The sequence below is a fragment of the Phenylobacterium immobile (ATCC 35973) genome, assembly GCF_001375595.1.
GTDB classification, from domain to species: Bacteria; Pseudomonadota; Alphaproteobacteria; order Caulobacterales; family Caulobacteraceae; genus Phenylobacterium; species Phenylobacterium immobile.
In genome coordinates, this window is the sequence record NZ_CVJQ01000001.1 from 2190997 (window position 1) to 2246333 (window position 55337).

Consider the following 55337-nt stretch of genomic DNA (forward strand, 5'->3'; position numbering starts at 1 on the left):
CCATGGCGCGGCGACCTATCCGGCCAGCATGTTCGCCGACAGCGCCTCCGCCTTGGTCGACGCCGAACGCAAGGCCGACTTCGAGGAGGCCGGCGCGCATTTCGAGTCCAGCTACTTCCTGACCTTCCTCTATTTGCCGCCGGCCGAGGATGCCGCCCGCGCTGAGACCTGGCTCTACGAGGGCCGCGATCACGCCGGCGTCGATGCACACGAGATCCTGCGCGGCCTCGCCGACCGCACCGATCGCATCCTCCAGCTCATCGACGCCTTCATGCCGGAATGCGCCTGGCTCGATGACGGCGAGACGCTGACCTATCTGCATTCGACCGTCTCGACGAAGCGGCATCGCGTTCGCGTTCCCGAGACGCCGATGTATCTCGATGCGCTGCTGGCCGATCAGCCGCTCACCGGCGGGCTGGAGCCGCGCTTGGGCGATGCGCATGTCCGCATCCTCACCATTGTCGGCTTCCCGACCGCGACCACGCCCGGCATCCTCGACGAGCTGAACCGGCTGGCCTTTCCCTATCGCTGGTCCACGCGCGCCGTTCTGCTCGACAAGACCGACGCGACCAAGCTGCTGACCAAGATCAGGCGACAATGGTTCGCCAAGCGCAAGTCGATCGCCGCCATTCTGAAGGAAGTGATGACCAACGAGGCGTCGGCGCTGGTCGACACCGATGCTTCGAACAAGGCGGCCGATGCGGACATGGCGTTGCAGGAGCTGGGCGCGGACTATGCCGGCCAGGCCTATGTGACGGCGACGATCACTGTCTGGGATGATGACCCGCGCATCGCCGCCGAGAAGCTGCGGATGGTCGAGAAGGTGATCCAGGGCCGCGACTTCACCGCGATGCCCGAGACGATCAACGCGGTGGACGCCTGGCTCGGCTCGTTGCCCGGTCATGTCTACGCCAATGTCCGCCAGCCCCCGATCAACACATTGAATCTCGCCCACATGATCCCGCTGTCGGCGGTGTGGGCGGGACCGGAACGCGACGAGCATTTTGCAGCACCCCCACTGCTGTTCGGCAAGACCGAAGGCTCGACCCCGTTCCGGCTTTCCATCCATGTCGGCGATGTCGGCCATACGCTGATCGTCGGCCCGACCGGCGCCGGCAAGTCGGTGCTGCTGGCGCTCATGGCGCTGCAGTTCCGGCGCTATCCGCAATCCCAAGTCTTCGCCTTCGACTTCGGTGGCTCCATCCGCGCCGCCGCGCTCGCCATGCGCGGCGACTGGCACGATCTCGGCGGCGGCCTCACGGAGGGCTCAAAAGACAGCGTGTCGCTTCAGCCGCTCGCGCGCATCGACGATGTCGCCGAGCGCGCCTGGGCCTCCGATTGGCTGGTCGCGATCTTAGGACGCGAGAGCGTGCCGCTCACGCCCGAGGTTAAGGAGCACCTCTGGTCAGCGCTGTCATCGCTGGCGTCCGCGCCTATCAGCGAGCGGACGCTGACGGGTCTTTCCGTCCTGCTGCAGTCCAACGACCTGAAACAGGCGCTCCGACCCTATTGCGTCGGCGGTCCCTATGGCCGGTTGCTCGACGCCGAGGCCGAGCATCTGGGCGAAGCCAATGTTCAGGTCTTCGAGACCGAAGGGCTGATTGGCACTGGAGCCGCTGCCGCCGTGCTCGCCTATCTCTTCCACCGCATCGAGGACCGCTTGGACGGTCGCCCGACGCTACTGATCGTGGATGAAGGCTGGCTGGCGCTGGACGACGAGGGCTTCGCCGGTCAGCTCCGCGAGTGGCTGAAGACGCTGCGAAAGAAGAACGCCAGCGTCATCTTCGCCACGCAGTCGCTGTCGGACATCGATGGGTCGGCGATCGCGCCGGCCATCATCGAAAGTTGCCAGACCCGCATCCTGCTCCCGAACGAGCGGGCCATCGAGCCGCAGATCACGGCCATCTATCGCCGGTTCGGGCTCAACGATCGCCAGATCGAGATCCTCGCGCGGGCGATGCCCAAGCGCGACTATTACTGCCAGTCCCGGCGCGGCAACCGGCTGTTCGAGCTGGGCTTGTCGGACGTGGCGCTCGCGCTCTGCGCCGCCTCATCAAAGCAGCATCAGGCACTGATCGCCGAGGTCCACGCCCGCAGCGGCACTGACGGCTTCCTTGTCGAGTGGCTTGCCGAAAATCGGCTCGCTTGGGCCGCCGACCTCATCGCCGACCTCACCAACGTCATCCCCCAAACCGATCCGGAGGCACGCTCATGACCCGTACCGTTCGTTCCCGCTCGCGCGCGCTGCGCATGACCGCCGCGCTGCTGACGGTTTCCGTCGCCGCGATCCCGTTCATGGCCGCGCCCGCCCACGCGCAGTTTGGCGGGATCGTCTACGACCCCACCAACCACGCACAGAATCTCCTGACCGCCACGCGGGCGCTTCAGCAGATCAACAACCAGATCACGTCGCTTCAGAACGAGGCGACCGGTCTGATCAACCAGGCGCGTAACCTCACGAGCCTGCCATTCTCGTCGCTCCAGCATCTCCAGCAGTCCGTCCAGCGGACGCAACAGCTTTTGGGCGAAGCGCAGCGCATCGCCTACAATGTGCAGAACATCGACCAGGCGTTCCGCACCACCTACGGCAACGCGTCGATGTCCGCCTCGGACCAGCAGCTCGTGGCCGGCGCACGCGAGCGTTGGCAGAATACCGTCGGGGGCCTGCAGGACGCGATGCGCGTCCAGGCCGGCGTCGTCGGCAACATCGACACGAACCGGACCCAGATGTCGGCGCTGGTCGGCCAGAGCCAGGGCGCGACCGGCGCGCTGCAGGCGACACAGGCCGGCAACCAGCTTCTCGCCCTGCAAGCGCAGCAACTCGCGGACCTGACGGCTGTGGTCGCCGCAAACGGTCGCGCGCAGAGCTTGACCGAGGCCGAGCGCGCGGCCGCGGCCGAGCAAGGTCGCGAGCAGCGCCGTCGCTTCCTGACGCCGGGCAGCGGCTACCAGCCGGGCAACGCCCGCATGTTCCCTAACGGCAACTGAGGGCGCGGCCATGGACGGCAAGATGCTCGCCCGGCTCGGCGCCGTCGTGTTCGTCGCGGTCGCGATCACTGCGACCGCGATCGAGATGAGCCGGAAAGAGGAAGCGCCCGAGGCGTGGCCGTCCGGCCGCGCTGCCGTGACCGCGGCCGACCCATTGCGCGACGCGCTGATCCGCTGCCAGACGCTCGGCGAAGCCGGTCCCCGCGACCCCGCCTGCTTGCGGGCTTGGGCCGAAAACCGCAACCGCTTCCTCGCGCCCGGCGCGCGACCTGCCGAGCGACTGCCGGACATGCCGCCGGCGCCGCGAAACGACCCCACTCCCCAACCGGGCCGTACCGATCAGCCGGCCTTGGAGCCCGCCGCGCCGATCGCGCCGCCGCAGCTCGACGAGGCGAGATAACATCATGGGCGGCACCGGCGTCATCGACCATTTCCTCGAGGTCTTCACCCGCTACATCGACAGCGGCTTCGGGTTGCTCAGCGGCGAAGTCGCCTTCATCGCCACCACCCTGATCGTCATCGACGTGACGCTGGCCGCACTCTTCTGGAGCTGGGGCGCCGACGACGACATCATGGCCCGCCTGGTGAAGAAGACGCTGTTTGTGGGCGTCTTCGCCTACATCATCGGCAACTGGAACAACCTCGCCCGGATCATCTTCGAAAGCTTCGCCGGGCTCGGCCTGAAAGCCAGCGGGACGAGCTTCACCACGGCTGATCTCATGCGCCCCGGCAAGGTCGCGCAGACCGGTCTCGACGCCGGACGGCCGCTGCTCGACTCGATTTCCAGTCTGATGGGCTATTGGTCGTTCTTCGAGAACTTCATCCAGATCGCCTGCATGTTCCTGGCCTGGGCGCTGGTGCTGCTCGCCTTCTTCATCCTCGCCATCCAGCTCTTCGTCACGCTCATCGAGTTCAAGCTGACGACGCTCGCTGGCTTCGTGCTGATCCCGTTCGGCCTGTTCGGCAAATCGGCCTTCATGGCCGAACGCGTGCTCGGCAACGTTATCTCTTCCGGCATCAAGGTTCTCGTCCTCGCCGTCATCATCGGCATCGGCTCGACCCTCTTCTCCGAGTTCACGTCCGGCTTCGGCGGGGCAACCCCCACCATCGACGAAGCGATGGCGATAGCGCTCGCCGCGCTGTCGCTGCTCGGCCTCGGCATCTTCGGTCCCGGCATCGCCAGTGGTCTCGTCTCCGGCGGCCCGCAGCTCAGCGCCGGCGCTGCGGTCGGCACCGGCATGGCCGCAGGCGGCATGGTGGCGCTCGGCGCTGGCGCCGTCGGCGCCGCCGCATCGGGTGGTGCTGCGTTGGCCGGTGGCGCCGCCGCCGCCGCTCGTGGCGGCGCTGCAGTCGCTGGCGGCGCATCCACCGCCTACAGCCTTGGCGCAGCCGGTCAGTCCGGCGCGTCCGGTGTGGCGTCCGGGCTCGGCGGGGTTGCCCGCGCTGGCGGCAGTGCTGCCGTCTCCCCCCTTCGCCGCGCCGCATCGCGTGCCGCCGAAAGCATGCGCTCGAGCTTCAACGCCGGCGGCAAAGCCGCGTTCGAGGCGACGGGCGGCACGTCCACCGCAGGCTCGATCGGCGGTGACGCGGCCGGTGACGGCACCGCTGCCGCCGCTTCCGCGACCGCGGGCGCTCCCCCGGCCTGGGCCCAGCGGATGCGCCGCTCCCAGCACATGACCCATGCCGTCCAGGCCACGGCCCACGCCGTCCGTACCGGCGACGCCCATGGCGGCGGCTCTTCTGTCAATCTTTCCGAAGGCGATCGCTGATGTTCAAACGACCAATCACCCATTACGGCAAAGCTTCCGAGCCGGAGACGCCCTATCAGCGGGCCGCCCAGGTCTGGGATGAACGCATCGGCGCCTCGTGTGTTCAGGCCAAGAACTGGCGGCTCATGGCGTTCGGTTCGCTGATCCTGTCGGCCGGCTTCGCGACCGCGCTCGTCGTGCAGTCGGCCCGCGGGACGATCGTGCCGTGGGTGGTGCAGGTCGACCGGCTCGGTCAGGCGCAGGCGGTTGCGCCCGCAGAGGCCGACTACCGGCCGACCGATCCGCAAATCGCCTTCCACCTCGCGCGTTTCATCGAGCAGGTTCGCTCGATTCCGGCCGACGCGATCATCGTGCGCCAGAATTGGCTGCGCGCCTATGATTTCACGACCGATCGCGGCGCCATGGCCCTGAACGATTACGCTCGGTCCAACGACCCGTTTGCGAAGGTCGGCCGCCAGCAGATCGCCGTCGATGTCTCCAGCGTCATTCGCGCGTCCCCCGACAGCTTCCGCGTCGCCTGGGTCGAGCGCCGCTATGAGAACGGCCAGCTCGCCGAGACCACGCGCTGGACCGCGATCCTGACGATCGTGGTGCAGATCCCGCGCAACGCCGACCGGCTCAGGGCGAACCCGCTCGGCATCTATGTCAACGCCGTCAACTGGTCACGGGAGCTTGGGCAATGAAGCCGTATTTCCGTAAAGCCGGAAACCCGGCTTCACACATTTCAACGATCCCGGCTCTGCGACGAAGCGCATTGCCGCTCCTGATGCTGGCGACGTCCGCGGTCGCCGGCTGCGCCACCAGCACTCCGCCGCCGGAGATTTCGTACGATGCCGCTGCTCCGGCGGTACAGACTGTGCCCCCCCCGGGGCCAGTCACCGTGGTCGAAATCCCGCGGCCGCTCCCCCTGCCCGGGCAGATGCAGCGCGTCGAACCCTCTCGATCCACGCCGGAGCCGACCGACCCGACGGCGCGCGTCAGCCAGGCCAATGCTGCTGCGCGCATGGAGCCGGTGCGCGACGGCTTCATCAACTCGATGCAGGTCTATCCGTTCACCCAGGGCGCGCTCTACCAAGTCTACACCGCCGTCGGACAGATCACCGACATCGCGTTGCAGCCGGGCGAGCAACTCGTCGGCTCGGGTCCGGTCGCCGCCGGCGATACGGTGCGCTGGATCATTGGCGACACGCAGAGCGGCGCCGGGCCGACCCTGCAGGTCCACATCCTGGTCAAGCCGACCCGGCCAGACCTGATGACCAACCTCATCATCAACACCAACCTGCGCACCTACCATATGGAACTCCGCTCGACCGAGCGCACCTACATGGCCTCGGTCTCGTGGCAGTACCCGCAGGATCAGCTCATCGCGCTGCGCCGGCAGAACAGCCAAGCCGAGGTCGCACAGCCCGTCGCATCGGGCGTCGACCTCGCCAACGTTAACTTCCGTTACGCAATCGACGGGGACCGGGCGCCATGGCGGCCGCTGCGCGCCTTCGACGACGGCCACCAGGTCTTCATCGAATTTCCGCGCGGCATCGGCCAGGGCGAGCTGCCGCCACTGTTCGTCGTCGGCTCCGAGGGCAACGTCTCGGAGTTGGTGAACTACCGGGTACGCGGCCACTACATGATCGTCGATCGACTCTTTGCCGCCGCCGAGCTGCGCATGGGGCCCGGCGATCGCCAGAAGCGCGTCCGCATCGTGCGCACCGATGGGAGCCCGACGTCGTGAGCGAGACCGAGCCGAGGAAAGAGGAAGAACTGGACGAGGAGGCGCGGCCGCTGACCGGGGACCCCGTCGGTCCGGCGCCGATGCGGCTTCGCGCAGAGCCGCCGCGCGTCACCCGCCTGTCGCGAAAGGTGCTGGCAGGCCTTGGCCTGATGGCCAGCGTCGGGATCGGCGGCGCGCTTATCTACTCCCTTCAGACGCCCGACGGCGGTCGGCCAAACGAGGAGCTCTACTCGACCGAGAACCGCGCGACGGCGGACGGCATCGCCGGCCTGCCACGTGACTATTCCGGCGTGCCTCAGCTCGGACCTCCGCTGCCGGGTGATCTCGGTCGGCCGATGCTGACCGCACAGAACAGAGGCCAGCCTGTTCCCGCGCCCGGCGTGGCCGCTCCCGGCCCGGGTTCCAGCCCAGAAGAGCAGAGGCGCATTCAGGAGCTTGAAGCGGCGCGCACGGCGCGTTTGTTCGCCGCCACCGAAACAATGACAGCGTCCGCACTACCGTCCCAGGCGACGCCTGCCACGCAACCGGCACCCGATCTCGCCGGTCTTGGCTTGGCCTCCTCGCCGGCGACGCCCACGCCACAGGACCGGCAGAACGCGTTCCTCAATGCGGCCGCCGACCGACGCACCGCCGCTCCCGATCGCGTCGCCGCGCCGGCGTCGCTAAACATTTTGCAGGCCGGAGCCGTGATTTCCGCCGCACTGATCACGGGGATCCGTTCGGACCTTCCCGGTCAGATCACCGCCCAGGTTACCGAGAACATCTACGACAGCCCTACGGGCCGCATCCTGCTGGTGCCGCAAGGGACACGGGTCATCGGTGAGTACGATAGCAACGTTCAGTCGGGGCAAAGCCGCGTGCTCTTGGTCTGGCGCCGACTGATTTTCCCGAACGGCCGGTCGATCGTCCTCGACCGTCAACCGGGTGCTGACGCTGAAGGCTTCGCAGGCCTGCAGGACCGTGTCGATTATCACTGGTGGGACCTTGCCAAGGCAGCGGGGCTTTCAACGCTGCTCGGCGTCGGCGCGGAGCTTGCCGTCGATGATGACGATCGTTTGATTCAAGCGATCCGCAACGGCGGCCAGGATACGATCAATGATGCTGGGCAGCAGATGGTTCGGAGACAGCTCAACATTGCACCCACGCTGACCATCCGGCCGGGGTCCCCGGTGCACGTTCTCGTCACGCGCGACCTCCTGCTCGAGCCATATGGAGGGTGATCATGGCAAAGCTGAAGCTGTCCGGCATCCCGAACCAAAAGCCGGTCAAGGTCACCGTCGAACTACCCGCCGCCCTGCATAGGGAGTTGGTCGCCTATGCTGAAATTCTTGGACGAGAAGCGGGCCAGGCGATCGGTGATCCCTCCGTGCTGATCGCACCCATGGTTCAACGCTTCATAGAAACAGATCGGGGATTTGCGCGGGCACGCCGGGAGGAGCGAGGAGCGCCATCAGTGGCATAAGGATTCCAACGGCCGTTCGCCGTGCTGACGCGGCTGCGATTTTCACCGCGCGCGCGACGCTCATCAATCGCTTCAACGCCGGATTTGAGTTTCTCGCAGACCAGATGGCGCTCGACTCAAGTACGCCCGTTTCGCCGGCGACCCTGCAGGCGACTACGCCCTGCTGCTTGGTATCGACAAATGAAGTCTCGACCAGAGTGAGTCCGTATCCAATGGCGACGAGGTTCATGAGTGTCTCGCGCCCGACTTGCTGAATACGGACATCGGGCTGAAATCCGAACTCAGCCAATCGCCTAACCAGAAAATTGTGGATCTCTGCCCCGGGACCGCCAGCGCTGACGATGAAAGTCTCATGACGAACCTCGTCCCAAGTAATCTCATCTCTACCGGCCAACGGGTGCTCGGAAGGCATGGCTATGAACACGCTCTCCTTCCAGAGCATCTCAGCGAGGTAGCCAGGCGCAGCCTCAACGCCGGTGAGAAACAAGATGTCCAAGTGCCCTGTCGCCAAGCAGTGGAGGCACTCTTGGGGCGTCGCTTCGTGAATGACGACCTCGACATTCGGATGTTTGTCTCGAAACGCCGCTAGCATCTCGCGCAGATGGCCCGAATTCAGGGAGGCGAGGATCCCAACGTGAATCACCCCCCGTTCGCCCCGGTCCGCTGAAGCGGCTAGCTGCATGGCACGGTCCAGATAATTGACGCCCCGCGCAGCCTCCGACAGAAACCGGGCTCCAGCTCGGGTCAGCCGGATGCCGGCAGGCGTCCTGTCGAACACAGCGAATCCCAGGCGGCGCTCCAGCAACTGCACGCGCCTCGTAATCGATGACTGGGACGCACCCAGCACCTCTGCAGCCCTGCGAAAGCTTCCTTGCTCTGCGGCGACAATCAGATTTCGCAGGTACCTAAGGTCGAGTCCGAGATCGGGCATGATCCCCCTGGCATCGCATTGTCCCAAATGATCGGCGTTTCATCTACCTAGTCCTGGCATCGCGCCACGCCGAAGGGCACGTCGTTCGATCTGGGTTCTGGTCGGAGAGGCTAGCCGCATGAAATCTCAGTGCGTGACTGATTGGGGTAAGGTGCGGCGTAACCCTCCGACGCTGACCGCACCCCCGAGGTCCGGATCGTCAGCTGCCGCGAAAACGCGACCATCGGCGTTGGAGATAGTTGTCGACCGACCACGGCCCGGCACCCGCGATCGAGAGAGCCACAAGACCGGCGATATAGAGAAGATCGGTCTCGTAGCCCGGCTGTCCGAAATGCGCGCCACTGGCGTCGTAGGACATGAGCTTGATCGAGCTGAAGCCGTTCGGGAGGTGCACGGTGAAGATCGCGACGAGCAGTACCACGATCATGGGAACGGTTGCGAGTGGCACAAAGGCGCCGGCGATGATCATGAGGCCGCCGATGATCTCGACCGCGACGGTTCCCCAGCTCAGCAGTTCCGGGAACGGCATCCCGATGGAATGCAGGATGCCGGCGAAATTCTCAGGGCCCCGCGCGAGCTTGGCGTAGCCGTGGGCGAAGAAGCCATATCCAAGGATGAGGCGCAGCGGGAGCGCATACCAGCCTTGCGGCAACGGCAGCGGGGAGACCGCGTATTTCTGAAGCAATGACATTGGGGGTCCTAACTAACGCGTGGGCGCCCTTGTGATTACGTGGCAAGCTTGGCGGCGGTTACACCTCACGATCCAATCGACGCATCCGTCCTGCCGGCGCTATTCGCTCCTGCCCGGCGTCCCGGCGCCGTAAAGGCGCAGGAAGGCGTCCACGGCTGTGGCGGCCGCATCCTTGGGCGTGAACCACGGATCGGCGCCGAAGAGCAGCGGTTCGACCACGCCCGATTCAAGAAGCCCCTTCAGATGGGCCGCCAAGATCTGCGGGTCCGCCGGGCGCAATACTTCCCGACCCTGGAGCTCGACGAGATAGTCCCTGACCTGGCTCCAGGCGCTCCCGGGTCCGATCTTGAACAGCATCGCGCCAAGCTGTGAATTCCCTCCCTCGGCGATTGCGGCCCGCAGGATTGCGATGGCGTCGGATGACGTCAGCAGGGTCAGCTCGGCCTCCCCAAAGCGTCGCAGCACCGAGGCGACGTCCGGGTCCGAGGGGTCCAGCAGCCCGATCGCCTCCTGGCCCTGATCATCCAGCGCCGACACCATGGCCGCGGCGAAGAGCTCCTCTTTGGATTTGAAGTAGCTGTAGAGCGTGGCCTTGGACCCGCCGACCCGCGCGGCGATCGCGGCCATGCTGGCCCGCTGATAGCCCACCTCGCGAAAAACTTGGAGCGCGGCGCCCAGGATCGCCTGGCGTCGCCCGTCTGTCTTTACCCTCATGCCGGCTCCTTTCCTAAACCAGCCTGTACAGTTTTCCATTGCGAAGCAAGTCGGCCGCCATTATCAGACCGTACAGTCTACTTATAAGGGGGGTGGCCAATGAGACGTTCCGATCGGTCGGGCCGAGCGATCAGCTTCGGCGCCCTAGCCGGAGCCCTAGTGTTGAGCGGCTGCGCCATGCTTCCGGAAAGGGGAGATCTTCCATCGCTTGTCTCGCCAGACAGCCTGGCCAGCGCCAGCAGCCTCGCGGCGCCGCAAGCCGACTGGCCCTCCGATCGCTGGTGGGCCGACTACGGCGATCCGCAGTTGTCCGGCCTGATCGAGGAGGGCTTGGCCGGGGCCGCCGATCTGCGAATCGCCCAGGCACGGTTCCAGCGCGCCGAGGCGATGGTACGCCAGTCGCGGAGCCGGCTCCTGCCCGCCTTGAACGCCAGCGCCGAATCCGGCGCGACCAAGCAGAGCTATAACTTCCTTATCCCTGGCGACGTCCTGCCGCAGGACTGGCCCGACTACGGCCAGGCCGCGCTCCGTCTCGATTGGGAGCTGGATTTCTGGGGCAAGAATCGCTCGGCCCTGGCGGCCGCGAGATCGGACAGCGCGGCGGCGGGAGCCGAGGCCGCAGCGGCGCGTCTCGCCGTCTCCTCGGGCATCGCTCAGGCCTACGCCGACCTCGCCGCGCTTTACGCCGAACACGACGCCCTCAGCGACGCGGTCCGAATCCGGGGCAGGACGTTCGACCTCATGGTGCGGCGCAAAGCCCAGGGCCTTGAGAACGACGGCGCCGTGGAGCGCGCGCGTTCGGCGCTGGCCACGACCCAGGGCGACTTGGCCGGCCTGGATGAGATGCTGGCGCTGACGCGCAATCGCATCGCCGTCCTGCTGGGCGCCGGTCCGGATCGCGGCGCCGCCATCAGCCGTCCCGCGGCCCTGGTCGACATGGCGTTTGGCCTGCCGGCGAACCTGCCGGCCGACCTGATCGGCCGCCGGCCCGACATCATCGCCGCGCGGCTCCGCAGCGAGGCCGCGGCCAGCCGCATCACTCAAGCGCGCGCCGCCTACTATCCCAACATCAATCTCGCCGGACTGATCGGCCTTCAGGCCCTCGGCGTCGAGAATGTGTTCAAGTCGGGGTCCGAGTTCGGCACGGTCGGCCCTGCCATCACCCTGCCGATCTTCGACGGGGGACGACTGGACGGGGGCTATCGCGCGTCCGAAGCCGACTACCGCGCCGCGGTGGCGCAGTATGACGGCGCCTTGGCCCAGGCTCTGCGGGACGTGGCCGACGCGACGGCCAGCGATCGGGCGCTGGGGCGCAGGCTCGAGCACGGCCTGGAGGCCGAACGGGCCGCGACCGCCGCCTGGACCGTCGCCAACAACCGCTATCGCGGCGGCCTGGCCACCTATCTCGACGTGCTCGCCGCCGAAGACGCGCTCGTCTCCGCGCGCCGGGCCGTCGCCGTCCTGAAAACTCGTGCCTTCGCCCTGGATGTCGCGCTCGTCCGCGCGCTGGGCGGCGGCTTCCGCTCTGAGGGTTAAGCCATGACCAACTCCACCCCCGACATCGATCACCCCCACACCCCCGTCGCAGACGGCCCCGGGCTCGACGATCTGCGCGTCAAGCGCACCCGACAACGGCTGTTCGTCGGCCTGGCCGCCACGGTCGCGGTGCTCGGCGCGGGCTATTTCGCCTACGGCGCCGTGATCGCCTCGAACCATGTGGAGACCGATAACGCCTATGTGGGCGCGAACGTCGCCCAGGTGACGCCGCTGATCGGCGGGCCGGTTCGCGAGGTGCTCGTCGACGATACCGTGGCGGTCAAGCGTGGCGACGTCCTCGTCCGGCTGGACGATACGGACGCAACGCTCGCCCTGGCCCGGGCCGAGGCCGAGCTGGCGGCGACCGAACGCCGTGTCCGCGGCCTGATCGCCAACGACAGCGGTCTTGGCGCGCAGATCACCGCCCGGGGCGCCGACCAGGCGCGGGCCGCCGCGCAGTTCGCGGCCGCCCGCGGCGATCTGGACCGGGCGCGGGTGGATCTTCAACGACGCGAGGCGCTGGTCACGTCGGGCTCGGTTTCGGAGGAGGAACTCACCGCTGCACGAAATGCGCACAGCACCGCGCTTGCGAACTACCAGGCCGCCGACGCGGCGCGCGCCCAGGCGGCGGCGAACCGGACGTCGGCCATCGGCAGCCGCAATGCGAACCGGGCTCTGATCGAAACCAGGGCCGGAGCCGACAACCCCGAAGTCCTCGCCGCGCGGGCCGCGCGCGATCAGGCCCGGGTCGATCTCGAGCGCACAGTTCTGCGCGCGCCCGTCGACGGGATCGTCTCCCGACGTCAGGTCCAGGTCGGCCAGCGCGTGCAAGCCGGCGCCATGCTGATGATCATCGTGCCGATCCAGGCCGCCTATGTGGACGCCAACTTCAAGGAAGGGCAGCTCAAGAAGGTGAGGCCCGGACAACGGGTCACGCTCACCTCCGATCTCTACGGGGAGAGCGTCGAGTATCACGGTACGGTCGTCGGCTTCTCCGGCGGCACGGGCGCGGCCTTCGCCGTGGTGCCCGCCCAGAACGCCACCGGGAACTGGATCAAGGTCGTCCAACGCCTGCCGGTGAGAATCCGACTCGATCCGAGGCAGCTCGCCGAACATCCCTTGCGCGTGGGCCTGTCGATGACCGTCGACATCGACGTCTCCAACTGATCAGCCGGGAGCGTCCTTCCATGGCCGAAGCCATCGCCCAACACGAAGATGAAGCTCACCGGCCCCTGACCGGCATGAAGCTCGCGATCGCCGCGACCTTGCTCGGCCTGGGCAATTTCCTCGTCATCCTCGACACGACCATCGCCAATGTGTCGATCCCGAACATCGCCGGCGGCCTTGGGGTGTCGGTCTCGCAAGCGACTTGGGTCATCACCTCCTACGCCGTGGCCGAAGCGATCATGGTGCCGCTCACCGGGTGGCTGGCGCGGCGGTTTGGCGGGCAACGGGTGTTCATCACCAGCTTCCTCGCCTTCGGCGTTCTCTCGCTGCTTTGCGGCCTGTCGAGCACCCTGGGCATGCTCATCGCCTCCCGGGTCCTCCTCGGCCTCGCCGGCGGCACGCTCATTCCCCTGTCCCTGACCCTGCTGCTGCGCGTCTTCCCGCGCGAGAAGGCCACGGTGGCCACGATCATCTGGGCGATGACGACCACGATCGCCCCGATCGCCGGCCCGATCCTGGGCGGCCTCCTGTCCGACAACATCGGATGGGAATGGATCTTCTATATCAAGATCCCCTTTGCGATCGCCGGCGGGCTCGGGCTGCTCTACATCTTCCGCGGCCGGGTCGAGGCGGTCATCAAGGCCCGGATCGACATCGTCGGGCTCGGGCTGCTCGTCGTCTGGGTCGGGGCCCTGCAGATCATGCTCGACGAGGGCCGCAACCACGACTGGTTCGCGGCCGCGGAAATCCGGCTCCTGGCGGCCGTCGCCGCAGTCGGCTTCGTGGCCTTCCTCATCTGGGAGCTGACGGAGAAGCACCCCATCGTCAATCTGCGGGTCTTCCGCCATCGCGGGTTCGTGGCGGCCTCGATCACCTATTGCGTGGCCTTCGGCACCTTCTTCGCCACGGTCGTCATCATCCCGCTCTGGCTCCAGTCGAACATGGGCTACACGGCCACCTGGGCGGGCTACGCCACCGGGATCATGGGCGTGCTGGCCATCATCGCCTCGCCGATCATCGGCAAGGCGGTCGAGACGATCGACGCTCGGCTGATCGTGTCGATCGGCGTCCTAGGGCTGGGCCTAGTCTCGGTGTGGCGGATGGGCTTCACGCCCGACATGGCCTTCATCCAGATGGCGGGGCCCATGCTGCTCACCGGCGTCTTCCTGATGATGTTCATCATTCCGGTCACGGGCCTTTGCATGGCGAGCGTGGATCCGGACGAGCAGGAGGACTCCGCCGGCATTTCCAACTTCATGCGCGTGCTGGGCGGCGCGTTCGCCACCTCCCTGGTTCAAACCGGCTGGACGAACGCGGCCCGGCACAATCAGGCCGAGCTGACCGGGGCGATGACGCAGGGACAGGCCACGCTCGATGGCATGATGGCCAGCGGCGCCCCGCCGGAGGCGGCGAGGACCCTGCTGGCCGGCCTCCTCGAAGGGCAGAGCTATATGCTGGCGACGCTCAATGTGTTCGCTGCGATCGCCATCTGCTTTGCGTTCGCGGCGACGCTGATCTGGTTCGTTCCCAAACCCAAGGGACCGATCAACACCTCCGGCGGGCACTGACCCGCCGCTCCCCTGGGGCTATGCTCGCGAGGTCAGCTACCAGCGCAGGAGCCGCGGCCCCAGCAGCGCGCCCAGAGCCGCCGCCACGGCGATCCCCAGGGTGTACCAGGTGAGCACGAAGATGGCGGACACCTCGGGACAGTGCAGGCAATAGATGGTCGCGGCCCATGCGCCGGCGCTGAGGCCGGCGATCGCTCCGGCCGCCCGCAGGTGAGCGGGGGCGAGCTTGCGGAAGGACCAGAGCAAGCCGGCGAAGATCGGCGCGGCGAGCGTCAGCACGATCCAGGGACAGGAGGTCCAGCTGCGGCCAAGCCACATCGCCAGCCATTCCGACGACGGCGTGCGGGCGAGCTCGCCGACCCCGATCCCGACCAGGACCAGCACCGGCGCGGCGAGCAGCCAGAGCCCCTGCAAGGGCGCGGGCGCCGGCCGCGCCAGGCGGATGATCGCATAGCTTGCGCCCAGCGCGAGCGAGAGGGTGTAGGTCCACTTCATCCAGAAGGAGAAGCCGTGCATGGCCAGGCGCAGATCCGGACGGATTCCGAGCGTCACGGCGATCAGGAGCATCGCCACAAGCCCGCCGGCCGCCAAGCCGACTGCGATGCGTCTGGGGACCGCGTGACGCGGCACCCGAGACACGTTCTGGCTGAGCGAATCGATAAGCTGTTCGGTCTTCATCATCCTTGGCCTTTGATCCGGGCGGCGAGCGCCTTGAGGCCCCGATGCACCGAGATCTTCACATCCGACTCGCCAATGCCGGCACCGGAGGCGGCCTCGGCGATACTCTTGCCCTCGACATGGGTGTCGCGGATCGCGCGCGCCTGTTTGGGAGACAGGGTCGCGAGCAGGCGATCGACGTCCATACGCGCGCCGGCGGCGTCTTCGAAGCCCTCGGCCATCAGGATGGACTCGACGTCCTCGATCGCCACCGTCTGGCGATGACGCCGATAGTGGTCGATCGTCCGATACCGCGCGATCGCATAGAGCCAGGCGGTGAAGGGACGGCTGCGATCGAAGGTCTCTCGACGGGTGTGCACGGTGATGAGGGTGTCCTGTACGAGGTCTTCGACATCTTCGGCCCGCGCCAGACGCCGTCTATAGAAGGCGGTGAGGAGCGGCACGAGCGCGCGCAGCAGCAGGCCATGCGCGAGCGCATCGCCGTCAAGGCTGCCGATCATCAGCGCTTTGAGCTCGGCCTCGCTCGTCGCCATCCTCATTCCGGTCAGTCTTACGTCGCTTCCGCTCTATCCGTTACAGGGGTTGGGCTCGACTTCATATTCGGCTGCAGGGTTCGCGCGGCGACGTCCCACGCGGCCTCACAGGGCCGAGTGGTCGCGCGCTCCGTCTTCCATGGCGGCTTTGATCGGCCGCAGGGCTTCATCGACAGCCTGGGGGTCGGTCCGGTTTTGCTTCACCATCTCGAGCCGGGCCGGGCCGCCACGCACAACCTCCAGGCGGTCCTGGGTCATCGCCTCGACTATCTCCCGGGCCACATCCGACGGTGTTTCGCGACCGCCGTCCCGTCCCATTCCGGACGTCGCCATCATCGGCGTCTCGGTCGCCGTCGGATAGACCGTCAGGACACGGACCCCCTCCCCGTCCAGTTCCCGGCGAAGCGCCTCGCCGAAGTGAGCGATGCCGGCCTTGACCGCGGCATAGGGCGAATAGAACGCCATGCCGACAAGCGCGATGCCCGAGCTGACGTTCACCACCAGGCCGTCGCCGCTCTCCTTCAGCAGGGACAGCGCCGCCCGCGTGAGGAGGATCGGACCCGTCAGGTTCACCTCGACCATCTGGCGGATCTCGTCCTCCGTGATGGCTTCGAGCCGGCCAGCGCGCACGCCGCCGGCGTTGTTGACGAGAACGTCGAGCCCGCCGAGCGATTCCGCCGCCAATTCGAGCGTTCGGGCCCGGCCTTCGGACGTGGTCACGTCGGCTGACAGGCCGCGGATGGGGCCTTGGCCTTCCAGCTGCCGTAGGGCTTGATCGACGGCCCCCTGCCGGCGACCAGTGATGCCGACGATGGCTCCGGCGATGAGCAGTTCGCGGGCGATCTCGAGCCCGATGCCGCTCGATCCGCCGGTGACGAGGGCGCGCTTGCCGTTGAGATTCATTTCGTCGGCTCCTTTAGGGTGTTGCGGGCCCAAGGGCCCTAGATCGCGGTCGACCAGGTGACGACGCGCTCAGGCAGATGATCCAGCGCGAAGGCTTCGATCTTCCGATCGATCCCCGTGAGGATGAAGACGCCGATGATGAGCAGCAGGGCGCCCAGCACGGTCTTTCCGCGTCCGCCGGCTGTCATCATCCGGCCGCGCCACCGCGAGAGGGCGCCTCGCGCCGCGAAGGCGATCACGAGCAGGACCGTCGAGATGCCGAGGCCGAACGCGACCATGACCAGGGCCACCTCGCCCAGATCCTTGCCCTCGGCAGCGAGCGCGACCGCCGCGCCGAGGGTCGGTCCCACACAGGGCGCCCAGACGATGCCCAGCAGGGCCCCGACCGCCGCCTGGCCCCAAAGCCCGGCCCTGTCGTCAAGCGCCGCCTGATGGGAGCTGGCCCAGGCGGCGAGCGGGGTCGCGACGCGGGCCAGCAGGTCCTGAAGCCAGGGCACGAGCAGTACCACGCCCGCCAGGCAGAGGATGACCGCGCCGGCGGCGCGAACCACAAGCGTATCGATCCCCAGCGCCTGCCCGAAGGCGGCCACGACGAAGCCGGTGACGGTGAAGGCGACGACCAGGCCCGCCGCCAACGCCAGCGGCGCGAAGCGGTGCCGCTGGGCCGCCGAGGACAGGACGATCGGCACCAGCGGGAGGACGCAGGGCGAAAGGATGGTCAGCGCGCCCGCCACATAGGCGAGCGCGGGATTGAGCGCAGAAGCCATCCGCAGGTCAGCTGATCGCGCTGCGGATCACGGCGGAAACCTTGCCTTCGTCCGTCTCGTGCGCGATCCGGTCGGTCTCGCGCGCGCCGCGGAAAGCGATCAGGGTCGATTGCTGGGTCGCGCCGAACCTTTGCCACAGCGGCCGCTGGGTGTCGAAGTCGATGCGGAACACGACCATGTCGCGATAGGCGGGGGCGGCCGTAACGCTGGCGATCGTCCTGGCCTGGGCGCGGCAGACCGGGCACCACGGCGCATGGACCCAGACCAGGATCGGCTTGCCCGCTCTCTGGGCCGCGTCGAAGGCCGCCTGATTGTACGGCTGCACGGTCGGCGCGACCTGGGCGGCCGCAGGAGCGGCGGCGACGACCGCCGGAACGGCGGCGGCGAGAGCGGCGAAAACGGCGAACGAAGACGAGTGGCGCATAAGGCCTCCAAGGAGTTGTCGTCTCCCTCCTACGGATCGGCGCGGCCGCCGGTTACACCCGGCAAGGCGAAGACCCGAAAACAGGCCTGCACAAGACCCCGGCGTTAGCCGGTCATTCCAGACAGCTCTCGACGAGACGGTCGAAAGCCGGCCCGCCCCGCATCGGGTCGGCCACCGGCAGGCGCAGGCGCTGGCTGTCGAGAGCCATCAGCCGCGCCGCCTCGTCCGGCTTCAGCGCGTGAGTGTTGTAGGCGACGCCGCCGCAGCGGATCGCCGGGTTGGTGCGCCGGCCGAGCAGAACCGTCGCTTCGATGATGTCCTGGATGCTCGGCAGCTCATATCCCGGGACGCCGAGCACGTGGGTGCGACCGGGCTCGTGGCAGACCACGAAGACATCGGGCTGGCTGCCGTGGAGCAGGCTGAGCGACACCCCGCCATAGGCCGGATGCAGAATGGACCCCTGTCCTTCGATGACGTCCCAATGATCGGCCGCCGCATCGGGCGACAAAATCTCGGCGGCCCCCGCCGCGAAATCGGCGATGACGGCGTCCATCGGTATGCCGCCGCCCGCGATCATGATGCCCGTCTGTCCGGTCGCCCGGAACTCGGCCGCCACCCCCTTTTCGGCAAAGGCCCGGGCGAGCGCCAGCGCCGCGTACTTCTTCCCCAGGGCACAGTCGGTGCCGACGGTGAGCAGCCGCTTTCCCGTTCTCTTGCGCCCAGTGCCGGTCGGGATCGACGGCGGCGGGTTGCGCACATCGATGAGGCGCCGACCACACTCCGCGGCGGTCTCGGCCAGGCCCGGGATGTCGGTGAGCCGCTGATGCATGCCGCTGATGATGTCCAGGCCGGCGCGCAGCGCCTCGATCAGCGACGCCCGCCAGTTCGGCGGGATCACGCCGCCGCTGTTGGCGACGCCGATCACCATCGCCCGCGCGCCGAGCGCCACGGCCTCGGAGGGCGTCATCTGCGGCAGTCCGGTGGAGACGGCGGCGCCGTCCAGAACGAACTCGCCGACGCATTTGTCACCCGCCCAGTCGCGCAGGCCCAACGCGGTCTTTGCGTAGCCGCGCTCGGTCGTATCGCCCAGGAACAACAGATAGGGGTGCGGCAGCGTCAGATCAGCTGTTTGCGCGGACATGGTCGTTCATCTCCTCAAGGATCGTTTGCGTCCGACATCACCTAGGCCCGCGGTGCGCAGCCGCTTGGCGGGTCCTCTGGGGTTAGGCCGCCGCCAGACGGCGGACGGCGTCAGCCCGCATGGCCAGCACGAAACAGCCGGCGGAGAGCAGGGCCGCCGGGACAGCCACGACGACGATGGCGTGGCCCAGCATCGCCTCGCCGCCCAAGGCCTGGCTGACCAGGGCGATGGCGGCGGGTCCCGTCGCAGCAGCGAGGGCGGTCGTGAGCACATAGGTGGCGATCCCGCGCCCACGGATCTCGTTGGGCAGGTTGAGGGTGAGCGCGACAACGCCGATCGTGGGGACGAGGCCGGCGCAGACCAGATCGAAGGCCAGCAAGACGGCGTAGGTCGGGACATCGGCCTGACCAGCGCGCGCTGGCAGGTGCTGGGGGCCTTGGCGGAGCACGGCGCGCCGCGGACCGTGTCGCAGATCGCGCGGGCCATGGGCCTGACCCGCCAGTCGGTGCAGCGGGTCGCCGACGACCTGCGCGGCGCCGGCCTGATCGTCCTCCTGACCAACCCCGACCACGCGCGATCCAAACTCATGTCCATGACCCCCGCCGGGCAGGACGCCTATGCCGAGGCCCTGCGCAGGCAGGCCCCCTGGGTCGCGGGGCTGGCGGCCGGCCTATCCGCGCAGGACGTGGCCGCGGCGATCCGCGTCCTGTCGACCGTCGCCGGCCGGCTCGACGCCGATCCTTCAACCCTTCCGGAGCAATGACCATGACCGCGCTGATCCTGCTGCTGCCGATCGTCCTCAGCGCTGTCTTCGCGGGCGCCGCGCTGTACATCAATGTGGCCGAACAGCCGGCCCGACTGGGATTGGACGACCGAGCCCTCCTCCAGCAGTGGGTCCCGAGCTACAAGCGCGGCACGCTGACGCAGAGCAATCTGGCCCTGGCCTCGGGCGCGGCGGGCGCGCTGGCCTTCTGGCTTGACCCGAACGGGCTGTGGCTGGCGGGCGCCGTGCTGATCGTCGCCAACTGGCCCTTCACCTTCGCCGCCATCAGGCCGATCACCCGCCGGCTCGAGACCGCCTCCGCCGATCAGGCCGGGCGCGACACCCGCAGCGCCATCCGGCGGTGGGGCGTGCTCCACGCCATTCGCACCGGCCTGGGGTTCGCCAGCCTCGCCGCCTACGCCGTGGCGAGCGCCAGGACGTGGCCCTCCGGCCTCTGAACGTCAGGCCGCGACCAACCGGAAGTAGTCCGCCACGCCCCCGACGGTCTCCGAGACCTTGGCAGGGTCTCGTAAAAGTCGAAATGGCAGCCTTCGGACCAGTGCAGGGCTTTCGGAGCGCCGCGCCGGGCGCAGGTCCAGCGGGCCTTGGTCGCGCGAGCGCCTCTAACCTTGGACCGAGCAGGACTCGGCTGGTCCTTGCGGCGCCGGCGCAGCTGTCCAGTCGATCCGAGCTGGCCCTTGCGCGGGCCCGTCGCGCGCTAAGCTTCCGGCGTCAAAAAAGGCGTCGGCACTTTCCTCGCGGCTGGCGGCAAAGCTCGCATCCGAACGCGCGTCTGGGATTCATATGACCTCATTCAGTTCGGGGCAGCGCACGCTGGAGAACGCGTCCCGCCGGCCCTTGCGAAACGCCCGAGTTCCATCGCTTGTCTCGAAATTATAGCCGAAGGTCACTTCGTCTCCAGCGCGGGGAGGGCTGCCACCGGGTGAGCATCGACAGCAGCGGGCCGGTCGGCGGGCGTTGTCGCGAGTATACGCCAGACAATTTCGGCTGACCCCAGCATAGGCAAGGGTTGGCCAAATCGGGTCCGCCATTGTCTGTCTAGCTCGACTTCTTCGGGCGTCATTTGGGTGTTTGTCATGGCCCGGAGAAAGCCTTTTGCGAAGACTCGGTTCCGGCCGCGAATGGCTAACGCGGGGTCCCGCCCCATCGAGTAGCGGGATCCGGCGCGGGGCGGCGGTTCGGTTGTGATGCAGCGCAGTAAACTCCGCCTATGTGGCCTCTATGATATCCGTTCCCCCGACGCCTGCCGGAACCGCCTTTCGCGCCGGTGAATGGCGCAGCATGTATGTCCGTGCGGAAGCGTGAGGCTCCGGTCCCGGGGGCTTAAATATAGACCCGAAGCGATCCTCGACAGCCTACCGCGATGATCAACTCAAACGCGGCGACACGGCCTTGATCGTGCTGCCGGAGGAGGCGGTAGTGCCAGATAGCAAATTCCTTACACCTGACGAGGTGGCTGAACGCTACCGGGGCGGTGTTTCGGTTGGGACGCTTCGAAATTGGCGCGCGATGCGTCTCGGCCCGTCCTTCGTCAAAATTGGCAAGGCCGTGCTCTACCCCCTCCACGAGCTTGATGCGTGGGATGAAAAGAATAAGGTGCAGTGTCGTGCATCCAGGGGACTCGACGAGCACAGGGGTGATCAGGTGTGATGGTCACGTTCGGGCATGATCAACCGCTCCCAGTCTCCGGCACCAGTCCTCGTCCGATTTCAATTTATTGCATAACAATCAATGCCATAGAATACTGCAAGGCATGGTGCACAACCATCCCTCGGGCGATCCCTCGCCGTCCAACGCCGACATCGACATGACCCGCCAGGTCGCCAGCGCCTGCGAGGTCCTGCGGATCGCCGTCCACGACCACCTGATCGTCGGACGCCACGGAGTCGCCAGCTTCAAGGCCTTGGGATTGCTCTAAGGTTGCAATTTGGACGGGGGCCTTGCTCCGCCCGGCGCAAACGCCCAGACATATCGGCAAAGCGACAATGCTGGGGAGATCTTCGCTGGTGGCTGATCGAGAGCCAAGCGCGACTTCGGGAGAGCCGACCTTGGCGGACGCCGGTGAGGCACGGCGCTTCGCCAGCTACCTTGGAGAGAGCCTGGACGGCTTTCGCGAGGGCTTTTTCAGCCTCGACAAGAATTGGCGGTTCATAGCCTGCAACAAGGTTTGCGAGCAGCACATGGGCTTCAGCGCCGAAGCGGTGCTGGGGAGAGATTTCTGGACGGTGTTTCCGCGCATCGCTGACCTGCCGCTCGGCGACCTGATGCGTGAAGTGATGTCGTCGCGACGCCCAGCGCTACGGGAGGCCTATTCGGCGCTTTATCCCGAGATATTGCTGGCGCTGCGCTGCAATCTCCTCGGCGAAGGGATCGCCGTCGCCTTTCGCGACATCACCCGGACGCGCAAGGCTGAGAACCGCCTCCGCGAGAGCGAGGCGCGTTTCCGCGCCACCGCCGACTCGGCGCCTGCGGCGATCTGGATCACTGACGTGCCGGGCGACATCGAGTTCGTGAATCAGGCCTTCTTCGAATACGCTGGCCGCCCGCGCGAGGGCCTGCTGGGCAAGGCCTGGCTCACCCTGCTGCACCCCGACGATGCGCCGACGGTCCTGGCGCGGCGCGAAGCCGCGCGGGTCAACAACGACGCCTACGAATTCGAGGCGCGCTTCCGCTTCGGCACAGGCGAATGGCGCTGGATGCGGGCCTCGGCCAAGCCGCGCATCGACCCCGACGGAGTCTTTCAAGGCTACGTCGGGCTAGCCATTGATGTGACCGAGACACGCGCCGCCGAGAATCGCCAGCAGCTCCTGATCAATGAGCTGAACCATCGGGTGAAGAACACGCTCGCCACGATCCAGTCGATCGCACGCCAAACCTTCCGCGACGCTGTGGTCAGCCGCGAGGCGCGCAACCTTTTCACGGACCGTCTGATGGCCCTGTCGGCGGCCCACAACGTCCTGACGCGCGAGAACTGGGACGCGCCGGAACTGACCGGAGTGGCCACAGAGGCCGTTCAGGCCTACGACGACCCGCGTGCGCCGCGGATCCGGCTCAACGGCCCGCCGGTGCGTATACGCCCCAATGCGGCCTTGGCCATTTCTCTCGCGCTGCATGAGCTGGCGACCAACGCGACCAAGTACGGCGCCCTTCGCGCCAAGGATGGCTACGTCGACCTGGAGTGGACGCTCTCCGGCGACGGCGCCCAGGTCGAGGTGCGTTGGTGCGAGGTCGGCGGCCCGCCCGTCGCAGCGCCCCCGTCCCATGGATTCGGATCGAGGTTGCTGGGCTCCGGTCTCGCCGGCGAACTCGGCCAGCCGGCCATCATGGACTGGCGCGCCGATGGCCTCGTTTGCCGAATCGTCGCTCCCGTCTTTGCGTGACTGAGCCTTCTGACCATTCCCCGGCCGAGAGCGGGCCCGACGTTCTGTTGGCGGCCTATTTCGCGCGAAGGGCCAATCTCGTGCGGTTCTTCGCCGCCCGCGCCGGCGCGGGCGCGGCTGACGATCTGGCGCAAGAGCTTTATCTGAAGATCGTGTCGCGCCCTGATACGCTGACTGTGCAGTCGCCGGCCGCGCTCCTCTATCGCATGGCGTCCAACCTTTTGCTGGACGGGGCGCGCAGCGCGCGGCGCTCGGCCGTGCGCGAGACCGCCTGGCGCGACGATTCGCGGCCGCGCCTGGGACTGGAGGAGGTCTCGGCCGACGCGCCCGCTGACGAGGCGATCATCGAGCGCGAACGCATCGCCCGCCTGGTCGAGGCCGTCGCCGACCTACCCCCGCAAATGGGCCGCGCCTTCCGCCTGCATAAGCTCGAAGGCCGCAGCCAGGCCGAGACCGCCCAGGCCATGGGCGTCTCCGTCAAGGCGATCGAAAAGCATATCGCCGCGGCGATGAAGGCCCTGACCGGAAGGCTGCGGTCGTGATCGCAGCGAAATTCTTAAGCAGAGGTAGGGGCGAGGCTGGGACGTGGCGTCTTGTCCTATGTCGTGGGCGAGTCCCGTCCGCGCGAAAGGTGCGCTCATGAGCGAACGGCTACAGGTTGCGGAGGATCGTCTGGCGCAAGCCAGCGACTGGTTCGCACGCCTGGGCGCCGGCGCTGAGCTCGCCGACGACGAAGCCCTGGCTTTTGACGCCTGGCTCGACGCCGACCCGGCCAACACCGAGGCGTTCGACGCGGTGACGGCCACGGCCGAGGCCTATGAGGCGGCCGCCCCTCAGGTTCTCGCCGGCCTGGAGCTTGAGAGCGTCCGGCGCGCCAAGCGGCTTGCGACGGGAAAGCCGGCCTTCGGCCGGCGCGGCTTCCTGGCTATGGGCGGCCTGGCCGCGGCCGCAGCCGCCGCCTTCATCATCACGCCTTCGCTTCTGCCCTCGCCGACCGAGATCTACTCGACCGGTGTCGGTGAAAAGCGCACGGTCACGCTGTCTGACGGTTCGACCGTCGACCTGAACGCTCAGACGCGGATGACCGTCAGCTTCCGTCACGGCGAACGCCGGGTCAGCCTGCCGGAAGGCGAAGCGATCTTCGATGTGGCAAAGGACGCTGACCGGCCTTTCACCATCGACGCCGGCCGGTACGCCGTGCGCGTGGTCGGTACGCAGTTCGATGTACGCAACCGGCCCGAGGGCCTGAGCGTCGCCGTAAGCCGCGGGATCGTCGAGGTGCGCCCAACCGCCGAGCCTGGCGCGCGCGTGTTCCGCCTGCATCATGGCCAGCGTTTCAAGGTCGCCCTGCAAGGCCAGCCCGAACTCAGCCAAGTTGATCCCGGAGAGGCTTTCGCCTGGCGGGCGGGCCGCATGATCTACCGTAGCGAGCCCTTGTCGGCAGTCGTGGCGGACCTCAATCGCGAATTTCATCAACCGATCCGCATCTCCGATGCGCGCCTGAAGGACATGCCGATCACGGGCGTTCTCGTGCTCGACAACCAGGCCGATGTGGTGCATCGCCTGACCTTGATGCTGCCGGTGAGCGCAGTACCTTCCGAACAGGGCGTCCTGCTTCGGGCGAGGTAGGGCCCCCGCACGTTCAGGGGGGTAAACGATCCGAAAGTCGGCGTCCGGCCTGGCGGCCTTAATCGGCGCGGCGGTGTTCGCTGCGGCGGGCTCGCCCGTGCTCGCCGCTCCCCCGAAACTGAATTTTCGCATCACCCCAAAGCCTTACAGCGAAGCTTTGATAGACCTGGCCCTGCAGGCCGACATCTCGCTGCTGGGCGCCGCCGCCTGCCGTGGGACGAGCCCGACGCTGGTCGGCCGCTACACGATCGAGCAGGCGCTTCACCGCCTGCTGGCCGACGCCAACTGCGACTGGCGCATGCCGGCCGCCGGGGTGGTGCAAATCTCGCCCTTGCGGCGCGCGGCGCCTGAGCCTGCGCCGCCCACCACCGTCTCAGAGGTCCTGATCACCGTCACCAAGCGGGTCGAGGCCGCCAACCGCCTGGCCGCTTCCGTCAGCACCCTGTCACGGCGCGCCTTGGCCGAAACCGGCTCAGTCGATCCGGCCGACATCTCGGGCCAGCTCTCAGGCCTGCTGACCACCGACTTGGGACCGGCCCGCGACAAACTGCTGCTCCGCGGCCTGTCGGACGGCGCCTTCACCGGGCGATCGCGTTCGACGGTCGGAACCTACCTCGACGACGCACCGCTCAACTACAACGCCCCGGATCCCGACCTGCGTCTGGTCGATGTCGAACAGGTCGAGCTCGTCCGCGGACCACAAGGCGCGCTCTATGGCGGCGGCTCGCTGAGCGGGGTCTTCCGCATCGTGACGCGCAAGCCCGACCTCTACGCCTATGAGGGCGAGGCCCGCGTCACCGGCGCCTACACCTCGAAGGGCGATCCCAGCCACGCCGTCGAGGCGATCGGCAACTTCCCCCTGGTCGAGGGCAGGCTCGGCCTGCGGATCGCCACCTATGAAGAGGGCCAGGGCGGATATCTCGACGACCTGAACCTGGACCTGAAGGATGTGGATCGGACCACGCGCTACGGCGGGCGCGTGACGCTCGCCTTCCAGGCCAACGACACCTGGTCTGCGACGCTCTCGGCGACAGGCCAGCACCTGGCGTCTGACGACACCCACTATACCGTTCGCGGATTCGGGCTGACACGGCTGCAGAACCTGCAGGAACCGCACGACAACGATTTCGGCCTGGTCAGCGCCAACCTTCGCGGCGCCTTCGACTGGGGTGAACTCGCCGCGACGACGGCCTACGTTCAGCACCGCTACGCCAGCCTCTATGACGCCTCCCGCGTGATCAGCGACTTCAGCGACCTCGGCAATGGCGTCGGCGTCTACACCGAGAGTACGCGCACGGAAATGGCCGTCCAGGATATCGTCCTGACCTCTCACGGCGCTGGCCGTTTCGGCTGGCTGGCGGGCGCCTATGGGGCGTTGACCAACGAATCAGCGCCGAACCGTATCTTCGCCGGCCAAGGCGCCTCGCAGACGATCGCCTATGTGGACGACCGGCGCGATCGCATCCGCGATCTGGCCCTCTATGGCGAAGCTTCGCTGGAGGTCTTGCCCGGCTGGACCGCGGCTCTGGGCGCGCGCGCGTTCCGCACCGAGGTCCGCACCCGATCGGACGTGTGGTCCGAACGGGGGCCCGCACGCGGCGTCAGTCGCACAATACGCACCACCGGCCTGTCGCCTAAGTTCACCCTGCAGCGGGAACTCGCCAGAGGCGACACGCTCTATGGCGTCATCTCGCAGGGCCACCGGGCGGGCGGGGTCAACACCGGCGGCATTGACCCCCTCACCGCGGGTCGGGAGGCGTTTTCATCCGATCGCCTCACCAACTTCGAGTTGGGCGGCAAGTTCAGGCTGCTTCACCGTCGAATGTCGCTCAACGCCGCCCTCTTTTACGATGTCTGGACCAACATCCAGACCGACCAGTTCCGCGACTCCGGCCTGCTCTATGTCGCCAACGTCGGCGACGCTGCGATCATGGGCCTGGAGGCCGAGGCCGGCTACGCCGTCAGCGGCCTGTCTCTCAGCGCCAATCTGCTGGCGTCGCGCACCGATATCCTGCGCGCCAACCCTGAATTCGCTCAACAGCTGGCCAAGGGTCTGCCCAACGCACCGGACATCTCCTTCGGCCTCGTCGCGTCCTATAGGCGTGATTTTGCGCGCAGCCTCGCGTGGCGGGTGACTGGCGCGGCAAGCTATGTCGGCGCCTCGCGCGTCACCTTCGATCCGGCGCTATCGTCCAAGATGGGCGACTATGTGCGCCTGAAGTTCGCCGCAGCCCTTAGCGGTCGCGGTTGGAACGCCGAGCTGTTCGTCACCAACCCCCTCGACCAGCTCGCCAACACCTTCGCGTTCGGTAATCCCTTCACGTTCGTGCAGGTGAACCAGTCGACGCCGCAGCGCCCCCTGACCCTCGGCCTGACGCTCAGCGCGTTTCGCTGATTTTTCTCAGGGGCACGTAGGGGGGCGACGTTTCAGCGTCGTCTCATCATCAACGCCGTGACGACTGGAGACGGAGCAGCGTTGGAAAGTCGGCCAATCGCTCCCTGTGGCCGACGCGTCCCCGGATCCCTCGCGCGCTCGATACGCTGCGGCGGAGACCCGGAACGGGCTTCAAGCGCGGTCACCGCCGACCCCTGGTCGGGCGGGGCCGCGCTTTTCCGCATTCAATGCGATTCTTCGGCATGGATTTTTGTTTCGACTTGGCGCAATGATGTGGGCAAGGCGGATTAGGCCGGGCGCCATACGGTCCTCCGTCGTGCCGTGACGCGCTTTCCAGGGGGCATCGCGACATTTTTCTGGGACGGTTTCTCCAGTACCGCTTCCAGTGCATTTCGTCCCGGTTTGGCCGCGCCAAGCCGGGACGTTTTGAGTCTGGGGCCTAGCTTTCCGCCAACCAGGCCTGAAACTCCGGCGTTTCCAGCAGGCGCTCGGCATAGGCGCCGGCGAGGCCGGTGTCGCCGTAGTCGCTCAGCCGCACGCCGTAGGTGAAGAACCGGCTGGCCACCGGCGTGTAGACGGCGTCGACGATGCTCCATTCACCCAGCAGGAACGGCCCGCCGAATCGGCCAAGCAGCTCGTTCCACAGCGCGCTGATGCGCCGGATGTCCTTGGCGGTCGCATCGGACAGCGTCGCATGATGCGGCTGCGCGGCCAGGTCCATCGGGCATTCGCCGCGTAGCGACGAGAACCCCGCGTGCATTTCCGCGGCGGCTGAACGGCCCAAGGCGCGGGCGACGGGGTCGGTCGGCCAGAGACGCGCTTCCGGGAATTTCTCGGCGAGGTACTCGCAGATCGCCATGGAATCCCAGACCGTGAGGCCGTCGTCCTTCAGGACCGGCGCCTTGCCGCTGCCCGAATGGGTGAGGAGTTCCGCTTCCGTCGCCTCGCCACGGCGCAGGGCGACCAAGGTCTCCTGGAAGGGCGCGCCCGCGTGTTTGGCGACCAACCACGGTCGCAGCGACCAGGTCGACCAGGCCTTGGTGCCGATCACGAGTTCCATGCCACACTCCATCAATCTCTTCGCGCCGGCGCCTATGCTACTGGCTCCGTCTCGTTACAAGGACCCGTCGCAAACTGCCAACCGCTCTGCTGAAACGCCGCCCATGACCCCCGCGCCGGAAACTAGCGTCGTCTTTGAAAGCGCGACCCTGCTGGCGCGGCGGCTCGGCGGCTATTCGAGCCGGATCTGCGCCGTCACCTTCTCGCCGTTCGATGAAGAGACCGGCCTCGAGCGGGCGGGCTTCGGCGAACACTTCTTTCAACAGCTCGGCGTAGACGCCGTTCACATCGTGCCCGTCGGCAACCACTGGTACCAATATCCGGACCTGCCCGACCTCTGCGCCAAGGTTCGTGAAGCGGTGGCCGGCTACGAACGGGTCATCACCTACGGCTCCAGCATGGGCGCCTATGCGGCGATCCGCTTCGGCGGTTGGGTCGGCGCCCACGCCGCGCTCGCCCTATCGCCGCAGTTCTCGATCGCTGCGCGGCCGGCGGCGCTGGGACTGCACTGGCGCGACTATGTGCCGAATGACCGGCGGTGGCGACGGTATGGCCAGTCTCTCAGGTTCCCCTACGAGGCCCGGAGGGACTTCGCGCGCCACGCCGTCATTGTCTACGATCCCCTGACGGAAGATCGCCAGCATGCCGAACTCTATGCGGCGACGGGCGACGTCACGCTCGTTCCAGCGCCGCACAGCGGTCACCCCTGTGGCGTTTTGCTCACCCAATCCGGACTGCTGACCCCTCTGATCAGCGATGTGCTCAATAACACTTTCGACGCGGCTCACTTTCGTCAGGAGGCCGAGCGACTGGGCAAGGACACGCCGCAATTCCTGATCGAACAGGCCCTGCGCGCCGAAGGTCGGCAGGAGCGGCGGCGCCTGGCGGAAATGGCCTACGCGGCGTTTCCAGGAAATCCGTCGGCCCTGCGCCTCATGGCGCAAACTTCCCTCGCGGTCGGCGACCACGCCGCCGCCGCGATAGCCGCGCAGGCGCTGGTGGCGCTGGAGCCGCAGTTTCAGACCAACCTGTTCCTCTTGAGCCAGGCCCACGCCAGCGCGGGTCGCCTGGAGCCGGCGATCGCCATCCTGAGGGAGCTCGTCGAGCGCCCAGATCATCCGCCCGAATTTGACCGCCGCTTACGAGCCTTGAACCGGCGACGGCGGCTGCGTCGGATCTTTGTTCCGCTCGCCCGGTCCCAATAGCCGCAAGGGCCGTGCTTCAGGGGCGCGCAAAGCTGTGCTATGGGCGGGCGGTCGCCGCCAGGGTATTTCGCGCGTGAATCGCTCGATCATCATCGCAGCCCTTGCTCGCCACCGTACGGTCATGGCCGTACGGGCGAAGCCGGCTGGTGAAATGGAGCGCAACGACCGCCTGATCCACATCTGAGATCGGCGTTCCGCCGCTCCCGCCCGGGAGCAGTGGTCACGGTGACGAGACAAGCTGACGCCCACGGGAGAGGCTCCACCCATAGGACCTCCCGCCATGCCCACCCTCACCCCCGAGCTTTATCTCGGCCTTTGCGCCTTCGCCTTCGCGTCCTCGATCACCCCGGGGCCGAACAACGCCATGCTGCTCGCCTCTGGCGCCAACTTCGGCGTGCGCCGGACCGCGCCTCATATGATGGGCGTGTGGCTCGGGTTCACCCTCCTGATTCTGGGGTCGGGCCTGCTGTTGGGCGGCCTGTTCACCGCCTATCCGGCGTTGCACCAGGCCTTGAAGATCGCCGGCGCCATCTACCTGGCCTGGCTCGCGTGGAAGATCGCGACCAGCGCCAAGGGCGGGAGCGCCGCCGGGCCTGACCGGCCCATGACCCTCGCCCAGGCGGCGCTCTTTCAGCTGGTCAATGTGAAGGGCTGGGCGATGGCTCTCAGCGCGGCCGCCGGCTACGCGCCGCCTGAGCACTATGTGGCCAACATGCTCGCGGTCACAGCCGTCTTCGCCGTCATCAACCTGCCCTGCATCCTGGTCTGGACCGCGTTTGGCGCGTCCCTGCGCGGCTGGCTGGCGAAACCGGGGCGTCTCCAGCGGTTCAACTGGCTGATGGCCGCACTGCTGGCGGCCTCGATCCCCCCGATGTTCCTGGAGAGCTGAGTTAGAGGTTCGCCGGAAAGGTCAGGACGGCGCGCAGGCCGGGCTCATTGTCGATGTAGGTCAGTTCGCCCTGCAACTGACCGACCATGGCGGTCATCATGCGCGTGCCAAACCCCTTGCCCGGCGAATGATTGCCCTTGCCAGAGTCGGCGACGACCACCCGCAGGGTCGGGCCGGCCGCCTCCAGGCTTATGCAGATCGGGCCCGGCCGGCCGCCGTAGGCGTATTTGTTGGCGTTGATCACCAGTTCGGTCAGCACGAGCCCCACCGTCACAGCCCGATCGGTGCTCAGCATAACCGGCGCCAGGTCCAGGGCGATATGGTCGGACCACTCTTCGCCGATGGAGTTCTTCAGCTCGCCGGTCAGCTCCTCGATATAACGCGCCAGGTCGACGATCTCGATCTGGTCGCTGCGGTAAAGGCGCCGGTGCACCAGGGCCACGGCGTTCAATCGCTGCTGTGCGTCATGGAGCTGGGCCTGGACCTCCAGGTTTTCGGTGGCCCGTGACTGCAAGCCTAAGAAGCTCGACACCAGCTGCAGGCTGTTCTGCACTCGGTGGTTCACCTCGCGCAGAAGGAACTCCTTCTGTTCGATAAGCCCGTCCTTGGCGGCGACCGCGTCGCGCAGGGTCTTGTTGAGGTCCAGTAGTTGCTGGCGATGGCGAAGTTCGGTCAGGCCCTGGCGGAGGCGCGACGCCGCCTCGATCTCGGGCAGGCTCCAGCGCCGCGCGCGCCCCCGCACGGTTTCACCCCAGGCCTCGAAAGAGGCGCGCGGACTGAGCGATTCGCCGGGCTTGAGCGTCAAATCCTTATGGGGGTTGCCGGCCCATTCGATGACCTGGACCTGCTCGGCGCGAAACCACATCAGCACGAAGGGTTCGTCCGCCGAGACCACCACGGCGAGCAGGCCGCTGGCGATCTCGCGAAAGTCCGCCATCCAGCCGATGGTCGTGGCCAAGGCGTCGGTAGCGAAAGGCTCATGCGGATGATGCGCGAGCATCCAATCGGCCAACCGCCGCACCGCCATCTCGCCCGGCGTGGCGCCGCTCATGAGCACCTCGCCAGCGCGGACCGAGGCCGCGCCGTCGCTGCGCAAGACTCTGGCCAGTTCATCGATGTTCGTCGCCAGACCCTGGTCCAGGGTCGGCCCACCAGCCAGGTCATCAATAAATCGGTCTTCCTGGCTCCGCAGCCTTATCCGCTCGCGGTAAAGTGCGGCCTCCTCCTTCGCCCGGACCTGGCGCGCCAAGCCGCCAGCCAAGGCCGCGCAGGCGGCGCGGACATCGTAGGCGAGCCCTTTCGGCGTGCGGTGATGGCAGGCCACCAGACCCCAAAGGACGCCGTCCTTCACGATCGACACCGAGGCGGAGGCCGCCACCCCCATGTTTCGCATATACTGCATGTGGATGGGCGAGACGCTGCGCAGGACCGCGTCGCTCATGTCCAGAGGCTCCGGCCCAGCCCATGCCGGACGAAGCGGCTGCGGGTCGTAGGTCACGTCCGGGATCACGCGCACCAGGTTGCGCACATAGAGCGCGCGAGCCTGGCGGGGGATATCTGTTCCCGGGAAGTGATGACGCATGAAACTCGGCAGTTCATCCACCTTGTCCTCCGCCACGACAGCGCCGGCCGATTCCTCAATGAATTGGTAGATCATCACCCGGTCGAAGCCGGTCAGGTCGCGAAACGCCCTAGCCGCCTGTTGGCAGAGCGCCTCCAGGGTGGCCGCGCGCTCAAAACTCGCCGCGGCTGCGCTCAAGCGCGCCAAGATCATGGCGGCCGGCGCATTGGCCTCGTTCGCCGGCTCCAGCTCGACGATCAGATGAGCGCCGCTCAGGTGCGCGCTGACATCGAACAGCTCACGGCAGCGCTCCAGACGGCCGACATAGCCTGAGCGCGCCTCCGCGGCGACGACCGCGGCGCCGGCCAGATTTCCCCCAATCAGGCTGTTGAGCGCGGCGCCGCACCAATCACTTTCGCCTAGTCGGCCTTCGATCTCACCTGCGCCATGGACGACAACGAGATCGCTGCGGCGCGCAACCAGCATGACGCCGTGCGGCTGGATCGACCCCGGGACATGGATCGGCTCACGGTCGCAGGCCGTCAGGTCAGGATTCTCACTCAAACCGGCGCGCTTTCGCGGCACAGCCAGGTTTCCGCACACTGGAATCCCAGTCGGGCGCCATCGACGACGCTAGGCGACTGATCAGCCGGTGCGGCGTCGAGGACGGCCATGAATGTCCGCCAACGGGCGCCAGTCTGGTCGCCGTAGGGGTGCAGGAAGCTCAGGCCATCAAGGCGTTCACCGCGAGCCTTCAACTGCTTTTCGATCACCGCGCCGCCCAGGGTCGAGCCTTCGAGCACATAGAACAGACCCAGGGCTTCGGCCGGTCCCTTCAGGGAAGGCCAGGGATGGCGGCGCAGAGCAGTCGGGTCGCCGCCGAGGGAACGAACATCGCGCTCCAGATGCGGCGTGCGCCTGCGTACAGCGAAGTCCAGGCCCGGCCATTGGGAAAGATGCGGATGCAAGGCGTCTTCGAGGCCGGCGTGCAGGCCGAAAAATCGACCAACCACCTCGCGTCGGCCAGCGGGGGTCCTAATCCGTTCGAACAGGTCGAGCGCCTGCTCCAGAGATTGGTGCGCGTCGGCCGTGCCCGCGCGGAGCTCGGCGATCAGGGTCATCAACGGTCCTTGGTGAACCGTCAGGTTACAAACGAAATGCGGCCCTCGTCTGTCGATTCCCGACCGAATCGCAAGAGTTTGATCAGGCGTCGCGGTCTTCGACAAACGCACGCAACCGTCCCAACGCCGCGTCCCGCTGGGCGGCGATCCGGTCCAGGTGATCACGCGCCTCATCGACCGCCCCCGCCCGGAACACCAAGTGGCGCTGCTGCAGGCGCTGGCCGACACCACCGCCGTGGCGCTCGAGAACCTGCAGGCCTCCACAATCGCCGCGGCTTCATCGACGTCTGGCCAGCCTTGAACAGAGCCAAGGCCGCGCGCTCCTCGCCTACTTCGATCTCGACGGCTTGAAACAGGCCAATGACGGACTTGGCCACAACGTGGGCGAGCGCCTGATCGCCGACTTCGCCGGTGTGCTGCGCGAGGCCTTCCGCGACGGCGACATCCTGGGCCGGATCGGCGGCGATGAATTCTGCGCGTTGGCCCTCGATCGCGATGATGTGGCGCCGCTGGCCACCCGGCTCGATGCGGCCCTGGCGACGGTCAACGCCCGGGCGGGCGTGGCCTTCCCATTATCCGCCAGCCCAGGCTGGGCCGTCGCCGGCGCAGGCAAACTCGATGATCTCGACCACCTGCTCGGCATCGCCGACGCCCGGATGTACGAGGCCAAGCGTTCGCGTCGGCCAGCCTGAACGCGTCAGACCGGCTGGGGGGCGACCCGTCGCCGGGCGCGGGCCTCCGCTCCATTTTGCAAGGCCCAGCGCAGGACGCCGCCGACACTCGCAACGCCTAGCATTGTTCCCGGCGTTCTTGGCCCGGTGAAGCCGTGCATCGCCCGGGCCCAGGCCGGCAGCAGGTCCTTCGAGGCCTGAAAGAAAAGCTGCGCGAAGGGCGCGAACCGCGCATCCATCTTGGGTGGTTCCAGGATCGCCTGTGCGGCCTCACGGGTGAGGGCGTCGGCCTTTAGCCCTGGCCTGCACCGGGCCAGATACCGCTCAACCTCATCGCGCGTGACCGGCACGTCCTCAGCCCCGAGCCCGCGCGCGATCTCCGCGACCTCCCAGAAATAGCGATCCTGATCGGCGACGCTCATCCAGGGCTCGCGATAGCGGATCCAAGCGGCCAGGAAATGTCGCGTCTCGCACACATGGATCCAGGTCAGCAGTTCGGGATCGCTGGCGGCATAGGTCTCGCCGCTCTCGGTCACGCCGCGGACCCGCTCGTGGATGGTCCGCACCTCGGTGATCGCCGCCTGCGCCTGCTCGGTGGACCCGTAGGTCGTGATCGCGATGAATCGCGCTGTGCGCTTAAGCCGGCCGCCCATATCCTGGCGGAACGTCGAATGCGCCCAGACGCCGGCGAGCGCGCGGCGATTGAGCATCTGCATGAGCAACGCCGCCACACCGCCGATCATCATGGTCGTGAAATCGCCGTGCACCCGCCAGCAGACCGAGTCCGGTCCAAACAGTCCAGCGTCGCCGTGATCTAAAGGACTCTCCGCGCTTTCGCTGGTGGATCCGACCAGGCCTCGGATTTGGCGGGCTATGGCGTTGCGTAGGGGCATAGGCCACAGACTGTCGCACGATTGCGGCGAGGGATAGATTGTCCGCCCCGATCGTTACGCCAATCTGTCCGTCAGGAATGTCATGGCTGTCGCCTTCACCCGCGAGGAAGATTACGAGGCCCGCGCCGCCGATCTGCCGGACCGGCCGATCTCGGCACACGCCAACCTCGTCACCGCCTCTGGCCTCGCCGCTATCGAGCAGGCGCTGGCTGACGCGCGCGCCGCCTATGCTGGCGCCCAGGCCGAAGGCGGCGTCGCCGCGGACCGTACCGCCATGGCCAGAGCCACCCGCGACCTGCGCTACTGGTCCAGCCGGCGCGCGAGCGCCCAGCTGACAGAGCCTCAACCCGCCGCGGGACGCGTGCAGTTTGGCGACACCGTCACGTTCGCGCGCGAGGACGGTCGCACCCAGACCTTCCGCATCGTCGGTGAGGACGAGGCCGATCCCGTCGAAGGCCGCGTCTCCTATGTGTCGCCCTTGGCCCGCGCTCTGCTGGGGAAGTCCGAAGGCGACGAGGCGATGGTCAATGGCGCGGGCGTCGAGATCATCGCCGTCGCTTGAGGCGCCGAGCCGAATTCCGGCCTCGGGCTGCAAATGACGGGCGCGCCACACCTGCCGCTCACCTAGGCTCTTGTGAAACCAGGAGACCGCCCATGAAGTCCTTCGTGCTCGCCGCTGCGCTCTTTGTCGCGCCGCTCGCCGCCCAGGCCATGGAGGTCCGCGCCGTGCCGGCGCCGCCGCGTCCCGACGGCGCGCAGCCGGCCTTCTCAGGCTCGGTCTGGGCGGGCGACACCCTCTACGTCTCAGGCGTGATCGACGCCATGCCAGACGCCACGGGCGAGGTCGCCGCCAAGGCCGCGATGGACGCCTTCAAACGCTCTGTCGAGAGCGCCGGCGCGACCATGGATGATGTCGTCTGGGTCCAGGTGTTCTGCACGGACCTGGCGCTCTACGCGGGCTTCAACACCCTCTACACCGGCTATTTCAAGGGCCCCCTTCCCGCCCGCGCTTTCGTTGGCACGAACAAGCTGCTCAACGGTTCGCGCTTCGAGATCATGGGCGTCGCCGTCAAACGCTGAGCGGCCTTGACTCCGGAGGCTCCGGGCCTCCAAACCGCCGGCTATGATCAGCCGATACGCCCGCAAGGAAGCCGCCGAGATCTGGAGCGCCCAGACGCGCTTCAAGATCATGTTCGAGATCGAGGCCCACGCGGCCGACGCGATGGCCAAGCTGGGCGTGATCCCTGCCGAAGCCGCCCGCGTGATCTGGGAGAAGGGTCGCGACGCGATCTGGGATATCGACCGCATCGACGAGATCGAGCGCGAGACCAAGCACGACGTCATCGCCTTCCTGACCCACGTCACCGAGATCGTCGGCCCCGAGGCGCGGTTCCTGCACCAAGGCATGACGTCCTCGGACGTCATCGACACCGCCTTCGCGGTCCAGCTGAGCCGGGCTGCCGACCTGTTGATGGATGACGTCGATCTGCTGCTGGCGGCGCTGAAGAAGCGCGCCTTCGAGCACAAGCTGACGGCCACCGTCGGTCGCAGCCACGGCATCCACGCCGAGCCCACGACCTTCGGCCTGAAGCTCGCCGGTCACTACGCCGAGTTCGTCCGCGCCAAGGAGCGCCTGGCGATGGCGAAATTCGAGGTCTCCACCTGCGCGATCTCCGGCGCGGTCGGCACCTTCGCCAACGTCGCGCCTGAAGTCGAAGCCTATGTGGCCGAACAGATGGGCCTGGCCGTCGAACCCGTCTCGACCCAGGTGATCCCGCGCGACCGGCACGCGGCCTACTTCGCGGCGTTGGGCGTCGTCGCCTCCTCCATGGAACGGCTGGCCGTCGAGATCCGCCACCTGCAACGCACCGAAGTGCTGGAGGCTGAGGAGTTCTTCGACAAGGGCCAGAAGGGCTCGTCGGCCATGCCGCACAAGCGCAACCCGATCCTTACCGAGAACCTGACTGGCCTGGCCCGCCTGGTCCGCTCGGCGGTGGTTCCGGCGCTGGAGAACGTCGCGCTGTGGCATGAACGCGACATCAGCCACTCGTCCGTCGAGCGTGGCATCGGGCCGGACGCCACGGTCCACCTCGACTTCGCGCTGCGCCGCATGGCCAATGTCGTCGACCGCCTGCTAGTCTATCCCGAGAACATGCAGAAGAACCTGGACCGCCTGGGTGGCCTGGTTCACTCCCAGCGCGTACTCCTGGGCCTGACCCAGAAAGGCGTCAGCCGCGAGGCGGCCTATGCCGCAGTTCAGCGCAACGCCATGCGCGTCTGGCGCGGCGAGGGCAATTTCTTGGACTTCCTGGTGGCCGACCCCGAGGTGACCCTGACCGAGGCGGAACTGGCCGAGCTCTTCGACCTCGGCTACCACTTCAAGAACGTCGATGCCGTCTTCGCCCGGGTGTTCGGCGAGCAGCCTTAAAGGACGCGCTCACTCCGGAGGCGCTGCAGAAGCGCCTCCAATGGCATCGGCCGGCCGAAAAAGTAGCCCTGGGCGTATCCGACCCCCAAGCTCTTCAGGATCTCGCCCTGCTGTTGGGTCTCGACCCCCTCGCCTATGATCTCAAGGTTGAGGTCTTTGGCCATCTCAATGATGCGGACGGCCACCTGGCTCGTTGCGGACTCCGTACCCAAGGCCTGCACGAAGAGCTTGTCGATCTTCACGAAGTCGATCTCCAGCTGCGCGAGATAGGCCAAGCTGGAATAGCCGATTCCGAAATCGTCGATCGCCAGCTGGACGCCCTCGGCCCGGAGCCGCTGCACGGTGTCGCGCGCGCGTTCCACATCCACCAACCTGCGCTCGGTCACCTCAAAGGTCAGGCTGGAGAAGGGCATGCCCGACCGCTGTGCGAGTTGGATCACGTCCTCAACGATCTCGGGGCGATGCAGGTCAGCGGCTGAGACGTTGATCGCGAAGTGCATGTCCGGCGCGAGCCGGCGGATGCGCCGGGCGTCTTCGGCCACCAGATCGAACACCCTGGCGGTGATGAGCGAGATATCCCCGGATTCCTCCGCCGCCGGGATGAACTCATCGGGCCCGATGGCGACAGCCTTGCCGCGATCCCAGCGGAGCAGCGCTTCAACGCCCACGGTCCGTCCCGAGGTCAGCTCGATCAATGGCTGGTAGACGAGATGGAACTCGCCACGTTTGAGCGCCGCGCGGATCATCGCCGGCAGCGAGCCCATGCTCCGGAGCACGTGGACAAGAAGAGCGGAAAGTCCCAGGCCAATCAGCAGCGCGAGCGGCAGCAGCACCAAGGCCGCCCGTCCGATCCGGCTCGACATCTCGCCTGGCGGGAGGATCGCGATCGCCCCAGTGTCGTATCTCGGAGACCGGACAACCGCCACCGTCCGGCCACCGCTGCGGAAGACAGTCGAGCCGGTGAACTTGGTCTTGATCAGTTCGGGCGGCACTGCGCCCCGGTTGATAATCGGCGTCCGACGAGACCAGGAAAAGACCGCGACACCCAGGCCGGGCGCCTTATCCACAAAGCTGAGGGCGAGATCCTTATGGATGATCCCCACTGCGGCCCCGGTCTGCACCGCCACGTAGGCGGTCTTCGGGTCAAGCAGCGTGACATTGGTCCGGTAGACCGAGCTGCGGCTCGATCGGAAATCAAACTTGCCCATAGGGAACCGGCGATCGCCGCCGAAGGAAGAACAGCGAATCTCATCGCCCTCCACCCAGCCAACCCCCTGAAGCAGGGTGGAGTTCATGTCGATGGCGCGCATCAGGTCGAGGCCGTCGCGCGAACAGGCCTTCTGCAGTCCGAGGCCATTAATGGCGCGCGCCGCTGCGCCGAGCTGTTCGCCCGTCGCGTCGGCGCGAACCAGGGCGCTGTTGGCCAGCTCCTGGGCGAATCGCTTCTCGATCTCCAAGCCTGATGTTGGGCGAGAAGGATCGCCGCCAGGATCGGCAGGACGGTCGTCACGCAAACGCCGATCACAATGGTACGCGTCAGACGGCCAAAGATCGTCATTGGCGCCCCCCTTTTCCGCGATTTATAGCGCAGAACAGGACGCGCATCTAAGCACAGCTAATCTTCGGGCTGCGACAAGTTCGCCATATGGTTGAGCTTGGCGTCGTCGCCTCAGCTGACCCGTTTCCAGACCTGCGACTTGCAGATGACGAGGCAACCGCGTGCGCGCAGCGTATCTGGATCAACCTGGGTGGCGGTGCCGCCGAGCGTCCAGCCCAAGTCCGGGATGAACACGCGACCGCGGTACACGCCATTGCCCTGCATGCCGAAGTCGCGGAACAGCTGCGTGCCGACCAGATTGGGCGTGCCGCCTTCCTTGGAGTCCTGCTTGGCCTTTTCGCTGGCCCAGACGACCACGCCGCAGAGGCGATCTCCGCAGGGCTGGATATCGACGTGAACCGAGTTCTTCGGATTGCGCCAGACGCCGATCAGGCTCGGAGTGTGCTGCGCCTGGACGGCCGACGCCACAGAGAGCGTCGCCGCAAGGGCCAGAATCAAGGTGCGCATGACAAAGGGCCGGCTATTCGCCGGCGCGAACGCTCTCACGGGCCTGAGCCAGAAGCTCAGCCATCTTCATGCGGACTTCGCCTTCGGTGACGGCGACACCGGAACCCTTCAGGTCTTCGAAGACCTTGCGGAAGACATCTTCTTCGCCCGGCAGTTCCAGGTCCGACTTCACCACCGCCTTGGCGTAGTCGTCGGAGTGGGGCGGTTGCAGGCCCATCAGGGCGCCGGCCCAGTGACCCAGCGCCCGGTTACGGCGCGCGGCTGCCTTGAATTCCTGTTCCTGATCGAGGGCGAATTTCTTCTCGAAGCCGCGCTCTCGATCGTCATAGGTCGTCATGGTGTGCTCAAGATGTTCCGTTAACGCGGCTGACATAGCCCGCTCAGTCCCGAGCCGCAATGGGAAGAGGCGCCCTGCGCAAGGTTTGCGCCAAGCCGCCGCATCCGCTAATTTCACCGCGCCTCCAGCGGACAGCCGAGGCTCGAGTCGGACCGCGCGCGCACGGACATTGCGCGCGCGTTTTTCATTCCGACAACGGGGCCGTTCGCAGGCGGGGCGATTGCTGCACCGGCTCTCGGAGAACAAGCCGTCATGACGCGCCGGAAGAAGATCTACGAGGGCAAGGCCAAGATCCTCTTCGAGGGACCAGAGCCCGGCACCTTGATCCAGTACTTCAAGGACGACACCACCGCCTTCGACGCCCAGAAAAAGGCGATCCTGGAAGGCAAGGGCGTGATCAACAACCGCATCAGCGAGCACATCATGACGCGGTTGAACGCCATCGGCGTGACCAACCACTTCATCAAGCGCCTGAACCTGCGCGAGCAGCTGATCCGCGAAGTTGAAATCATCCCGCTGGAAATCGTCTGCCGCAACGTCGCCGCCGGCTCGCTGTCGACGCGGCTTGGCTTGCCGGAGGGCCAGGCGCTGCCGCGCTCGATCATCGAATTCTACCTGAAGGACGACAAGCTCCACGACCCGATGGTCTCCGAAGAGCACATCACCGCCTTCAACTGGGCCTCGACCCAGGAGATCGACGACATCATGGCGCTGACGCTCCGGGTGAACGACTTCCTCACCGGCATGTTCGGCGCCGTCGGCATCACTCTGATCGACTTCAAGATCGAATTCGGCCGCATCTGGGAGAACGATTTCGCCCGGATCATCCTGGCCGACGAGATCAGCCCCGACAGCTGCAGGCTGTGGGATTCCACCACCAACGAAAAGCTGGACAAGGACCGCTTCCGCCGCGACCTCGGCAATGTGATCGAGAGCTATGCGGAGGTTGCCCGCCGGCTCGGCATCATGAAAGAGATGCCGACGGTCATTCAAGGAGGCCTCCACTAGTGCGCGCCAAGGTCCATGTTTTCTTGAAGCCGGGCGTCCTCGACGTTCAGGGCAAGGCGGTCGAGCAGGCGTTGCACGGCCTGGGCTGGGACGGCGTGGAAGGCGTCCGCGTCGGCCGCACCATCGAGTTCGACCTGAAGAGCGCTGACGCCGTGGCCGCCGAGGCCGAGGTCAAGGCCATGTGCGAGAAGCTGCTCGCCAACACGGTGATCGAGAGCTACCGCGTGGAGCTGGCGTGAAGGCTGAGGCCTTCCTCGCCGCCCTACTCCTCTGCATCGCCGCCTGCGCGCCGAAAGCCGCGCCGCCCGCCCCTATGGTCGGCCTCGACTGCGCCAGCGCCTTTGAGGCTCTGCGCGACAAGATCGTCGGCCAGCCGCGCCTCACGCCCGCGCCGAAAGACCCGACCCAGCCCTATCGCTTCTACTCCAGCGATGACGGCAAGACCTCCTACCTGATCACCGAACCCGACGCGCCGGCCCACCCGGCGATCATGCTGCAGCGAGCGGTGGGAACCGAGGTGAAGACCACCGGCTGTCCCTACGGCGACAAGGCCCGCTACGACGAGCTCGCCGCCTATCTCGACAGCCTGAAAACCTGGACGCGGAAATGACGGCGCACGGCCTCGACGCCAGCGCCCCCATCGTCTACCCGTCCGCCCATTCCGCTAGAGAACCTGCGAGACAGAACGCCCGATGAAAGCCGCCGTCGTCGTCTTCCCCGGCTCCAACTGCGATCGCGACTGCAAGGTCGCCGTCGAACGCTCCACGGGCGCCTCGGTGGAGATGGTCTGGCACGCCGAGACCGCCCTGCCCTCGGGACTCGACCTGATCGTGCTCCCTGGTGGGTTCTCCTATGGCGACTATCTGCGGTGCGGGGCCATGGCCTCGCTGTCGCCGGTGATGGCGGAGGTCAGGGCCGCCGCTGAACGCGGCGTCGCCGTCGTCGGCATCTGCAACGGCTTCCAGGTGCTATGCGAAGCCGGCATGCTGCCAGGCGCGCTTCTACGCAACGCCGCGCTCAAATACGTCTGCAAGGCGGTCGACCTGGAGGTCGTCAACGTCCAGACCCGCTTCACGTCGGGCTATGCCGCGACGCGTCGGGCGGTCATGACCATCGGCAACGGCGAAGGGAATTTCTTCGCCGATGAGGCCACGCTGGACCGGTTGGAAGGCGATGGCCAGGTGGTGTTCCGTTATCTCGACAACCCCAATGGCTCGGCCCGCGGCATCGCTGGCATCGTCAGCGCCACCGGCAATGTGCTGGGCCTGATGCCCCACCCTGACCGCGCCTTCGAGGCCGAGCTGGGATCGTCCGACGGAGCGATCCTGTTCCAAAGCGCCCTCGCCAGCGCCTGAGAGTCCTGATCATGAGCACCAAGACGATCGCCGAATCGGCCGCCGAATACGGCCTCAAGCCCGACGAGTTCCAGGTGATCCTGCAACGCCTCGGCCGTGAGCCCAATCACCTGGAGCTGGGCGTCTTCTCGGTCATGTGGTCGGAGCACTGCTCCTATAAGTCGAGCCGCAAGCACCTCGGCAAGTTCCCGACCACCGGTCCTAAGGTGATCTGTGGGCCCGGCGAGAACGCCGGCGTCATCGACATCGGCGAGGGGCCAGATGGGACGAAATTGGCCTGCATCTTCAAGATGGAGAGCCACAACCATCCCTCCTACATCGAGCCTTACCAGGGCGCGGCGACAGGCGTCGGCGGCATCATGCGGGACGTCTTCACCATGGGCGCGCGACCAGTGGCCCTCCTCAACGCGCTGCGCTTCGGCCAGCCCGATCACCCCAAGACCAAGCGCCTGGTCTCGGGCGTCGTCTCCGGCATCGCCGGCTATGGCAACTGTGTCGGCGTACCAACGGTGGCGGGCGAGACGAATTTCCACCGCGGCTATGACGGCAATATCCTGGTCAACGCCATGTGCGTGGGCCTGGCCGACGCCGACAAGATTTTCTACTCCGCCGCGCCCGCCGCCGGCCTGTCGGTCGTCTACTTCGGCTCTAAGACCGGCCGCGACGGCATCCATGGCGCGACCATGGCCAGCCAGGAGTTCGACGACGCCTCCGACGAGAAGCGCCCGACCGTCCAGGTCGGCGACCCCTTCGCCGAGAAGCTCCTGATCGAAGCGACCCTGGAGCTGATGGCGTCCGGCGCGGTCGCCGCCATCCAAGACATGGGCGCCGCAGGCTTGACGTCGTCGTCGGTTGAGATGGCCGGCAAGGGCGGCGTGGGCATCGAGCTCGATCTCGACGCCGTGCCGCAGCGCGAAGCGAACATGAGCGCCTATGAGATGATGCTCTCAGAAAGCCAGGAGCGAATGCTGGCGATCCTGAAGCCGGGCCGCGAGGCCGACGGCCAGCGCATCTTCGAAAAGTGGGGCCTGGACGCCGCCGTCATTGGGATCACCACCGACACCGGCCATCTGGTCCTCAAGCACCGAGGCGCCGTCGTCGCCGACGTGCCGCTCGCGCCGCTGTTCGACGACGCGCCACTGTATGATCGCCCCTGGATCCAGCCGGTCCTGCAGGAACAGCTCCACGACGTGCCGGCCCCCGTCGACTATGCGGACGCGATCGTGCGCCTGATGTCGGCGCCCGACATGGCCTCCAAGCGCTGGATCTGGGAGCAGTACGACCGCCACGTCATGGCCGACACGCTCGAGGATTCGGCGACCGGCGCCGACGCCGGCATCGTGCGTGTGCACGGAACGAAGAAGGCGCTGGCCGTCTGTTCCGACGTCACCCCGCGCTATGTCCAGAACGACCCGTACGAGGGCGGCAAGCAGGCCGTGGCGGAGGCCTGGCGCAACCTGACCGCCGTCGGCGCGACGCCGATCGCCATCACCGACAATCTGAACTTCGGCAACCCGGAACGCCCTGAGATCATGGGCCAGATCGTTCGCGCCATCGACGGCATGGCCGAGGCCTGCCGCGTGCTCGACTTCCCCGTCGTGAGCGGCAACGTCAGCCTCTATAACGAGACCAATGGCGCGGCCATTCCGCCGACCCCCACCGTCGGCGGCGTCGGCCTGCTGGAAGACTACGCGATCCGGGCGGACTTCGGCGGCCTGAAGGCCAACGACACCATTGTCCTGATCGGCGCCACACCTGGCGCCTTCGGCGCTTCCATGTACCTGCGCGAGATCATGGGTCGCGAGGACGGCGCTCCGCCGCCGGTGGACCTGGCTTTGGAGCGCAAGACCGGGGACCTGGTCCGCAGCCTGATCCACGCTGGCCACCTGCGCGTGGTCCACGATCTGTCCGACGGCGGGCTCGCCGCCGCGGCCGCCGAGATGGCGCTCGCCTCGAATGTCGGCATGAGCCTGACGATCCAGGGCCACGTAGAACTCTTCGCCGAGGACCAGGCTCGCTATCTGGTCGCCGCCGAAGACGCTCAGCCGATCCTGAAGGCCGCGGAAAAGGCCGGCGTACCGGCGCGCATCATTGGCCTGGCCGGCGGCCACAGCCTTTCCGGCGGCGGACTCTTCGACCTGCCGCTCGACCGCCTGCGGCAGAGCCATGAGGGGTGGATGCCGGCGTGGCTAGGGGCCTAGGCCCATGTCGCTGCTGCTCAACATCGACGTCCCCGATCTACCCGCGGCGGAGCGGTTCTATGTCGAGAGCTTCGGGCTAAGGCCATACCGCCGGGTCGGCGGCGTGGCTGCTGGTCAAGGCGGCGGGCAGGGCCGGCGCGGGCGGCGATCGGCGCCGGCCTGAGGCGCCGACTCGGAACCTTGAGCTTGGCGCCTCGTTGGCTCTGAAACGCCCGGATGCCCCATGCTTCCAGAAACCGGGCGAGGGAGCGAGCGCCAGTCATGAGCCTCTTCAGCAAAATCAAGGACAAGGTCTTCCACCGCGATCACGACGCCGCATCGCCATCCTCGGTGCGCTCGGCGGAGCCGCGCGCCTTCAATCACGAACGCGCCGAACTTGCGCCCGCCACGCCAGCCGATGTGATCCCGATGGGCGACGGCAAGCCGGTCAACGTCGAAGACAACCTGGCCGCCCTGGCCGAATTCAACGGCGGCCAAGACAACGGCTGGCGGACCTCCATCGTCGACCTGCTCGACCTCCTGCGCCTCGACACGAGCCTTGAGGCCCGCCAGGCGCTGGCCGAAGAACTGGACATCCACGCCGGCGAGCCGGACAGCGCCGAACAAAACGCCGCCCTCCACAGAGCGGTCATGCAGAAACTGCGCGACAACGGTGGGATCGTGCCGGACAGCCTCTACGGCTGACGCCGGCGCCGACCGGCCGCCGATGGCGCATTGACGGCCCCCTGCTCGGGGCGCCATGGACGGCTCCGTAGAGGAGACCCGCCATGCCGATGTCCCAGACCGATCTCGAAGCTGTGCTGCGTGAAGGCTTCCCTGACGCCGAGATTGAGATTCAGGATCTCGCCGGCGACGGTGACCATTACCGGGCCAGGATCGTCTCGACCCGCTTCGCTGGCCTGCCCCGCGTGCGTCAACACCAACTGGTCTATGCCGCCCTGGGCGACCGTGTCGGCGGGGAACTGCACGCCCTGGCGCTGGAAACGTCCACGCCGAAGGCCTAATTGCGCGACCCGCTTGACCGGGGCCTCAGCGCTTCCTAGCTGTTGGGTCTGAATTTCCGCCGAGAGGGGCGATACCGATGAGCGACGCCGCGACCACCACCACCGATCCCGTCCACGGCTTCATCGCCAAGACGCTGGGTGAATATCCTGTCGTGCTCTTCATGAAGGGCTCCCCGGATGCGCCCAAGTGCGGATTCTCCTCGCAGGTCGTGCAGATTCTGGACCAGCTTGGCGCGGAATACGTTGGGGTGGACGTGCTGCAATCACAGCCGCTGCGTGACGGCATCAAGACCTATTCCGACTGGCCGACGATTCCCCAGCTTTATGTGAAGGGCGAGTTCGTCGGCGGCTGCGACATCATCAAGGAAATGTACGAGACCGGTGAGCTCGAAAGCTTCCTCGACGAGCAGGGCGTGATCCCCGAAGCCAGCTGAGCCCAACGTCCGATTGACCCCAACCGCCGCAGCGCGGTTCTAGACGCATGAATTCCCATCGTATCGGCGAGGCGCTGCGCGGCTACGCGCCCTGGGCGCCGGACTGGCTTGTCACCTTGCTGCTGGTGGCGGTCGCGCTCAGCATCGCACTGGGCCTGCACCGGCTGGTCGTGTCGCTCGCGCGCAAGCGCCTCACTGGACTCGACACCTTCTGGCGATCACTCGTCGTTCGCAGCGAGGGTCCAGCGCGCCTGGCCTTGATCGTCGCCGCGCTGACCTGGGCCGCCCACGTCGCGCCGCTGAGCGATGGCTACGAGACCAATCTCAAGCGCCTGCTGTTCATCACCTTCGTCGGCCTCCTCGGCTGGACAGGGGTGATGGCCGTGGAGATCGCCGGCGACCTCTATCTGCGCCGTCTGCGGTTGGATGACGCCGACAACCTCCAGGCGCGCAAGCATCTGACGCAAATGCGTATCCTGCAGCGCTCGGCCGACACGATGATCATCGTAATCAGCGCCGGCGTCGCCCTTGTCGCCGTGCCCGGCGTCCGTCAACTCGGCGTCAGCCTGCTGGCCGCGGGCGGCGCAGCGGGCATCATCGTCGGCCTCGCCCTCCAGCCAATTCTCTCCAACATGATGGCCGGCGTTCAAATCGCCTTCACTCAGCCGATCCGCATCGACGATGCGGTGAAGGTCGAGGGCCAGTTCGGCCACGTCGAAGAGATCACCAGCGCCTATGTGGTCATCAAGCTCTGGGACCTTCGCCGCCTGGTGGTGCCGCTGAAGTACTTCCTGGAGAAGCCGTTCGAGAACTGGACCCGCCAGACCTCCGAGCTCATCGGCGAGGTCGAACTGATGGTCGACTACCGCGTCCCCGTCGCCGAGTTGCGCGAGGAACTGGCGCGGATTCTCGGCGCGTCCCAGGTCTGGGACAAGCGCATCGGCAAGCTGCAGGTCACCGCCGCCGGCGAAAACGTCATGACGGTCCGCGCCCTCGTCAGCGCCGCCAACGCCAGCCAGCTCGCCGATCTGCGCTTCGACGTTCGCGAGAAGATGATCACCTTCCTCCAGGACACCATCCCAGACGCCTTGCCCCGCAAGGGCGTGGAGTTCCACGCCGCCCCGCCCGAGCCGGACGCGGCGCCGCCGGAGTAGGGTCCTTCTCCCTGGCGAGAGAAGGGAGATAAGACCGCAAAGAAAAAGGGCGGCTGCCGAAGCAACCGCCCTTTTCGCAGTCCTGGAATTCTAAGCCGCTTACGACGCGTAGAATTCGATGACGAGGTTCGGTTCCATCTTCACCGGATAGGGCACTTCGGCCAGCTCCGGGATGCGGACGTAGGTGGCGCTCATCGCCTTGGCGTCGACGGTGATGTAGTCCGGCGTGTCGCGTTCCGACGACTGCAGGGCTTCCAGCACCAGGGCCATGTTGCGCGAGCGTTCGCGGACCTGGACGACGTCGCCCGGCTTCACGCGGTAGGACGGGATGTTCACGCGCTTGCCGTTCACCATCACGTGGCCGTGGTTGACGAACTGGCGGGCGGCGAAGGGGGTCGGCACAAACTTCGAGCGATAGACGATGGCGTCCAGGCGCGATTCCAGCAGGCCGATCAGGTTCTCAGCGGTGTTGCCCTTGCGACGATCGGCTTCGTCGTAGGTCTTCGAGAACTGCTTCTCGGTAAGGTTGCCGTAGTAGCCCTTCAGCTTCTGCTTGGCGCGCAGCTGCAGGCCAAAGTCCGAAACCTTCTGCTTGCGGCGTTGGCCGTGCTGGCCAGGACCGTAGGCGCGGTTGTTGATCGGGGACTTCGGGCGACCCCAGATGTTTTCGCCCATCCGGCGGTCGAGTTTGTACTTGGAAGCTTGGCGCTTAGACATGGTTCATCTCGTCTTTGACGCGAGCCGGCGCTTCTGAGACGTCAGAGGCGCAATCGCAACGGCGGCCTTCGCATCACCCGTCATAAAACCCACGACCGGTGGCCCGGTCGCGAGAGGCGCGGTTTATGGCGGCGACGCGTTCAGGAGTCAACCTAGCCGCGCGGAGAGCTGAGATGAGGCCGCCTTCGCCTCTTCCCACCAGCGCAGCACGCGCGCGCCAGCGTCGCCCGTCGCCGCCAACCGTGCGCCCTGCCCCGCCCACAGCGAAATCTGCTCCGGGTCGCCTGCCGCAGTGCTGGCCGCGCGCAGGGGCTGGGTGAGGCGATTCTGCACCGGATAGGCCGGGACCAGATCCTCATCGGATCGCATTTCGCGCATGAAGCGGTTCTCAAGCCCGCGGGCATGTCGACCGGTGAAGGCCCGAGTCAGCCGCGTCGCCTCATCCGGCGCCGCCGCCAGCGCCTGTCGCCAGGGCGAGGACGTCGTCGCCTGGTCGCTCAGCAAGAAGGCGGTGCCCATTTGGGCGGCTGACGCGCCCAGGGCCAGGACCGCGGCCACGCCGCGGCCATCCATGATCCCGCCCGCGGCGATCACCGGCAGGTCGATCACCGCACGGATCGTCGCGACCAGCGGCAGGAGGCCCACGAGGCTGGCGCCGACGTCCGCCAGGAAGTGGCCGCGGTGGCCGCCCGCCTCATAACCCTGGGCGCAGACGCCATCGGCGCCCACCTCGGCCCAGGCTTTCGCCTCCGCGACCGTCGTCGCCGTGCCGATCACATAGGTTCCCGCCGCTTGCAGGGCCGCAACCTGCGCCGCCGTCAGAACATCGAACGCGAAGCTGGCCACGGGCGGCGCAGCCTGGATCAGCGCCGAGAACTGCCCCTCGAAATCCGGAGCGTACTGGTTTGGGATCTCAGGCAGCGGAGCGCCTGATTGGGCGTACCAGGGCGCAAGGCGCGCCAGCGCCAGGTCGATCTCGTCCTGGCCAGGCGCGACTGGACGGGTGATCAGCAGGTTCACATTGAAGGGCCGTTCGGTCTGCGCCTTCAAGGCGGCGATCGCCGGACCGAGGTCAGCCCCCGCAAGACCCGCGCCGGCGAAGGCGCCCATGCCGCCGGCCTCGCTGACCGCCAGCGCCAGACGATGGTCCGAAACCCCCAGCATCGGCGCCTGAAGGATCGGGATCGGCAGGGTGTCCAGCAGCGCCTTCAGGCTCATGCCTCGCCCGCCTTCTCAGCCTTCTGGCGGGCGATCTTCTCCAGCACCCGGCCGCGGCCGCGCGATAAGGCGGTGACCACGCCACGCAGGGTGCGCACTTCCTGATCGCTGAATCGCGCCCGCGAAAGCGCCGTGCGCAGGTTCTGAACCATCGAGGGCGTCTTCTCCGGCGGATGGAAGAAGCCGGCGGTCTCAAGCTCACCTTCCAGGTGTTGGAACAGACCCATCATCGCCGCGCCATCCGCCGGCGCTGGCCCCTCGCGGAAGGCCGGGGGCGGGGCGTCCAGCTCCAGCAGGCGCAGCTCATAGGCGGTGATCGCCACGGCCTGGGCCAGATTCAAAGAGCGGAACTTCGGATCGATCGGAATGGTCACCACCGCCTGACAGAGCGCGATGTCGGCCGTCTCCAGCCCCGCGCGCTCACCGCCAAACAGCAGGCCGACGCTCAGACCTTGGCCAAGACCCTGCGTCAATTCGCTCGCCGCCTGACGGGGCGTGATCACCGGCATCTGCAATTCGCGCGGCCTGGCTGTGGTGGCGAACACCAGCTGCAAGTCGGCGACCGCATCGCCGACGTTCTCGAAGACGTTGGCCCCATCCAACGGCCAGTCGGCGCCGGAGGCCGAAGCCCACGCCTGCTCCTGCGGCCAGCCGTCCCGTGGATTGACCAGGCGCAGGGTCTCTAGACCGAAGTTCGCCATCACCCGCGCCACCGCGCCAATGTTATGCGCCAATTGCGGGGCGTTCAGGATTACGACAGGTTTCGCGAGCAAGGCTTCGGCCATGGCGCCTTTTCAAACCCCGCAGGCCCGCGACGCAAGGCTTAGCCGACGAAATCTCTTCGCGCTCGGCGCAGCCGCAGGGCTGTTGGCGGCTTGCGAGAGGCCGATGCGGGACACCACGTCGGAGACGCCAGCCCTTGAGATGACCGCCTTGAACCGTGCGGCGGAGGATATCAGCCGGCGGGTGGCGCCCGGGGTCCTGGGGGCGGGCCTGATGAATCTTGAGAATGGTCAGAGCTGGGCGTTCAACGGCGATCGGCCCTTTCCGATGCAGAGCGTCTTCAAGCTGCCCCTCGCCGCAGCCGTGCTGGCCGAAATTGAAGCGGGCCGTCTGACCCTGGACGAACGGCTCGTCGTGCGGCCGGAAGACCTGTCGCCGCCCTATTCCCCGATCGCGGACGCCTGGCCCGGGCGCGCGGACTACACGGTGGCCGAGATGCTGAACGCCGCGGTGCGCGACAGCGACAACACCGCCGCCGACATGCTGATGCGCCGGATCGGCGGCCCAGGCGCCGTGACCGCCTGGCTGGTCGACAAGGGCGTGACGGAGCTGCGCATTGATCGCTACGAGCGCCAGCTGCAGACCGAGTTCTTCGGCATGGACTCATTCCGCGAGGCTTGGCGTGGGCGCGAGAAGTTCCTGGCCGCCAAGAACGCCATCGACCCGGCGGCGCGGCGGTCGGCGGTCGTCCGATATCTGTCCGATCCACGCGACACCGCCACGCCGCGCGGCATGCTCGACTTCCTCTACAAGCTGGACGACGGGCTGATCATCGGCCCGGTCGTGCGTGAACGGCTGTTCGCCATGATGACCGGCGGGCGCGTGACGAGCCGGCTCGCAGCCGCCATGCCCGCCGGCGCAAGTCTGCTGCATAAAACCGGATCTTCCTGGACCGAGCAGGGATTGAACGCGGCGACCAACGACGTCGGATTGATCACCCTGGCCGATGGCCGGCGCTATGCGGCGGCCGTCTTCCTCTCAGGTGCGAGCCTGGACGATGACGCCCGCGACGCCGCCATCGCCGAACTGGGCCGTGGCATGATCAAAAGTCTCGGCTAACGTCTCTCCGGCCTTTGCGTGCGGGCGTGCGGCGGCTATACGCCCTTAGCCCAAAACGCCACCAATTCGGGGGAGCCCTCGCGCCATGAGCAAGATCAAAGTCGCCAATCCGGTCGTCGACATCGACGGCGATGAAATGACCCGGATCATCTGGAAGCAGATCAAAGACACCCTGATCTTCCCCTTCCTGGACATCGAACTCGACTACTATGACCTGGGCATGGAGCACCGCGACGCCACCAACGACCAGGTGACGATCGACGCGGCCGAGGCCACCAAGAAGCACGGCGTGGCCGTGAAGTGCGCCACCATCACCCCTGATGAAGCCCGGGTGAAGGAATTCAACCTCAAGAAAATGTGGAAGTCGCCGAACGGCACCATCCGCAACATCCTGGGTGGCGTGATCTTCCGCGAGCCGATCATCTGCAAGAATGTGCCGCGCCTGGTGCCGGGCTGGACCCAGCCGATCATCATCGGCCGCCACGCCTTCGGCGACCAATACCGCGCCACCGACTTCCTGTTCCCCGGCAAGGGTACGCTGACCATCAAGTTCGTCGGTGAAGACGGCCAGGTGATCGAGCACGAAGTGTTCCAAAGCCCGGGTTCGGGCGTGGCCATGGCCATGTACAACCTGGACGACTCGATCCGCGACTTCGCCCACGCCTCCTTCGCCTACGGCTTGAGCCGGAACTACCCGGTCTACATGTCGACGAAGAACACGATCCTCAAAGCCTACGACGGCCGCTTCAAGGACATTTTCCAGGAAGTGTTCGACGCCGACTACGCCGCCGAGTTCAAGGCCAAGGGCCTGACCTACGAGCACCGCCTGATCGACGACATGGTCGCCTCGGCGCTGAAGTGGTCGGGCGGCTATGTCTGGGCCTGCAAGAACTATGACGGCGATGTGCAGTCCGACATCGTGGCCCAAGGCTTCGGCTCGCTGGGCCTGATGACCTCGGTGCTGGTCACCCCGGACGGCAAGATCATGGAGGCGGAAGCCGCCCACGGCACCGTCACCCGCCACTACCGCCAGCACCAGAAGGGCGAAGCGACCTCGACCAATTCGATCGCGTCGATCTTCGCCTGGACCCGTGGCCTCGAACACCGCGCCAAGCTCGACAACAATCCCGAACTCGACCGCTTCGCCAAGACCCTGGAAAAAGTCTGCGTCGACACCGTCGAAAGCGGCGTCATGACCAAGGATTTGGCCCTGCTGGTCGGCGCCGATCAGTCCTGGGTTTCGACCGAAGGCTTCCTCGAAGCGGTCGCGACCAACCTGCAAAAGGCGATGGCTGCGGCCTAAACGCCCGGTCAAACAAGGTTCGTTGAAGGACGCCGGTCGAGTGTTAATCTCGGTCGGCGTTTTCTTGAGGGCTTGGTGAATGACCGTCGGCTACCTGACGCTAGGTGCGCTTGATCTTGAGAAGGCCTGCGCCTTCTACGACTCCGTGATCGCGCCGCTCGGGTTTAACCGGGGCGCCATGGAAGGCGGTTGGGCGTTCTACGGCAAGCCGGACTCCCCCAGCATCGGCGTCTGCTGCCCCCCGTACAACGGCCAGCCGGCGACGCCCGGCAACGGCGTGATGATCAGCTTTCGGGCGGATAATATAGAGAAGGTCAACGCCGCCCATCTCGCGGGCCTGGAGAGTGGCGGGACCATGACCGATGGCGGCGAACCGGGCTATCGCAGCACGACCGCCGTGCGCGGTTACTACGCCGTCTACCTGCGCGATCCGACCGGCAACAAGATCTGCGTCTACACGCAGAGCTGAACTCGCCGGCGAGCTTCGGACGGCTCGCTCAGGCGGCGGCGATCGCCGCCTTGACCGCCGCAACCCCGTCCGCCGCCTTCGACCCATCCGGCGCGCCGCCCTGGGCGAAGTCCGGCTTGCCGCCGGCGCCCTGGCCACCCATGGCGATCACCGCGGCCTTGGCCAATTCCGCCGCATTGAAGCGGTCTTGCGCCGCACCCGTAACCGCCACGGCCACAGCCGCCTTGCCATCGATCACGCCGACCAGAGCGATGACGCCGTCGGGCGCCTGTTTGCGATACTGCTCGATGATCGGCCGCAATTCCTTGCCGCCGACGCCGTCCATGACGCGCGCCAGGACCGCCACCCCGGCGATCTCTTCAGGTCCCGCCGCGGCCTGACCGCCGGTTCCGCCCATCGCGAGCTGGCGGCGAACATCCGCCAAGTCCTTCTCCAGTTTGCGCCGCTGCGCCTCCAGAGCGTCCACGCGGCCCAGGACTTCCGATACGGGTGTCTTGAACTGCTCCGCCAGGGCCTTGGCGACCGCGGCCTGGTCCAGCAGGAAGCGGCGCGCCGCCTCGCCGGTCAGGGCCTCGATCCGCCGCACGCCAGCGGCCACGCCCTGCTCGGAGACAATCTTGAAGAGGGCGATATCGCCGGTGCGGGCCACGTGGGTGCCGCCGCACAACTCCACCGAATAGGCGCCGTCGCCGGCCAGGTCCCGGCCCAGGGTCAAGACGCGCACGCTATCCCCGTACTTTTCGCCGAACAGCGCCATGGCGCCGGCCTCGATCGCCTCGGCGGGCGCCATCTGCTTGGTCTCCGCCGGCAGGTTCTGGCGGATCACCGCGTTCACCTCGGCCTCGATGCGGTCAATCTCACCCGGCGTCAGCGGCTGGCCGTGGCTGAAGTCGAAGCGCATGCGTTCGCCATCGACCATCTGGCCCTTCTGGGTGACGTGCGGGCCCAGCACATTGCGCAGCGCGGCGTGCAGCAGGTGGGCGGCGGAGTGATTGGATCGCGTCGTCAGGCGGCGGTCGGCGTCAACGGCAAGGCGCACCCGCGCGCCGGGCGCGAGGCGGCCCTCGGTGATCTTCAGCGTATGCACATGCAGGTCGCCGGCATGCTTCTGGGTGTCGAGAACGACGGCGCGGCCGCCCGGCCATTCGGCCTCGCCCTGGTCGCCGGCTTGGCCGCCGCTTTCCGCATAGAAGGGCGTACGGTCGAACAGCGCCTGCACCGTCTGGCCGGCCTCGGCCTCGTCGATCTCTCCGCCATCGGCGACAAGCGCCAGCAGTTCGGCCGAATTTTCGACCGTCTCATAGCCTTCGAACTGGGTCTGGCCGAGGCGCTCGCGGATGGCGAACCATTCGCCGGCCGCAGCACTCTGGCCCGAGCCGCTCCAGGCCTCGCGCGCCTGTTCGCGTTGCCGCGTCATGGCCGCATCGAAGGCGGCGAGGTCGACGGTTAGTCCGCGCGCACGCACCGCGTCCTGCGTCAGGTCCAACGGGAAGCCGTAGGTGTCATAGAGCTTGAACGCGGTCTCGCCCGACAGCACGCCGCCTTCGATCAGGCCGCCCGTCGCCTCGTCGAGCAGGCTCATGCCGCGGCCCAGGGTGCGGCGGAAGCGTTCTTCCTCCTGGCGCAGAGTGTCGACGATCGCCGGTTCGGCGCGGCGCAGTTCCGGATAGGCCTCGCCCATCTCCGCGACGAGGACGGGCGCGAGGCGGTGCATCAGGGGATCGGCCGCGCCCAGCAGGTGCGCATGGCGCATGGCGCGGCGCATGATCCGGCGCAGTACATAACCACGGCCTTCGTTCGACGGGGTCACCCCATCAGCGATCAGGAAGCTGGACGACCGCAGGTGATCGGCGATCACCCGGTGCGAAGGAGCATGTTCCAGCGCCCCGTTCTCGCCCGTGAGAGCCCGCGACGCGCCGATCAGGGTCTTGAAGAGATCGATATCGTAGTTGTCGTGCACGCCCTGCAACACCGCCGAGACCCGCTCCAGGCCCATGCCCGTGTCGATCGACGGCTTGGGCAGGGACGTGCGCTCGCCGCTGGCGAACTGCTCGTACTGCATGAACACCAGGTTCCAGATCTCGACGAAGCGGTCGCCATCCTCGTCCGGACTGCCGGGCGGGCCGCCGGGGATATGCGCGCCGTGGTCGTAGAAAATCTCAGAGCATGGACCGCAGGGACCGGTGTCGCCCATCGACCAGAAGTTGTCGGATGTGGCGATGCGGATGATCTTGTCGTCGGACAGGCCGGCGATCTTCTTCCACAGACGATGAGCCTCGTCGTCGTCATGGTAGACGGTGACCAGCAGCTTCTCGGGCTGAAGGCCGAACTCCTTGGTCAGCAGCGTCCAGGCATGGCTGATCGCGGCTTCCTTGAAGTAGTCGCCGAACGAGAAATTCCCCAGCATCTCGAAGAAGGTGTGGTGGCGCGCCGTGTAGCCGACATTGTCCAAGTCGTTGTGTTTGCCGCCGGCGCGCACCGACTTCTGCGACGAGGCCGCGCGCGGGTAGGGCGGGGTCTCAGCCCCGGTGAAATAGTTCTTGAAGGGCACCATACCGGCGTTGACGAACAGCAGCGTCGGGTCGTTCTGCGGCACCAGGGGAGCCGACGGCGCGATGGTGTGGCCCTGGCCCTGGAAGTAGCTCAGGAAGTGGCTGCGGATTTCGTTCAGGCTCGGCATTGGTCAGGTCTCAAGACAGGCGCTAGCACAACTTAGGAAGCCCGCCCGGTTTACGAAACTTGGCCGCCCGCTCCAAAGAAAAAGGGACTTCAAAGGAAAAGGCGGCGCCCGGGAGACGCCGCCTTCAAGTTCATCGTCCCAGGCGATGGGTTCAGACGTCGTCTTCCTCGGTCGGGCCGACCAGCAGTTCTTCCTCGATGGCGGCCTTGGCGCCGCGGACGGCGCGTTCGATGTCATTGGCCATGTCCGGGTTGGCCTTGAGGAACTCCCGCACATTGTCGCGGCCCTGGCCGATCCGTTGGCTGTTGTAGGAGAACCAAGACCCCGACTTCTCGACCACGCCGGCTTTCACGCCCAGGTCGATGATCTCGCCCAGCTTGGAAATGCCCTGGCCGTACATGATGTCGAACTCGACCTCGCGGAACGGCGGGGCGACCTTGTTCTTGACGACCTTCACCCGGACGTTGTTGCCGACGATCTCGTCGCGCAGCTTCACCGAGCCGGTGCGGCGGATGTCCAGGCGAACGGAGGCGT

General features: G+C 66.9%; 61 protein-coding genes (2 of these 61 only partly in view). 39 read left to right on the top strand and 22 right to left on the bottom strand.

Going from position 1 to position 55337, the window contains the following annotated elements:
* The 8 genes in view from trbE to BN1313_RS10775 are tightly spaced (at most 35 nt apart) and all read left to right on the top strand, a layout consistent with a single transcriptional unit that may run on beyond the window.
* Positions 1–2215, top strand: the 3' portion of a protein-coding gene (trbE, locus tag BN1313_RS10740) for a conjugal transfer protein TrbE (protein ID WP_091740209.1). It extends 242 nt beyond the left edge of the window; the window shows 2215 of its 2457 coding nt (coding positions 243–2457); the start codon falls outside the window, past its left edge; the stop codon is at positions 2213–2215.
* 35 nt (positions 2216–2250) lie between these two features.
* Positions 2251–2988, top strand: coding sequence for a P-type conjugative transfer protein TrbJ (gene trbJ, locus BN1313_RS10745; protein ID WP_245620165.1), 738 nt, complete (start codon positions 2251–2253; stop codon positions 2986–2988).
* Between the two features lie 10 nt (positions 2989–2998).
* Positions 2999–3388 carry a putative entry exclusion protein TrbK-alt gene (trbK-alt, locus tag BN1313_RS10750; protein ID WP_091740215.1) on the top strand — a complete coding sequence of 130 codons (390 nt, stop codon included), beginning with the start codon at positions 2999–3001 and terminating at the stop codon, positions 3386–3388.
* Positions 3389–3392: 4 nt separating this feature from the next.
* Positions 3393–4757, top strand: coding sequence for a P-type conjugative transfer protein TrbL (gene trbL / locus BN1313_RS10755; protein WP_091740218.1), 1365 nt, complete (start codon positions 3393–3395; stop codon positions 4755–4757).
* Complete coding sequence (gene trbF, locus BN1313_RS10760; RefSeq protein WP_091740221.1) at positions 4757–5440, top strand: conjugal transfer protein TrbF; 684 nt, start codon at positions 4757–4759, stop codon at positions 5438–5440. The genes trbL and trbF overlap by 1 nt, the downstream gene beginning before the upstream one ends.
* Positions 5437–6486, top strand: coding sequence for a P-type conjugative transfer protein TrbG (trbG, locus tag BN1313_RS10765; RefSeq protein ID WP_091740224.1), 1050 nt, complete (start codon positions 5437–5439; stop codon positions 6484–6486). Before trbF ends, trbG begins: the two co-directional genes overlap by 4 nt.
* Positions 6483–7706: a TraB/TrbI/VirB10 family type IV secretion system protein gene (locus BN1313_RS10770; RefSeq protein WP_091740227.1), complete on the top strand. Its 1224-nt coding sequence runs from the start codon at positions 6483–6485 to the stop codon at positions 7704–7706. The genes trbG and BN1313_RS10770 overlap by 4 nt, the downstream gene beginning before the upstream one ends.
* A gap of 2 nt (positions 7707–7708) precedes the next feature.
* Positions 7709–7948, top strand: coding sequence for a DUF2274 domain-containing protein (locus tag BN1313_RS10775; RefSeq protein ID WP_091740231.1), 240 nt, complete (start codon positions 7709–7711; stop codon positions 7946–7948).
* Here BN1313_RS10775 and BN1313_RS10780 read toward each other — a convergent pair.
* The 3 genes from BN1313_RS10780 to BN1313_RS10790 all read right to left on the bottom strand — a co-directional run bounded on the left by BN1313_RS10780 (position 7881) and on the right by BN1313_RS10790 (position 10284).
* Entirely contained in the window at positions 7881–8879 is a 999-nt protein-coding gene (locus BN1313_RS10780) for a LysR family transcriptional regulator (RefSeq protein WP_091740233.1), read from the bottom strand. The genes BN1313_RS10775 and BN1313_RS10780 overlap by 68 nt on opposite strands.
* Before the next feature lie 199 nt (positions 8880–9078).
* Positions 9079–9570, bottom strand: coding sequence for a DoxX family protein (locus tag BN1313_RS10785; protein WP_091740236.1), 492 nt, complete (start codon positions 9568–9570; stop codon positions 9079–9081).
* Between the two features lie 99 nt (positions 9571–9669).
* Positions 9670–10284 (bottom strand): TetR/AcrR family transcriptional regulator, encoded by a 615-nt coding sequence (locus tag BN1313_RS10790; protein WP_176695972.1) that lies wholly within the window; start codon positions 10282–10284, stop codon positions 9670–9672.
* A 99-nt stretch (positions 10285–10383) separates the two neighbouring features.
* Between BN1313_RS10790 and BN1313_RS10795 the strand changes: the two genes are divergently transcribed.
* From BN1313_RS10795 to BN1313_RS10805, 3 genes are read left to right on the top strand one after another with little or no spacing between them, the layout of a single operon-like run.
* Positions 10384–11820, top strand: a complete 1437-nt coding sequence (locus tag BN1313_RS10795) for an efflux transporter outer membrane subunit (protein WP_091740242.1) — start codon at positions 10384–10386, stop codon at positions 11818–11820.
* Between the two features lie 3 nt (positions 11821–11823).
* Complete coding sequence (locus BN1313_RS10800; RefSeq protein ID WP_091740245.1) at positions 11824–12987, top strand: HlyD/EmrA/EmrK family protein; 1164 nt, start codon at positions 11824–11826, stop codon at positions 12985–12987.
* A 20-nt stretch (positions 12988–13007) separates the two neighbouring features.
* Entirely contained in the window at positions 13008–14555 is a 1548-nt protein-coding gene (locus BN1313_RS10805) for a DHA2 family efflux MFS transporter permease subunit (protein ID WP_091740247.1), read from the top strand.
* 36 nt (positions 14556–14591) lie between these two features.
* On the opposite strand, the gene BN1313_RS10810 is transcribed toward BN1313_RS10805, so the two are convergent.
* From BN1313_RS10810 to BN1313_RS16745, 7 genes are all read right to left on the bottom strand, one after another.
* Positions 14592–15233 carry a DUF1109 domain-containing protein gene (locus BN1313_RS10810; protein ID WP_091742613.1) on the bottom strand — a complete coding sequence of 214 codons (642 nt, stop codon included), beginning with the start codon at positions 15231–15233 and terminating at the stop codon, positions 14592–14594.
* A complete protein-coding gene (locus BN1313_RS10815) occupies positions 15233–15766 on the bottom strand; it encodes a sigma-70 family RNA polymerase sigma factor (protein WP_091740249.1) in 534 nt (177 codons plus the stop codon). Before BN1313_RS10815 ends, BN1313_RS10810 begins: the two co-directional genes overlap by 1 nt.
* Positions 15767–15871: 105 nt before the next feature.
* Positions 15872–16669: an SDR family NAD(P)-dependent oxidoreductase gene (locus tag BN1313_RS10820; protein ID WP_091740252.1), complete on the bottom strand. Its 798-nt coding sequence runs from the start codon at positions 16667–16669 to the stop codon at positions 15872–15874.
* Positions 16670–16707: 38 nt separating this feature from the next.
* The gene (locus BN1313_RS10825) at positions 16708–17436 is read right to left on the bottom strand and encodes a cytochrome c biogenesis CcdA family protein (protein WP_091740255.1); all 729 of its coding nucleotides are present in this window, start codon (positions 17434–17436) and stop codon (positions 16708–16710) included.
* A gap of 7 nt (positions 17437–17443) precedes the next feature.
* A complete protein-coding gene (locus tag BN1313_RS10830; RefSeq protein ID WP_091740257.1) occupies positions 17444–17860 on the bottom strand; it encodes a thioredoxin family protein in 417 nt (138 codons plus the stop codon).
* Between the two features lie 112 nt (positions 17861–17972).
* On the bottom strand, positions 17973–19001 hold the full coding sequence (locus tag BN1313_RS10835) for an N-acetyltransferase DgcN family protein (protein ID WP_091740260.1): 1029 nt from the start codon (positions 18999–19001) through the stop codon (positions 17973–17975).
* Positions 19002–19083: 82 nt separating this feature from the next.
* Entirely contained in the window at positions 19084–19449 is a 366-nt protein-coding gene (locus BN1313_RS16745; protein ID WP_218054346.1) for a hypothetical protein, read from the bottom strand.
* On the opposite strand from BN1313_RS16745, the gene BN1313_RS16750 reads away from it, so the two are divergent.
* From BN1313_RS16750 to BN1313_RS10875, 8 genes are all read left to right on the top strand, one after another.
* Entirely contained in the window at positions 19426–19764 is a 339-nt protein-coding gene (locus BN1313_RS16750) for a MarR family winged helix-turn-helix transcriptional regulator (RefSeq protein WP_245620166.1), read from the top strand. The two genes, BN1313_RS16745 and BN1313_RS16750, sit on opposite strands and share 24 nt — an antisense overlap.
* 2 nt (positions 19765–19766) lie before the next feature.
* Positions 19767–20222: an anthrone oxygenase family protein gene (locus BN1313_RS10845; protein ID WP_218054348.1), complete on the top strand. Its 456-nt coding sequence runs from the start codon at positions 19767–19769 to the stop codon at positions 20220–20222.
* 961 nt (positions 20223–21183) lie between these two features.
* A complete protein-coding gene (locus BN1313_RS10850; protein ID WP_245620230.1) occupies positions 21184–21435 on the top strand; it encodes a helix-turn-helix transcriptional regulator in 252 nt (83 codons plus the stop codon).
* Positions 21436–21538: 103 nt separating this feature from the next.
* Positions 21539–21703, top strand: a complete 165-nt coding sequence (locus tag BN1313_RS10855) for a JAB domain-containing protein (protein ID WP_091740265.1) — start codon at positions 21539–21541, stop codon at positions 21701–21703.
* 130 nt (positions 21704–21833) lie between these two features.
* On the top strand, positions 21834–23165 hold the full coding sequence (locus BN1313_RS10860) for an HWE histidine kinase domain-containing protein (protein WP_176695973.1): 1332 nt from the start codon (positions 21834–21836) through the stop codon (positions 23163–23165).
* Positions 23162–23707: an RNA polymerase sigma factor gene (locus BN1313_RS10865; protein ID WP_176695974.1), complete on the top strand. Its 546-nt coding sequence runs from the start codon at positions 23162–23164 to the stop codon at positions 23705–23707. Before BN1313_RS10860 ends, BN1313_RS10865 begins: the two co-directional genes overlap by 4 nt.
* Positions 23708–23804: 97 nt before the next feature.
* On the top strand, positions 23805–24794 hold the full coding sequence (locus BN1313_RS10870) for a FecR family protein (protein ID WP_176695975.1): 990 nt from the start codon (positions 23805–23807) through the stop codon (positions 24792–24794).
* Positions 24795–24951: 157 nt separating this feature from the next.
* Positions 24952–27189, top strand: a complete 2238-nt coding sequence (locus tag BN1313_RS10875; protein WP_141653123.1) for a TonB-dependent receptor — start codon at positions 24952–24954, stop codon at positions 27187–27189.
* A 439-nt stretch (positions 27190–27628) separates the two neighbouring features.
* Here the strand turns inward: BN1313_RS10875 and BN1313_RS10880 are convergent, their stop codons facing one another.
* A complete protein-coding gene (locus BN1313_RS10880; protein ID WP_091740276.1) occupies positions 27629–28249 on the bottom strand; it encodes a glutathione S-transferase family protein in 621 nt (206 codons plus the stop codon).
* A 103-nt stretch (positions 28250–28352) separates the two neighbouring features.
* Here BN1313_RS10880 and BN1313_RS10885 point away from each other — a divergent pair, with 103 nt between their 5' ends.
* Positions 28353–29453: a tetratricopeptide repeat protein gene (locus tag BN1313_RS10885; RefSeq protein ID WP_091740279.1), complete on the top strand. Its 1101-nt coding sequence runs from the start codon at positions 28353–28355 to the stop codon at positions 29451–29453.
* 280 nt (positions 29454–29733) lie between these two features.
* On the top strand, positions 29734–30342 hold the full coding sequence (locus tag BN1313_RS10890; protein ID WP_091740282.1) for a LysE family translocator: 609 nt from the start codon (positions 29734–29736) through the stop codon (positions 30340–30342).
* A gap of 1 nt (position 30343) precedes the next feature.
* Here the strand turns inward: BN1313_RS10890 and BN1313_RS10895 are convergent, their stop codons facing one another.
* Positions 30344–32467 (bottom strand): histidine kinase dimerization/phosphoacceptor domain -containing protein, encoded by a 2124-nt coding sequence (locus BN1313_RS10895; protein WP_218054349.1) that lies wholly within the window; start codon positions 32465–32467, stop codon positions 30344–30346.
* Positions 32464–33024 (bottom strand): biliverdin-producing heme oxygenase, encoded by a 561-nt coding sequence (locus BN1313_RS10900; RefSeq protein WP_176695976.1) that lies wholly within the window; start codon positions 33022–33024, stop codon positions 32464–32466. Before BN1313_RS10900 ends, BN1313_RS10895 begins: the two co-directional genes overlap by 4 nt.
* 157 nt (positions 33025–33181) lie before the next feature.
* Between BN1313_RS10900 and BN1313_RS16590 the strand changes: the two genes are divergently transcribed.
* On the top strand, positions 33182–33325 hold the full coding sequence (locus BN1313_RS16590; RefSeq protein ID WP_176695977.1) for a hypothetical protein: 144 nt from the start codon (positions 33182–33184) through the stop codon (positions 33323–33325).
* Entirely contained in the window at positions 33312–33716 is a 405-nt protein-coding gene (locus tag BN1313_RS10905) for a GGDEF domain-containing protein (protein ID WP_091740288.1), read from the top strand. Before BN1313_RS16590 ends, BN1313_RS10905 begins: the two co-directional genes overlap by 14 nt.
* A gap of 5 nt (positions 33717–33721) precedes the next feature.
* Here BN1313_RS10905 and BN1313_RS10910 read toward each other — a convergent pair whose 3' ends face one another.
* The gene (locus BN1313_RS10910; protein ID WP_091740291.1) at positions 33722–34588 is read right to left on the bottom strand and encodes an oxygenase MpaB family protein; all 867 of its coding nucleotides are present in this window, start codon (positions 34586–34588) and stop codon (positions 33722–33724) included.
* Positions 34589–34670: 82 nt separating this feature from the next.
* Between BN1313_RS10910 and greA the strand changes: the two genes are divergently transcribed.
* The 3 genes from greA (at position 34671) to purB (ending at position 37016) form a co-directional block, all read left to right on the top strand.
* Positions 34671–35150 (top strand): transcription elongation factor GreA, encoded by a 480-nt coding sequence (greA, locus tag BN1313_RS10915; RefSeq protein ID WP_091740294.1) that lies wholly within the window; start codon positions 34671–34673, stop codon positions 35148–35150.
* A 92-nt stretch (positions 35151–35242) separates the two neighbouring features.
* Positions 35243–35668, top strand: coding sequence for a RidA family protein (locus BN1313_RS10920; RefSeq protein ID WP_091740297.1), 426 nt, complete (start codon positions 35243–35245; stop codon positions 35666–35668).
* 43 nt (positions 35669–35711) lie between these two features.
* Positions 35712–37016: an adenylosuccinate lyase gene (gene purB / locus BN1313_RS10925; protein WP_091740299.1), complete on the top strand. Its 1305-nt coding sequence runs from the start codon at positions 35712–35714 to the stop codon at positions 37014–37016.
* On the opposite strand, the gene BN1313_RS10930 is transcribed toward purB, so the two are convergent.
* The 3 genes from BN1313_RS10930 to BN1313_RS10940 form a co-directional block, all read right to left on the bottom strand.
* Positions 37013–38473, bottom strand: a complete 1461-nt coding sequence (locus tag BN1313_RS10930) for an EAL domain-containing protein (protein ID WP_141653124.1) — start codon at positions 38471–38473, stop codon at positions 37013–37015. The two genes, purB and BN1313_RS10930, sit on opposite strands and share 4 nt — an antisense overlap.
* 212 nt (positions 38474–38685) lie before the next feature.
* On the bottom strand, positions 38686–39081 hold the full coding sequence (locus tag BN1313_RS10935) for a DUF2147 domain-containing protein (protein WP_091740305.1): 396 nt from the start codon (positions 39079–39081) through the stop codon (positions 38686–38688).
* A 13-nt stretch (positions 39082–39094) separates the two neighbouring features.
* Positions 39095–39418, bottom strand: coding sequence for a DUF1476 domain-containing protein (locus BN1313_RS10940; protein WP_091740308.1), 324 nt, complete (start codon positions 39416–39418; stop codon positions 39095–39097).
* A gap of 252 nt (positions 39419–39670) precedes the next feature.
* On the opposite strand from BN1313_RS10940, the gene purC reads away from it, so the two are divergent.
* From purC to BN1313_RS10985, 10 genes are all read left to right on the top strand, one after another.
* Positions 39671–40426 (top strand): phosphoribosylaminoimidazolesuccinocarboxamide synthase, encoded by a 756-nt coding sequence (gene purC / locus BN1313_RS10945; protein WP_091740310.1) that lies wholly within the window; start codon positions 39671–39673, stop codon positions 40424–40426.
* Positions 40426–40665 carry a phosphoribosylformylglycinamidine synthase subunit PurS gene (gene purS / locus BN1313_RS10950; RefSeq protein WP_091740313.1) on the top strand — a complete coding sequence of 80 codons (240 nt, stop codon included), beginning with the start codon at positions 40426–40428 and terminating at the stop codon, positions 40663–40665. Before purC ends, purS begins: the two co-directional genes overlap by 1 nt.
* Positions 40662–41036 carry a hypothetical protein gene (locus BN1313_RS10955; protein WP_091740316.1) on the top strand — a complete coding sequence of 125 codons (375 nt, stop codon included), beginning with the start codon at positions 40662–40664 and terminating at the stop codon, positions 41034–41036. The genes purS and BN1313_RS10955 overlap by 4 nt, the downstream gene beginning before the upstream one ends.
* 82 nt (positions 41037–41118) lie before the next feature.
* Positions 41119–41781: a phosphoribosylformylglycinamidine synthase subunit PurQ gene (gene purQ, locus BN1313_RS10960; protein WP_091740319.1), complete on the top strand. Its 663-nt coding sequence runs from the start codon at positions 41119–41121 to the stop codon at positions 41779–41781.
* An 11-nt stretch (positions 41782–41792) separates the two neighbouring features.
* Entirely contained in the window at positions 41793–43982 is a 2190-nt protein-coding gene (gene purL / locus BN1313_RS10965; RefSeq protein ID WP_091740325.1) for a phosphoribosylformylglycinamidine synthase subunit PurL, read from the top strand.
* Positions 43983–43986: 4 nt separating this feature from the next.
* Entirely contained in the window at positions 43987–44145 is a 159-nt protein-coding gene (locus BN1313_RS16310; protein WP_141653125.1) for a VOC family protein, read from the top strand.
* Positions 44146–44243: 98 nt separating this feature from the next.
* Positions 44244–44666 carry a DUF3597 family protein gene (locus BN1313_RS10970; RefSeq protein ID WP_091740328.1) on the top strand — a complete coding sequence of 141 codons (423 nt, stop codon included), beginning with the start codon at positions 44244–44246 and terminating at the stop codon, positions 44664–44666.
* Positions 44667–44749: 83 nt separating this feature from the next.
* Entirely contained in the window at positions 44750–44986 is a 237-nt protein-coding gene (locus tag BN1313_RS10975) for a BolA family protein (protein WP_091740332.1), read from the top strand.
* 77 nt (positions 44987–45063) lie between these two features.
* Complete coding sequence (gene grxD / locus BN1313_RS10980) at positions 45064–45420, top strand: Grx4 family monothiol glutaredoxin (RefSeq protein WP_091740335.1); 357 nt, start codon at positions 45064–45066, stop codon at positions 45418–45420.
* A gap of 47 nt (positions 45421–45467) precedes the next feature.
* Positions 45468–46574: a mechanosensitive ion channel family protein gene (locus BN1313_RS10985; RefSeq protein WP_091740339.1), complete on the top strand. Its 1107-nt coding sequence runs from the start codon at positions 45468–45470 to the stop codon at positions 46572–46574.
* A 99-nt stretch (positions 46575–46673) separates the two neighbouring features.
* Here BN1313_RS10985 and rpsD read toward each other — a convergent pair whose 3' ends face one another.
* From rpsD to BN1313_RS11000, 3 genes are all read right to left on the bottom strand, one after another.
* The gene (gene rpsD / locus BN1313_RS10990; protein ID WP_091740342.1) at positions 46674–47291 is read right to left on the bottom strand and encodes a 30S ribosomal protein S4; all 618 of its coding nucleotides are present in this window, start codon (positions 47289–47291) and stop codon (positions 46674–46676) included.
* 147 nt (positions 47292–47438) lie between these two features.
* On the bottom strand, positions 47439–48509 hold the full coding sequence (locus tag BN1313_RS10995; protein ID WP_091740345.1) for an NAD(P)H-dependent flavin oxidoreductase: 1071 nt from the start codon (positions 48507–48509) through the stop codon (positions 47439–47441).
* Positions 48506–49294 (bottom strand): RNA methyltransferase, encoded by a 789-nt coding sequence (locus BN1313_RS11000; protein WP_091740348.1) that lies wholly within the window; start codon positions 49292–49294, stop codon positions 48506–48508. Before BN1313_RS11000 ends, BN1313_RS10995 begins: the two co-directional genes overlap by 4 nt.
* A 103-nt stretch (positions 49295–49397) precedes the next feature.
* Between BN1313_RS11000 and bla the strand changes: the two genes are divergently transcribed.
* From bla to BN1313_RS11015, 3 genes are all read left to right on the top strand, one after another.
* On the top strand, positions 49398–50351 hold the full coding sequence (bla, locus tag BN1313_RS11005) for a class A beta-lactamase (protein WP_245620167.1): 954 nt from the start codon (positions 49398–49400) through the stop codon (positions 50349–50351).
* Between the two features lie 85 nt (positions 50352–50436).
* Positions 50437–51654, top strand: coding sequence for an NADP-dependent isocitrate dehydrogenase (locus BN1313_RS11010; protein WP_091740353.1), 1218 nt, complete (start codon positions 50437–50439; stop codon positions 51652–51654).
* 79 nt (positions 51655–51733) lie between these two features.
* Complete coding sequence (locus tag BN1313_RS11015; protein WP_091740356.1) at positions 51734–52123, top strand: VOC family protein; 390 nt, start codon at positions 51734–51736, stop codon at positions 52121–52123.
* 28 nt (positions 52124–52151) lie between these two features.
* Here the strand turns inward: BN1313_RS11015 and alaS are convergent, their stop codons facing one another.
* On the bottom strand, positions 52152–54803 hold the full coding sequence (gene alaS, locus BN1313_RS11020) for an alanine--tRNA ligase (RefSeq protein WP_091740359.1): 2652 nt from the start codon (positions 54801–54803) through the stop codon (positions 52152–52154).
* Positions 54804–54954: 151 nt separating this feature from the next.
* Positions 54955–55337, bottom strand: the end of a protein-coding gene (gene recA / locus BN1313_RS11025; protein ID WP_091740362.1) for a recombinase RecA. Its footprint extends 685 nt past the window's final position; the window shows 383 of its 1068 coding nt (coding positions 686–1068); its start codon lies off the right edge, out of view; it ends in the stop codon at positions 54955–54957.

Coding starts and splice junctions, on each gene's coding strand:
- trbJ (WP_245620165.1), top strand. CDS start 2,251: ATGACCGCCGCGCTGCTGACGGTTTCCGTCGCCGCGATCCCGTTCATG.
- trbK-alt (WP_091740215.1), top strand. CDS start 2,999: ATGGACGGCAAGATGCTCGCCCGGCTCGGCGCCGTCGTGTTCGTCGCG.
- trbL (WP_091740218.1), top strand. CDS start 3,393: ATGGGCGGCACCGGCGTCATCGACCATTTCCTCGAGGTCTTCACCCGC.
- trbF (WP_091740221.1), top strand. CDS start 4,757: ATGTTCAAACGACCAATCACCCATTACGGCAAAGCTTCCGAGCCGGAG.
- trbG (WP_091740224.1), top strand. CDS start 5,437: ATGAAGCCGTATTTCCGTAAAGCCGGAAACCCGGCTTCACACATTTCA.
- BN1313_RS10775 (WP_091740231.1), top strand. CDS start 7,709: ATGGCAAAGCTGAAGCTGTCCGGCATCCCGAACCAAAAGCCGGTCAAG.
- BN1313_RS10780 (WP_091740233.1), bottom strand. CDS start 8,879: ATGCCCGATCTCGGACTCGACCTTAGGTACCTGCGAAATCTGATTGTC.
- BN1313_RS10785 (WP_091740236.1), bottom strand. CDS start 9,570: ATGTCATTGCTTCAGAAATACGCGGTCTCCCCGCTGCCGTTGCCGCAA.
- BN1313_RS10790 (WP_176695972.1), bottom strand. CDS start 10,284: ATGAGGGTAAAGACAGACGGGCGACGCCAGGCGATCCTGGGCGCCGCG.
- BN1313_RS10795 (WP_091740242.1), top strand. CDS start 10,384: ATGAGACGTTCCGATCGGTCGGGCCGAGCGATCAGCTTCGGCGCCCTA.
- BN1313_RS10800 (WP_091740245.1), top strand. CDS start 11,824: ATGACCAACTCCACCCCCGACATCGATCACCCCCACACCCCCGTCGCA.
- BN1313_RS10805 (WP_091740247.1), top strand. CDS start 13,008: ATGGCCGAAGCCATCGCCCAACACGAAGATGAAGCTCACCGGCCCCTG.
- BN1313_RS10810 (WP_091742613.1), bottom strand. CDS start 15,233: ATGAAGACCGAACAGCTTATCGATTCGCTCAGCCAGAACGTGTCTCGG.
- BN1313_RS10815 (WP_091740249.1), bottom strand. CDS start 15,766: ATGGCGACGAGCGAGGCCGAGCTCAAAGCGCTGATGATCGGCAGCCTT.
- BN1313_RS10820 (WP_091740252.1), bottom strand. CDS start 16,669: ATGAATCTCAACGGCAAGCGCGCCCTCGTCACCGGCGGATCGAGCGGC.
- BN1313_RS10825 (WP_091740255.1), bottom strand. CDS start 17,436: ATGGCTTCTGCGCTCAATCCCGCGCTCGCCTATGTGGCGGGCGCGCTG.
- BN1313_RS10830 (WP_091740257.1), bottom strand. CDS start 17,860: ATGCGCCACTCGTCTTCGTTCGCCGTTTTCGCCGCTCTCGCCGCCGCC.
- BN1313_RS10835 (WP_091740260.1), bottom strand. CDS start 19,001: ATGTCCGCGCAAACAGCTGATCTGACGCTGCCGCACCCCTATCTGTTG.
- BN1313_RS10845 (WP_218054348.1), top strand. CDS start 19,767: ATGACCGCGCTGATCCTGCTGCTGCCGATCGTCCTCAGCGCTGTCTTC.
- BN1313_RS10855 (WP_091740265.1), top strand. CDS start 21,539: ATGGTGCACAACCATCCCTCGGGCGATCCCTCGCCGTCCAACGCCGAC.
- BN1313_RS10870 (WP_176695975.1), top strand. CDS start 23,805: ATGAGCGAACGGCTACAGGTTGCGGAGGATCGTCTGGCGCAAGCCAGC.
- BN1313_RS10880 (WP_091740276.1), bottom strand. CDS start 28,249: ATGGAACTCGTGATCGGCACCAAGGCCTGGTCGACCTGGTCGCTGCGA.
- BN1313_RS10885 (WP_091740279.1), top strand. CDS start 28,353: ATGACCCCCGCGCCGGAAACTAGCGTCGTCTTTGAAAGCGCGACCCTG.
- BN1313_RS10890 (WP_091740282.1), top strand. CDS start 29,734: ATGCCCACCCTCACCCCCGAGCTTTATCTCGGCCTTTGCGCCTTCGCC.
- BN1313_RS10900 (WP_176695976.1), bottom strand. CDS start 33,024: ATGACCCTGATCGCCGAGCTCCGCGCGGGCACGGCCGACGCGCACCAA.
- BN1313_RS10910 (WP_091740291.1), bottom strand. CDS start 34,588: ATGCCCCTACGCAACGCCATAGCCCGCCAAATCCGAGGCCTGGTCGGA.
- greA (WP_091740294.1), top strand. CDS start 34,671: ATGGCTGTCGCCTTCACCCGCGAGGAAGATTACGAGGCCCGCGCCGCC.
- BN1313_RS10920 (WP_091740297.1), top strand. CDS start 35,243: ATGAAGTCCTTCGTGCTCGCCGCTGCGCTCTTTGTCGCGCCGCTCGCC.
- purB (WP_091740299.1), top strand. CDS start 35,712: ATGATCAGCCGATACGCCCGCAAGGAAGCCGCCGAGATCTGGAGCGCC.
- BN1313_RS10935 (WP_091740305.1), bottom strand. CDS start 39,081: ATGCGCACCTTGATTCTGGCCCTTGCGGCGACGCTCTCTGTGGCGTCG.
- BN1313_RS10940 (WP_091740308.1), bottom strand. CDS start 39,418: ATGACGACCTATGACGATCGAGAGCGCGGCTTCGAGAAGAAATTCGCC.
- purC (WP_091740310.1), top strand. CDS start 39,671: ATGACGCGCCGGAAGAAGATCTACGAGGGCAAGGCCAAGATCCTCTTC.
- purQ (WP_091740319.1), top strand. CDS start 41,119: ATGAAAGCCGCCGTCGTCGTCTTCCCCGGCTCCAACTGCGATCGCGAC.
- purL (WP_091740325.1), top strand. CDS start 41,793: ATGAGCACCAAGACGATCGCCGAATCGGCCGCCGAATACGGCCTCAAG.
- BN1313_RS16310 (WP_141653125.1), top strand. CDS start 43,987: ATGTCGCTGCTGCTCAACATCGACGTCCCCGATCTACCCGCGGCGGAG.
- BN1313_RS10970 (WP_091740328.1), top strand. CDS start 44,244: ATGAGCCTCTTCAGCAAAATCAAGGACAAGGTCTTCCACCGCGATCAC.
- BN1313_RS10975 (WP_091740332.1), top strand. CDS start 44,750: ATGCCGATGTCCCAGACCGATCTCGAAGCTGTGCTGCGTGAAGGCTTC.
- grxD (WP_091740335.1), top strand. CDS start 45,064: ATGAGCGACGCCGCGACCACCACCACCGATCCCGTCCACGGCTTCATC.
- BN1313_RS10985 (WP_091740339.1), top strand. CDS start 45,468: ATGAATTCCCATCGTATCGGCGAGGCGCTGCGCGGCTACGCGCCCTGG.
- rpsD (WP_091740342.1), bottom strand. CDS start 47,291: ATGTCTAAGCGCCAAGCTTCCAAGTACAAACTCGACCGCCGGATGGGC.
- BN1313_RS10995 (WP_091740345.1), bottom strand. CDS start 48,509: ATGAGCCTGAAGGCGCTGCTGGACACCCTGCCGATCCCGATCCTTCAG.
- BN1313_RS11000 (WP_091740348.1), bottom strand. CDS start 49,294: ATGGCCGAAGCCTTGCTCGCGAAACCTGTCGTAATCCTGAACGCCCCG.
- bla (WP_245620167.1), top strand. CDS start 49,398: ATGCGGGACACCACGTCGGAGACGCCAGCCCTTGAGATGACCGCCTTG.
- BN1313_RS11010 (WP_091740353.1), top strand. CDS start 50,437: ATGAGCAAGATCAAAGTCGCCAATCCGGTCGTCGACATCGACGGCGAT.
- BN1313_RS11015 (WP_091740356.1), top strand. CDS start 51,734: ATGACCGTCGGCTACCTGACGCTAGGTGCGCTTGATCTTGAGAAGGCC.
- alaS (WP_091740359.1), bottom strand. CDS start 54,803: ATGCCGAGCCTGAACGAAATCCGCAGCCACTTCCTGAGCTACTTCCAG.